General features: G+C 73.2%; 39 protein-coding genes and 1 pseudogene. 25 read left to right on the top strand and 15 right to left on the bottom strand.

Going from position 1 to position 42,894, the window contains the following annotated elements; translation table 11 throughout:
- Positions 1 to 223 precede the first annotated feature (223 nt).
- The 8 genes from ACWEVO_RS01050 to ACWEVO_RS01015 all read left to right on the top strand — a co-directional run bounded on the left by ACWEVO_RS01050 (position 224) and on the right by ACWEVO_RS01015 (position 10,179).
- Entirely contained in the window at positions 224 to 1,468 is a 1,245-nt protein-coding gene (locus tag ACWEVO_RS01050; RefSeq protein ID WP_452305515.1) for a sensor histidine kinase, read from the top strand.
- Complete coding sequence (locus ACWEVO_RS01045) at positions 1,465 to 2,115, top strand: response regulator (protein ID WP_452305514.1); 651 nt, start codon at positions 1,465 to 1,467, stop codon at positions 2,113 to 2,115. Before ACWEVO_RS01050 ends, ACWEVO_RS01045 begins: the two co-directional genes overlap by 4 nt.
- A 75-nt stretch (positions 2,116 to 2,190) precedes the next feature.
- The gene (locus ACWEVO_RS01040; protein ID WP_452305513.1) at positions 2,191 to 3,249 is read left to right on the top strand and encodes a hypothetical protein; all 1,059 of its coding nucleotides are present in this window, start codon (positions 2,191 to 2,193) and stop codon (positions 3,247 to 3,249) included.
- Between the two features lie 46 nt (positions 3,250 to 3,295).
- Complete coding sequence (locus ACWEVO_RS01035; RefSeq protein WP_452305512.1) at positions 3,296 to 4,732, top strand: magnesium chelatase; 1,437 nt, start codon at positions 3,296 to 3,298, stop codon at positions 4,730 to 4,732.
- 2 nt (positions 4,733 to 4,734) lie between these two features.
- On the top strand, positions 4,735 to 6,687 hold the full coding sequence (locus ACWEVO_RS01030; protein WP_452305511.1) for a VWA domain-containing protein: 1,953 nt from the start codon (positions 4,735 to 4,737) through the stop codon (positions 6,685 to 6,687).
- A 261-nt stretch (positions 6,688 to 6,948) separates the two neighbouring features.
- Positions 6,949 to 8,184 carry an MFS transporter gene (locus ACWEVO_RS01025; RefSeq protein WP_452305510.1) on the top strand — a complete coding sequence of 412 codons (1,236 nt, stop codon included), beginning with the start codon at positions 6,949 to 6,951 and terminating at the stop codon, positions 8,182 to 8,184.
- A gap of 741 nt (positions 8,185 to 8,925) precedes the next feature.
- The gene (locus ACWEVO_RS01020) at positions 8,926 to 9,516 is read left to right on the top strand and encodes a hypothetical protein (protein ID WP_452305509.1); all 591 of its coding nucleotides are present in this window, start codon (positions 8,926 to 8,928) and stop codon (positions 9,514 to 9,516) included.
- Positions 9,517 to 9,702: 186 nt separating this feature from the next.
- Positions 9,703 to 10,179, top strand: coding sequence for a hypothetical protein (locus tag ACWEVO_RS01015; RefSeq protein ID WP_452305516.1), 477 nt, complete (start codon positions 9,703 to 9,705; stop codon positions 10,177 to 10,179).
- 193 nt (positions 10,180 to 10,372) lie between these two features.
- Here the strand turns inward: ACWEVO_RS01015 and ACWEVO_RS01010 are convergent, their stop codons facing one another.
- Positions 10,373 to 11,380, bottom strand: a complete 1,008-nt coding sequence (locus ACWEVO_RS01010) for a GlxA family transcriptional regulator (protein ID WP_452305508.1) — start codon at positions 11,378 to 11,380, stop codon at positions 10,373 to 10,375.
- Between the two features lie 53 nt (positions 11,381 to 11,433).
- On the opposite strand from ACWEVO_RS01010, the gene ACWEVO_RS01005 reads away from it, so the two are divergent.
- Positions 11,434 to 12,726 (top strand): MFS transporter, encoded by a 1,293-nt coding sequence (locus tag ACWEVO_RS01005; protein WP_452305507.1) that lies wholly within the window; start codon positions 11,434 to 11,436, stop codon positions 12,724 to 12,726.
- Positions 12,727 to 12,735: 9 nt separating this feature from the next.
- Here ACWEVO_RS01005 and ACWEVO_RS01000 read toward each other — a convergent pair whose 3' ends face one another.
- From ACWEVO_RS01000 to ACWEVO_RS00990, 3 genes are read right to left on the bottom strand one after another with little or no spacing between them, the layout of a single operon-like run.
- Positions 12,736 to 13,455, bottom strand: coding sequence for an RICIN domain-containing protein (locus ACWEVO_RS01000; RefSeq protein WP_452305506.1), 720 nt, complete (start codon positions 13,453 to 13,455; stop codon positions 12,736 to 12,738).
- 57 nt (positions 13,456 to 13,512) lie between these two features.
- Positions 13,513 to 13,797 carry a DUF427 domain-containing protein gene (locus ACWEVO_RS00995; protein ID WP_452305505.1) on the bottom strand — a complete coding sequence of 95 codons (285 nt, stop codon included), beginning with the start codon at positions 13,795 to 13,797 and terminating at the stop codon, positions 13,513 to 13,515.
- 41 nt (positions 13,798 to 13,838) lie between these two features.
- Positions 13,839 to 14,309, bottom strand: a complete 471-nt coding sequence (locus ACWEVO_RS00990) for an aminoacyl-tRNA deacylase (RefSeq protein ID WP_452305504.1) — start codon at positions 14,307 to 14,309, stop codon at positions 13,839 to 13,841.
- A 93-nt stretch (positions 14,310 to 14,402) separates the two neighbouring features.
- On the opposite strand from ACWEVO_RS00990, the gene ACWEVO_RS00985 reads away from it, so the two are divergent.
- The 6 genes from ACWEVO_RS00985 (at position 14,403) to ACWEVO_RS00960 (ending at position 20,097) form a co-directional block, all read left to right on the top strand.
- The gene (locus ACWEVO_RS00985; protein WP_452305503.1) at positions 14,403 to 15,788 is read left to right on the top strand and encodes an FAD-binding oxidoreductase; all 1,386 of its coding nucleotides are present in this window, start codon (positions 14,403 to 14,405) and stop codon (positions 15,786 to 15,788) included.
- Entirely contained in the window at positions 15,785 to 17,128 is a 1,344-nt protein-coding gene (locus ACWEVO_RS00980; protein ID WP_452305502.1) for a class I SAM-dependent methyltransferase, read from the top strand. The genes ACWEVO_RS00985 and ACWEVO_RS00980 overlap by 4 nt, the downstream gene beginning before the upstream one ends.
- Before the next feature lie 94 nt (positions 17,129 to 17,222).
- Complete coding sequence (locus ACWEVO_RS00975) at positions 17,223 to 17,783, top strand: helix-turn-helix domain-containing protein (RefSeq protein ID WP_452305501.1); 561 nt, start codon at positions 17,223 to 17,225, stop codon at positions 17,781 to 17,783.
- Entirely contained in the window at positions 17,776 to 18,627 is an 852-nt protein-coding gene (locus ACWEVO_RS00970; protein ID WP_452305500.1) for an SRPBCC domain-containing protein, read from the top strand. Before ACWEVO_RS00975 ends, ACWEVO_RS00970 begins: the two co-directional genes overlap by 8 nt.
- Positions 18,628 to 18,772: 145 nt before the next feature.
- Positions 18,773 to 19,210, top strand: a complete 438-nt coding sequence (locus ACWEVO_RS00965) for a hypothetical protein (RefSeq protein ID WP_452305499.1) — start codon at positions 18,773 to 18,775, stop codon at positions 19,208 to 19,210.
- Entirely contained in the window at positions 19,207 to 20,097 is an 891-nt protein-coding gene (locus ACWEVO_RS00960; RefSeq protein ID WP_452305498.1) for a S1C family serine protease, read from the top strand. Before ACWEVO_RS00965 ends, ACWEVO_RS00960 begins: the two co-directional genes overlap by 4 nt.
- 61 nt (positions 20,098 to 20,158) lie before the next feature.
- Here the strand turns inward: ACWEVO_RS00960 and ACWEVO_RS00955 are convergent, their stop codons facing one another.
- The 3 genes from ACWEVO_RS00955 to ACWEVO_RS00945 all read right to left on the bottom strand — a co-directional run bounded on the left by ACWEVO_RS00955 (position 20,159) and on the right by ACWEVO_RS00945 (position 23,527).
- On the bottom strand, positions 20,159 to 21,553 hold the full coding sequence (locus ACWEVO_RS00955) for a hypothetical protein (protein ID WP_452305497.1): 1,395 nt from the start codon (positions 21,551 to 21,553) through the stop codon (positions 20,159 to 20,161).
- Positions 21,554 to 21,705: 152 nt separating this feature from the next.
- Positions 21,706 to 22,368, bottom strand: a complete 663-nt coding sequence (locus ACWEVO_RS00950; protein ID WP_452305496.1) for a response regulator — start codon at positions 22,366 to 22,368, stop codon at positions 21,706 to 21,708.
- 10 nt (positions 22,369 to 22,378) lie between these two features.
- Positions 22,379 to 23,527, bottom strand: a complete 1,149-nt coding sequence (locus tag ACWEVO_RS00945; protein WP_452305495.1) for a sensor histidine kinase — start codon at positions 23,525 to 23,527, stop codon at positions 22,379 to 22,381.
- A gap of 223 nt (positions 23,528 to 23,750) precedes the next feature.
- Between ACWEVO_RS00945 and ACWEVO_RS00940 the strand changes: the two genes are divergently transcribed.
- The gene (locus ACWEVO_RS00940; protein ID WP_452305494.1) at positions 23,751 to 24,455 is read left to right on the top strand and encodes a hypothetical protein; all 705 of its coding nucleotides are present in this window, start codon (positions 23,751 to 23,753) and stop codon (positions 24,453 to 24,455) included.
- Positions 24,456 to 24,465: 10 nt separating this feature from the next.
- Here ACWEVO_RS00940 and ACWEVO_RS00935 read toward each other — a convergent pair whose 3' ends face one another.
- A complete protein-coding gene (locus tag ACWEVO_RS00935) occupies positions 24,466 to 25,671 on the bottom strand; it encodes an RNA polymerase sigma factor (protein ID WP_452305493.1) in 1,206 nt (401 codons plus the stop codon).
- A gap of 4 nt (positions 25,672 to 25,675) precedes the next feature.
- Positions 25,676 to 26,002, bottom strand: coding sequence for a YciI family protein (locus ACWEVO_RS00930; protein ID WP_452305492.1), 327 nt, complete (start codon positions 26,000 to 26,002; stop codon positions 25,676 to 25,678).
- A gap of 81 nt (positions 26,003 to 26,083) precedes the next feature.
- Here ACWEVO_RS00930 and ACWEVO_RS00925 point away from each other — a divergent pair, with 81 nt between their 5' ends.
- The 6 genes from ACWEVO_RS00925 (at position 26,084) to ACWEVO_RS00900 (ending at position 33,027) form a co-directional block, all read left to right on the top strand.
- Complete coding sequence (locus ACWEVO_RS00925; RefSeq protein WP_452305491.1) at positions 26,084 to 26,356, top strand: zinc-ribbon domain-containing protein; 273 nt, start codon at positions 26,084 to 26,086, stop codon at positions 26,354 to 26,356.
- A gap of 264 nt (positions 26,357 to 26,620) precedes the next feature.
- Positions 26,621 to 28,015 (top strand): MFS transporter, encoded by a 1,395-nt coding sequence (locus ACWEVO_RS00920; protein ID WP_452305490.1) that lies wholly within the window; start codon positions 26,621 to 26,623, stop codon positions 28,013 to 28,015.
- Between the two features lie 47 nt (positions 28,016 to 28,062).
- Positions 28,063 to 29,142: a hypothetical protein gene (locus ACWEVO_RS00915; protein WP_452305489.1), complete on the top strand. Its 1,080-nt coding sequence runs from the start codon at positions 28,063 to 28,065 to the stop codon at positions 29,140 to 29,142.
- Positions 29,139 to 30,635, top strand: a complete 1,497-nt coding sequence (locus tag ACWEVO_RS00910; protein WP_452305488.1) for a hypothetical protein — start codon at positions 29,139 to 29,141, stop codon at positions 30,633 to 30,635. Before ACWEVO_RS00915 ends, ACWEVO_RS00910 begins: the two co-directional genes overlap by 4 nt.
- 25 nt (positions 30,636 to 30,660) lie before the next feature.
- Positions 30,661 to 31,257: a class I SAM-dependent methyltransferase gene (locus tag ACWEVO_RS00905; protein ID WP_452305487.1), complete on the top strand. Its 597-nt coding sequence runs from the start codon at positions 30,661 to 30,663 to the stop codon at positions 31,255 to 31,257.
- Between the two features lie 114 nt (positions 31,258 to 31,371).
- Entirely contained in the window at positions 31,372 to 33,027 is a 1,656-nt protein-coding gene (locus tag ACWEVO_RS00900; protein ID WP_452305486.1) for a glycosyl hydrolase, read from the top strand.
- Between the two features lie 16 nt (positions 33,028 to 33,043).
- Here the strand turns inward: ACWEVO_RS00900 and ACWEVO_RS00895 are convergent.
- The 4 genes and pseudogenes from ACWEVO_RS00895 to ACWEVO_RS00880 form a co-directional block, all read right to left on the bottom strand.
- Positions 33,044 to 33,442: pseudogene (locus ACWEVO_RS00895) on the bottom strand (undecaprenyl-diphosphate phosphatase); the annotation flags it as partial.
- Positions 33,439 to 34,380: a M56 family metallopeptidase gene (locus ACWEVO_RS00890; RefSeq protein WP_452305485.1), complete on the bottom strand. Its 942-nt coding sequence runs from the start codon at positions 34,378 to 34,380 to the stop codon at positions 33,439 to 33,441. The gene ACWEVO_RS00890 and the pseudogene ACWEVO_RS00895, both read right to left, overlap by 4 nt.
- Entirely contained in the window at positions 34,377 to 34,757 is a 381-nt protein-coding gene (locus ACWEVO_RS00885) for a BlaI/MecI/CopY family transcriptional regulator (RefSeq protein WP_452305484.1), read from the bottom strand. Before ACWEVO_RS00885 ends, ACWEVO_RS00890 begins: the two co-directional genes overlap by 4 nt.
- Before the next feature lie 88 nt (positions 34,758 to 34,845).
- Positions 34,846 to 35,403 carry a winged helix-turn-helix domain-containing protein gene (locus tag ACWEVO_RS00880; RefSeq protein WP_452305483.1) on the bottom strand — a complete coding sequence of 186 codons (558 nt, stop codon included), beginning with the start codon at positions 35,401 to 35,403 and terminating at the stop codon, positions 34,846 to 34,848.
- Positions 35,404 to 35,744: 341 nt separating this feature from the next.
- Here ACWEVO_RS00880 and ACWEVO_RS00875 point away from each other — a divergent pair, with 341 nt between their 5' ends.
- The gene (locus ACWEVO_RS00875; RefSeq protein ID WP_452305482.1) at positions 35,745 to 40,100 is read left to right on the top strand and encodes a S8 family serine peptidase; all 4,356 of its coding nucleotides are present in this window, start codon (positions 35,745 to 35,747) and stop codon (positions 40,098 to 40,100) included.
- A gap of 84 nt (positions 40,101 to 40,184) precedes the next feature.
- Here ACWEVO_RS00875 and ACWEVO_RS00870 read toward each other — a convergent pair whose 3' ends face one another.
- Together ACWEVO_RS00870 and ACWEVO_RS00865 are read right to left on the bottom strand one after the other, a co-directional pair.
- On the bottom strand, positions 40,185 to 40,679 hold the full coding sequence (locus ACWEVO_RS00870; RefSeq protein ID WP_452305481.1) for a winged helix-turn-helix domain-containing protein: 495 nt from the start codon (positions 40,677 to 40,679) through the stop codon (positions 40,185 to 40,187).
- A 314-nt stretch (positions 40,680 to 40,993) separates the two neighbouring features.
- A complete protein-coding gene (locus tag ACWEVO_RS00865; RefSeq protein ID WP_452305480.1) occupies positions 40,994 to 41,383 on the bottom strand; it encodes a DUF2267 domain-containing protein in 390 nt (129 codons plus the stop codon).
- 144 nt (positions 41,384 to 41,527) lie between these two features.
- On the opposite strand from ACWEVO_RS00865, the gene ACWEVO_RS00860 reads away from it, so the two are divergent.
- Positions 41,528 to 42,343, top strand: a complete 816-nt coding sequence (locus ACWEVO_RS00860; RefSeq protein ID WP_452305479.1) for a diacylglycerol/lipid kinase family protein — start codon at positions 41,528 to 41,530, stop codon at positions 42,341 to 42,343.
- 6 nt (positions 42,344 to 42,349) lie between these two features.
- Positions 42,350 to 42,894, top strand: a 545-nt coding sequence (locus ACWEVO_RS00855; protein WP_452305478.1) for a helix-turn-helix domain-containing protein, incomplete at its 3' end; no start/stop codon positions are given.

The following is a 42,894-nucleotide window of genomic DNA, read 5'->3' as shown; positions in this document are numbered from 1 at the left end:
GGCGGTCAGGCTTGATCCCTCCGCGAGCCGGGCTGCCCGGAAACCCTTCGGTGGGCGCTCTCCGTCGTTTCGCTTGGAGAGATCAAGGGGGTACCTGGGGCGGCTTGAGTGACCGCTTCGGGTGCGAATCCACAGGCGTGACTGCGTGGGCGTGGTGGCCGTGGCGGCGGATCTCCCCAGTGTGGGGGAGTCGGCGGGTGTGGCGGGGCGGGACAATGGGTGCGTGAAGGTGCCGGGGGTGGTGCGGCCGCTGGTGCGGGGGAGCACCTGGCGGCGCGGGGTGTTCCTGCTGCTCGGCGGGGTGCTCGCGCTGCCGTACGCGCTGCTCGCGGCGACCTTCGTCCAAATGCTCGGCAACGACGGGGTGCCCCGGCCGGTGGGGTTCGGGCTGCTGCTGGTGGGTGCCGCGATCGCGGCGGTGCCGGTGTTCCTCGCCGGCAGCCGGGCGCTGGAGATCGCCGCCGCCCGGGCGCTGCTCGCGGTCGACCTGCCGGAACCGGCGGTGGGCCACCGGGTCGACCGGGAGACCCGGCTGCGCGCCGCGCTCTGGATCGCCCTGCACCTGGTCAGCGGCGGGCTGGTGCTGTTCGCGGCGATCAGCGCGTTCCCGATGGCGCTGGTGTTCCTCGCCGGCCAGTTCGGGCTCGACACCGGCGCGACCGCCGACGACGCCATCGGCCCGCTGAGCCCGGACAACCCGGTCGCGGCGGCGCTGGCCGGGGTGGCCGTGCTCGTCGGCCTCGGGTACGCGGTGGCCGGGCTGGGTGCGCTCGCCGCGTCGATGGCCCCGGTGCTGCTCGGCCCCTCGCAGGGCGAGCGGATCGCCGCCCTGGAGGCGCGGACCGCCCGGCTGGCCGAACGTAACCGGCTGGCCCGGGAGCTGCACGACTCGGTCGGGCACGCGCTGACCGTGGCCACCCTGCAGGCCGGCGCCGCCCGGGAACTGCTCGACGCCGACCCCGAGTTCACCCGGCGGGCGCTGTGCGCCATCGAGGAGACCAGCCGGCACGCGATGGACGACCTGGACCACGTGCTCGGGCTGCTCCGGGAGAGCGACGCCGAGCGGGCTCCCGTCGCGCCGCAGCGGACGCTCGGCCAGCTCGACCGGCTGGTCGCCGACACCCGGGCCGCCGGCCTGGCGGTGGACGCGCAGGTCAGCGGGGCGGTCGGCGGGCTGCCCGCGGTGGTGTCCCGGGAGGGCTACCGGATCGTGCAGGAGGGGCTGACCAACGCGGCCCGGCACGGCCGCGGCGCGGTGACGCTGCGGGTCGACGTACCCCCGGACGGTCTGGAGATCGAGCTGGTCAACGGCCTGCGCGGCCGGACCGGGCCGGGTGGCGGGGGGCGCGGCCTGGACGGCATGCGGGAGCGGGTGCTGCTGCTCGGCGGGCGGCTCGACGCCGGCCCCGACGGTGACCGCTGGCGGGTACGGGCCTCGCTGCCGGTGCCCAGGGGGGAGGCTGTGTGAGCATCGACGTGCTGATCGTCGACGACGACGAGTTGATCCGGGTCGGGCTGCGGGCGATCATCGACGCCCAGCCCGACCTGCGGGTGGTCGGTGAGGCGGCGGACGGCGCGGAGGTGCCGCCGCTGGTGGCGAAGCTGCGCCCCCGGGTGGTGCTGATGGACGTGCGGATGCCGGCCATCGATGGCATCCAGGCCACCCGGCGGTTGCTCGCCACCTCCGCCGACCCGCCCCGGGTGCTGGTGGTCACCACGTTCGCCAACGACGAGTACGTCTACGAGGCGCTGCGCGCTGGGGCCAGCGGCTTCCTGCTCAAGCGGGCCCGCCCGGCTGAGGTGGTGGAGGCGATCCGGGTGGTGGCGGCGGGGGAGTCCCTGCTCTTCCCGGCGGCGATCCGCCAGCTCGTCGGGGCGTACGGGGGCCGGGGCGGGGACGGGCTGCGCGCGGCGCGGCTCACCGAGCGGGAGGCCGAGGTGCTGCGCCTGATGGCCACCGGCCTGTCCAACACCGAGATCGCCGAGCGGCTCGTGGTCGGGGTGGAGACGGTGAAGACGCACGTCGGCAACGTCCTGGCGAAGCTGGGCGTCCGGGACCGGACCCAGGCGGTGATCGCGGCGTACGAGTCGGGCTTCGTGGTGCCGACCGGTTGACCGTCCCCCCGCCGGGGGAGCGGGTCCCTCCCGGCGCGGGAGGATCGCCGCGGCGGGTCCGGCGAGGGTGGAACCATGACCACCACATCGATGAAAATCGCGCCCCTGGCCGCCGGCTGGCTCGGCCTGTGGGGCGTGGTCGCCCTGATCGGCACGCTCACCGGTCGCGGCTACCCGTTCGGCACCCACGATTCGTTCGGCGAGGCCAGCCTGCTGCGGCTGCTGCCGGACCGGTACGGCCCGCCGGTCTTCGCCGCGGTGCTGCTCGGCGCTGCGGTCACCGCCCTGGCCATGGTCAACACCGCCCGCCCGTCCCGGCCGCTGCGGGCCCTTCTGCTCGGGTACGGCTGGGCCGTGGCGGCCGTGCTGGCCGTGGTGGTGCCGGACGTCCGGGTGCTGGTCATGCTCGGCTATTTGCCGATGCTGATCATCGGGGCGCCTTTCGGCTGGCCGCCGGTCGACTACTCGCGGATCTTCGACTGGACCCTCGCGGCGAAGTTCTCCGCCCTGGCCGCCGGGGTGCTGCTCGCCGCCGCCGTGCTGGCCTGGCAGCGGCGTACCGCCGGGGCCTGCGCGGCGTGCGGCCGGGACGGCGACGAGGCCGGCTGGACGACCCCGGCGGCCGCCGCCCGGTGGGGCCGGTGGGCGGCGTGGGTCGCCGCCGCGATTCCCCTGGTGTACGCCGCCACCCGGTTCGCCTGGGTGGTCGGCGTCCCGCTCGGCATCTCCCGGGAACTCCTCACCGACCTGCACGAGACGGGAGCGGTCTGGGCCGGGGCCGGCCTCGGGGCGTTCGCCACGGTCGGCGCGGTGCTCACCTTCGGCCTCGTCCAGCGCTGGGGTGAGGTCTTCCCGCGCTGGCTGCCCGGGCTGGGTGGCCGGCGGGTGCCGCCGCTGCTCGCCGTCGTCCCGGCCACCCTGGTGGCGATCGCGGTGACCGCCGGCAGCCTCGGCGAACTGGCCGCCCCCGCCTTCTGGCACCTCGGCCGGTTGAGTTCGGCAACCGCGCCGATGCTGCTGTGGCCGCTCTGGGGACCGGCGCTGGGCGCGGCCACCCTGGCGTACCACCTGCGCCGGCGCCGGGCCTGCGTCCGCTGCCGCCGGCCGTGGCCGGGTCCGATCCCCACGGCGTGATCCGGAAGTGGGCACGCGGTCACCCGGGCGAGATAGCGTTGGCCGGGTGACCGCACCCAACCAGGTTTCCCCGGTCCCGCCCACCGACCTGCCGGGCACGCTCGGCGCGCTGCGGGCGTCCGGACATCACTACCGCACGGTCAAGCAGGAGATCCGCGACAACCTCCTCGCCCGGATGCGTTCCGGCGCGGAGCGCTTCCCGGGCATCGTCGGCTACGAGGACACGGTGCTGCCGGAGGTCGAGCGGGCCCTGCTCGCCGGCCACGACATGGTGCTGCTCGGCGAGCGCGGCCAGGGCAAGACCCGGCTGATCCGCTCGCTGGGCGCGCTGCTGGACGAGTGGACGCCGGTGATCCCCGGCTCGGTGCTCAACGAGCACCCGATGCACCCGCTCACCCCGGCCTCCCGCGCGCTGGTCGCCGAGCGCGGCGACGAGCTGCCGATCGGCTGGCTGCACCGGTCGATGCGGTACGGCGAGAAGCTGGCCACCCCGGACACCAGCGTCGGTGACCTGATCGGCGACGTCGACCCGATCCGGCTGGCCCAGGGGCGTACCCTCGGCGACCCGGAGACCATCCACTTCGGACTGGTGCCGCGCACCAACCGCGGCATCTTCGCCGTCAACGAGTTGCCCGACCTGGCCGAACGGATCCAGGTGGCGCTGCTCAACGTGCTGGAGGAGCGGGACATCCAGGTCCGCGGCTACCAGCTGCGGCTGCCGCTGGACCTGCTGCTGGTGGCCAGCGCCAACCCGGAGGACTACACCAACCGGGGCCGGATCATCACCCCGCTCAAGGACCGCTTCGGCGCGGAGGTCCGTACCCACTACCCGGTCGACCTCGACCTGGAGCTGGCGCTGATCCGGCAGGAGGCCGACCTGGTCGCCGCCGTGCCCGAACACGTGCTGGAGGTGCTCGCCCGCTTCGCCCGCGCCGTCCGGGAGTCGCCATCGGTGGACCCGCGTTCCGGGGTCTCCGCCCGGTTCGCCATCGCCGCCGCGGAGACCGTCGCCGCGGCCGCGCTGCGCCGCTCCGGCCTGCTCGCCGCCGCGTCCGCCGAGGCGCCGGTGGCCCGCGTCGGGGACGCCGTCTCGGTGACCTCCACCCTGCGCGGCAAGGTCGAGTTCGAGAGCGGCGAGGAGGGCCGGGAGATCGAGATCCTGGGTCACCTGCTGCGGACCGCCACCGCCGAGACGTTCCGGGCCCGGCTGGCCGGGCTGGACCTGTCCGGGTTCACCGCGCTGGTCGCCGAGGGCGGCGAGATCGAGACCGGCGAGCTGGTCTCCTCCGCCGAGCTGCTGCGCCAGGTCGGCACCGTGCCCGGGCTGGCCAAGGCGCTCGACCGGCTCGGGCTGGGCGACGCGCCCACCCCGGAGGAGGCCGCCGCTGGCATCGAGTTCGTCCTGGAAGGGCTGCACCTGACCCGGCGACTCGGCAAGGACGTCACTGAGTCCGGGCGCACCGTCTACGGCGGCCGGGGCTGACCGTGGCCGGCAACCGGTTCCGGTACGGGCAGTGGCGCGGCGGGCCCGACCCGCTCGCCCCGCCGTACGACGTGCGGGCCGCCGTGGACGCGGTCGGCTCGGAGGTGCTCGCCGGGGGCAGCCTGCGGGAGGCGCTGCGCGACCTGCTGCGCCGTGGCCCGCAGGGCCGGGGCGGTCTCGACGAGCTGGCCGCCCGGGCCCGCCGGCTGCGCCGGGAGGCGCTGCGCCGGGGCGACCTGGACGGGGCGGTGACCCGGGCCCGGGCCCTGCTCGACCAGGCCCTCGCCGCGGAGCGGGAGGAGCTGCGCGGGCGGGACGACGACAGCGCCCGGTTCGCCGAGGCGGTGCTGGACAACCTGCCCCGCTCGACCGCACGGGCGGTCGAGGAGCTGTCCGGGTACGACTGGGCCAGCGACGAGGCGCGGCAGACGTACCAGCGGATCCTCGACGGGCTGCGCGGCGAGGTGCTGGAGCAGCGTTTCGCCGGGCTGCGGGACGCGGCGCGGGCGGCCGCCGACCCGGCCGCCCAGCGGCAGCTCGCCGAGATGATGCGCGACCTCAACGACCTGCTCGCCCGGCACGCCCGGTCCGAGGACACCACCGACGCGTTCGCCGAGTTCATGCGCCGGCACGGCGGGTTCTTCCCGGAACAGCCGAAGGACGTCGACGAGCTGGTTGACGTGCTGGCCCGGCGGGCGGCGGCCGGGGAGCGGCTGATGCGGTCGCTGTCGGACCGGCAGCGCGAGGAGCTGGCCGGGCTGATGCGCCAGTCGCTCGGCGAGCAGCTGGCCGGGGAGCTGTCGCAGCTCGACGGCCACCTGCGGGCGCTGCGCCCCGACCTGAACTGGCAGCGCGGCGAGCGGGTGCGGGGCGACCAGCCGCTCGGCTACGGCGAGGCGACCGGCGCGCTCGGCGAGATCGCCGAGCTGGACGAGCTGCTCGACCAGCTCGACCAGGAGCACGCGGGCGCCACCCTGGACGACGTCGACGTCGAGGCGGTGGCCCGGACGCTGGGCCGGGACGCCGCCGACGACGTACGCCGGCTGCAGGAGCTGGAACGGGAGCTGCGCCGGCAGGGGTGGGTGACCCGGGACGCGGACGGGCTGACGCTCAGCCCGAAGGCGTTGCGCCGGCTCGCCGGTACCGCCCTGCGGCGGGTCTTCGCCGACCTCACCGCCGGCCCGCGCGGCCAGCACGACCTGCGTTCGGCCGGGGCGGCCGGCGAGGTGAGCGGCGCGTCCCGGCAGTGGGAGTACGGCGACGAGCAGCCCCTCGACGTGGTGCGCACCCTCACCCGCGCCGTACGCCGGGCCGGCCCGCAGGTGCCGGTGCAGCTCGCGGTCGAGGACTTCGAGGTGGTGGAGACCGAGCGACGGGCGTCGGCGGCGGTCGCGCTCTGCGTCGACCTGTCGTACTCGATGATCTCCCAGGGGCGCTGGGGGCCGATGAAGCAGACGGCGCTCGCCCTGTCGCACCTGATGGCGACCCGCTTCCCGCAGGACGCGCTGCAGATCATCGGCTTCGGTCTCGAGGCGACCACGCTGAGCCAGCAGGAGTTGGCCGCCGTCGAGCCGGACATGCGGCAGGGCACCAACCTCCAGCACGCGCTGCGGCTGGCCGGCCGGCACCTGCGCCGGCACCCGGGCGCCGAGCCGGTGGTGCTGGTAGTGACCGACGGCGAGCCCACCGCGCACCTGGATCCGGAGGACGGCGAGGCGTACTTCCACTGGCCGCCGCTGCCGGAGACCATCGAGGCGACCGTCCGGGAGGTCGACAAGCTCACCCGGTACGGCGCCACGCTGAACCTGTTCATGCTCGGCGACGACCCAGGCCTGCGCCGCTTCGTCGACGCGGTCGCCCGGCGTTCGAAGGGCCGGATGTTCACCCCCGATCTCGACGACCTCGGCGAGTACGTGGTCTCCGACTACCTGCGTGCCCGCCACGGTCGCCGCTGATCCGCCGCACTGTCGCCCCCGTCGCGGTCGCCGGAAATGGTGACGACCTCGGCGGGGGCGTGCAGTACGCTCGCGCCCATGTTCCACCCGCGTAAGTCCTAGCTGCCCGGCCCCGGCACGCGGGTGGAGTCTGCCCTTTTCCGGGTGGCTCCGCGGTGCACGAACCCCTCCCCCTGGCTCAGGTCCTCGGTGGGAGCCGCGTGTCTGTCGACCGTTCTGGCAGCGCGCCGCATGGCGCATCATCGTCGACAGGACTTCACCATGGACATCCTCAACCCGGCCCGGCCGCGGAGCCTCTGGCAGCACGGGGACTTCCTCCTGCTCCTCGGCGGCCGGCTCGTCTCCCAGCTGGGTGATCAACTGCAGTTTCTCGCGCTGCCGCTCCTGGTGGTGGCGTTGACCGGCTCGGCCACCCAGGCCGGCCTCGTCCTCGGCTTCCAGACCATCGTGTTCCTCGTGTGCGGCCCGGTCGCGGGCGCCCTGGTCGATCGTTGGGACCGCAAGGCAACCATGATCATCTGCGACCTCGGTCGCGGCCTGCTCACCGCCACCGTCCCGGTCGCGGCCGCGCTCGGCGTGCTGGAATTGCCCCAGCTCTACGTCGTCGCGGCCCTGACCGGGGTGTTGAGCACCCTGTTCACGGCGGCGAACAGTTCGGCGTTGCCGAACATCGTCGGCACGGCGGAGCTTCCCGCCGCGCTGGGTGCGGTCGGAGCCATGTCCAACGGGCTCCGGATCGCCGGCGCGTCCGTGGCGGGCGCCGCCTACGCCCTGGGCCGCGTCGTACCGTTCGCGTTCAACGCCGTCTCGTTCCTGATCTCCGCGGTCTCGCTGCGCGCCATCCGCGCCGAGTTCCAGGAGCAGCGGAACGAGGGGCCCGCCTCGCCGCGGCGACTGCTGACCGACACCCGGGAAGGCCTGGCGTGGCTGTGGCGCCGACCCGTCATCCGGGTGCTGGCGCTGCTGGATGCCGGGGACAGTCTGCGCTACGGTGCCGGCTACCTGCTGATCATCATGCTGGCCCGCGAACTGCACGCGACCCCGGCCCAGATCGGCATCGTGTTCAGCGGCGCCGGGGTCGGCGCGCTGCTGGGCAGCCTCGCCGCTGCGCCGCTGGCCCGACGCTTTCCGCTGGGCCGCCTGTCGATCGTGATGCTGTGGGCGGAAGGGCTGGCGTTCCCCCTGTACGCGGTGGCCCCGACCTGGTGGCTCCTGCTGGTCGTCGCGTTCGCCGAGTCGGTGGTCGCACCGATCTACAACGTCGCCCTCGACACCTACCGGCTCACCGTGACCCCGGACGCGCTCCGGGGCCGGGTGACCGGTGCGATCAGTACGCTGACCACCGGGGCCTCCGCCATCGGCGCCATGGCCAGCGGCGCCCTCATCGCCCTGCACGGCGCGCGGACGCTGACGTACGTCCTGGCCGGCTGGCTCGTGCTTCTCGCGCTCGTCGCCACGACGAGCCGTACGGTCCGCCACGCGCGGGCGACCGCCTGAGTACAACTCCCCGGGGCCGGTCGACCGCCGGCCCCGGGCGGCGGCATGATCCGTCCGCGTGCCCGGCCTGCCCCCGGTGATCGACTCGTACTGCGGCAATTCGCGGCGTCGGGGCTGCTGATCAGGGCGTTTTGCGGCAGGTGGAGTGAATCGTCGGCGGGTTGGCGCCGACAGGTCGCCGAACGTGCGGATGTCCGGGGCGGTCGCATACCGTCACATCGGCGATGTCGCGTTCCATCAGGCGAGCGCCGCCTTCGCCGGCCCGACCGGTGATGCATTATGAGGTGAATGTCCGGCCGTGGTCGGGACGTCTACCCGTGGGTGGAACGCTCTGACGGTCACCGGGGTCGGGAGACGTGCATAGCGTTCCACCGACCGGCCGACGGCGCGGGGTGGGCTGGGTGCTGATGGGGTGCGGTGTCCGGTTCGAGGGTGTGACCGGCGGCATCCGGTGGCCGGAATCGTGGGCGGGCGGGGGTCGTTGTATCCCCGTGAACGGCCGAGGAAGACCGGCCCGCGCCATCGGGACGACGAGCCGCCCAGCCGGGTGGCCGGCCCCCGGGAATGATGGTGGGTCGCCGGTAGTTACACATGGTCCCGGCGCCGCGAAGCGGCCGAGCCCCGCGTGCCGGATCCCCCTTAAGACTTTTCCCCCTTGTTCTTGTAGCGCCTGACGGTGCTTGCGCACCCGCCGACCCCCATCGGCGTGCGTGCGCCAACCCCCGAATGGAGCTTTCCCCCATGGACACGATCTTCCGTAAGAGCGTTCTTGGTGTTGCTGGTCTGGCTTTCACCGGTGGTGTGTTCGCCGGTCCGATCGCCGCTCACGCCGACGCCCGCCCCGTCGAGGGCAAGCCCGCCGCCGTCGCGGTGCAGGCCGACAAGCCTGACGCCGGGAAGCTGATCCCGCATGGTGTGCAGGGCGCGCAGTCGCACATCAATCTGAACGATGAGCAGGTCGCGAACGCGAAGGCGATCATCGCGGCGACGAAGAAGGCGGGTCTGCCGGAGCGGGCCGCGGTGATCTCGATCGCCACGAGTCTGCAGGAGTCGAAGCTGGAGAACCTGGGCCACCTCGGCGACGCCAACGATCATGACTCGCTGGGCCTGTTCCAGCAGCGCCCCTCCAGTGGTTGGGGTACGCCGGAGCAGATCACGAACCCCGAGTACTCGACCCTGGCGTTTGAGAAGGGTCTGAAGCAGGTCGACGGGTGGCAGGACATGCCGCTGACCCAGGCCGCGCAGACCGTGCAGGTCTCGGCCTACCCGGACGCGTACGCGCAGTGGGAGCAGCAGGCCGCCGACCTGGTCGCCCAGCACTGGAACAGCTGACACACACACCTGAGCAACACGCTGGCCGGCACCCCGAACACGGGGTGCCGGCCAGTGGCATTTCCACTCCTGCGAATCGCAACTTGCCGAGATCGCCGCAGGTGCTCGGACCCCGTCCGGGTGAACCGGCCCGGGTAGTCCCGGTGCGGTCGTCGGGCGCGGGAGTTGGATTCGGGCATGGACGAGGTGGACGCCGCGGAGCTGCGGCGGGCGTACGAGGCCGTGCTGGCGGAAGTGGACGCGGGCGGGTTCGGCCCGCCCGAGGACGGTGAGCTGAGCGCCGAGCAGATCGTCGCGCACCTGGCCGCCAACGACGAGCTGATGAGCGAGGCGACCGAGGCGGTGCTGGCCGGGTCGCCGTTCGCGTACTACGACCTGGAGACGATCCACCGGCCGCAGCTCGACGCGCTGGTCTCCGAGTGCGGTGGGCTGGACGGGCTAGCCGCCCTGCTCCGGGCCACCAGCCAGAAGCTCTGCACCCTGGCCGAGCGGCTCGGCCCCGCCGCGGAGACCCCGGTCGACACCGTCCTGCGGGAGGGCTTCGACCTGGACGTGGACGAGTCGTTGCCCTGGGGTCGGGCCCTGGACCTGCACGCTCGGGTCCACCTGCCCATGCACCTGGCTCAGCTGCGCGCCCTGCGCCGGCAGCCGCACCTCGCCTGACCCCACCGGACTTCCGGGCGGATCTCGGCGGAGTGTGGCCGGCCGTCCGCGGACCGGCAGCGGACGCAGGGAACCGGTCGGCACCCCGCCCTCGCCAAGGCAGCCACCCGAACGCCCGACCGAAGGAACCGGCAGCACCAGGAAGCGGCCGCCCTCGCCGCACCGGCACCGGCAGTCGCCGGTGGGGCGCCCGTCAGCGGGACGCCGCCTCGGGGGCCCGCCGGAAGGTCCGCCGGTAGGCGCTGGGTGCCACCCCGACCCGCTGGTGGAAGTGCTGCCGGAAGGCGGTCGTGGTGCCGAAGCCGGCCCGCCGGGCGATCTGGTCGACGGTCAGGTCGGTGGTCTCCAGTAGCAGCCGGGCGTGCTCGGTGCGCTGCTGGATCAGCCACTGCGCCGGGCTGAGCCCGGTCTCTGAGCGGAAGTGCCGGGTGAAGGTGCGTACGCTCATCCGGGCGTGCGTGGCCAGGTCGCGCAGGGCGACCGGCTCGTGCAGCCGCTGCCGGGCCCATTCCCGGGTGGCGGCGGTGCCGGTCTCCGCGGCCCGGGGCACCGGGCGCTCGATGTACTGGGCCTGGCCGCCGTCCCGCCACGGCGGCACCACGCAGCGGCGGGCGGCCCGGTTGGCCACCTCGCTGCCGTGGTCCTTGCGGATGACGTGCAGGCACAGGTCGATGCCGGCGGCCACCCCGGCCGAGGTGAGAACCTCCCCGGTGTCCAGGAAGAGCACCTCCGGGTCGAGGTCGACGTCGGGGTGCAGCCGGCGGAACCGGTCCGCGTACGCCCAGTGGGTGGTGGCCGGGCGGCCGTCGAGCAGGCCGGCGGCGGCCAGCACGAACGCGCCGGTGCAGATGGACATGATCCGTACGCCCCGGGCGTGGGCGGCCCGCAGCGCCGCCCCCACCTCGGGGTCCAGGGTCCCGTCGGTCATCGCCGAGCCCCCGTGCACCCCGGGGACGACCACCGTGTCCGCCCACTCCAGCAGCTCCAGCCCGTGCTCGGGGAGCACCTGGAAGCCGGCGGTGCTGCGCACCGGACGGCCGCCGGGGGTGCAGGTCTCGACGGTGTAGAGGGGTGTGAGGTCCTCGGTGCGGGCGCAGCCGAACACCTGGGCCGAGGTGCCCAGGTCGAGGCCGACCACGTGGTCGAGAGCGAGCACCGCGATCCGGTGCGGGACGAACGTCATGGCCCGATTATTGCGCATGCTGGCTTTCCGGCCACTCGTCGCGCGGCCGGTCGGGCCCGAGACTCGGGAGCGTGATCCGACACCGTCTGCATCCGGCCTGGCTCGTGGCCGGCGTCTCCTTCGTCGCGCTGGTCGGCGCGGCCGGCTTCCGCGCCACCCCGGGGGTGCTGCTGCACCCGCTGCACGCGGAGTTCGGCTGGCCGCTCGCCACCATCTCGGCCGCCGTCTCGGTCAACCTCATGCTCTACGGGCTCACCGCCCCCTTCGCCGCCGCGCTGATGGACCGCTTCGGCATCCGCCGGGTGGTCGCCGTCGCGCTGGTGCTGGTGGCCCTCGGCAGCGGACTGACCGTGGCGATGACCGCGAGCTGGCAGCTGATCCTCTGCTGGGGCGTCCTGGTCGGTCTCGGCACCGGCTCGATGGCGCTGGCCTTCGTGGCGACCGTCACCGGGCGCTGGTTCGTCCGCCGCCGCGGCCTGGTCACCGGCGTGCTCACCGCCGGCGGGGCCGCCGGGCAACTGGTCTTCCTCCCGCTGATCGCCGTGCTGGTCCGCGACCACGGCTGGCGGGTGGCGGCGCTCGTCGTCGCCGGAGCCGCGCTGGCCGTCGTACCCCTGGTGGTGTGGCTGCTGCGGGAGCACCCGGCGGATCTCGGTCTGCCCGCCTACGGCGCCGACGAGGTGGCGCCGCCGACCCCGCCGGCCGGCGGAGCGGCGGCCCGGGCGGTCGGCGCGCTCACCGCCGCCGCGCGGACCCGGCCGTTCTGGTTGCTCGCCGGCGGGTTCGCGATCTGCGGCGCGACCACCAACGGCCTGGTCGGCACCCACTTCGTGCCGGCCGCGCACGACCACGGCATGCCGGAGACCACCGCCGCCGGCCTGCTCGCCCTGGTCGGCCTCTTCGACATCGTCGGTACGGTCGCCTCCGGCTGGCTCACCGACCGGGTGGACAGCCGGCTGCTGCTGGGCGCCTACTACGCGCTGCGCGGCGCCTCCCTGCTGGTGCTGCCGAGCCTCTTCGCCGGCTCCGCGCAGCCCAGCATGCTGGTCTTCATCATCTTCTACGGCCTGGACTGGGTGGCGACCGTGCCGCCGACCGTGGCGCTGTGCCGGGAGTGGTTCGGCGCGTCCGGTGCGGTGGTCTTCGGCTGGGTCTTCGCCGCACACCAGGTCGGCGCGGCCCTCGCCGCGACCGGTGCCGGCCTGGTCCGCGACCGGCTCGGCGACTACGCGATGGCCTGGTACGCGGCCGGCGCGCTGTCGATCGGGGCGGCCGGGCTCTCGCTGCTGCTGCGCCGCCGGGCCGACGAACCGTCGTTCGTGGTGCCCGTCGCCGCCGGCCGGGCCTGGAGCTACCGGGGCTGACGTCAGCCGTCAGCCGACCGCCCACTGCTGCTCGGGGCCGCCCGTGCAGGGTGCCTGGACGAGCTTGGTGCCGGGTTGGGTGCCGGCCCCCTCCGCCTGTGCGCACTTGCCGCTGTGCACCGCAACCAGCAGCACCACGCCCGGGCCGACGGGCTGCAACCGCCACTGCTGGTTGCCCTGCCCCTGGCAGGCGAACTGCTGAAGCTTGGCGCCGTCGTCGGTGCTGCCGGCCTCGACGTCCAGGCACTGGCCGTAGGCGGCCACGGTGAGCGCGAACGCGTCCGGGGCGAGCTGGCTGGCCGTCCACTGCTGCTCCGGCCCGCCGGTGCAGGGGGCGAGTTGCGCCTTGGCCTGCTGCTGGTCGCTCTCCAGCCCGAGGCAGAGCCCCGACGGCACCGAACGGAACACCTTCGGCCCGGCGGGCGGGGCGGGCGGGGTGGTCGCCGCAGGCGTCGGCGACGGGGCGGCCGGTGTGGTCGGTGCCGCCGCCGTCGTGGGCGCGGCCGCGCTCGAACCGCTCGCCGCGGGAGTCGGCACGGCCGCCGCCGGCACCACCGGCCGCTCGCCGCCGCCACCGAGCACGCCGGTGGCGAAGAAGAGCCCCAGGAGTACGCCGACCGCCGCCACGCCCAGCGCGATCCGCATCAGCGGGTCCTGCGGCAGGCCGGGACGGCCCGGGCGGCGGGCGCCGTAGACGGTGCCGGGTGGGTCGGTGTGCGGCTCGGCCATGGGGGCATCCTGAACCACCGGGTCCGTCGAGGGCCAGCCGCCTCGACGGAGCGTGACTCAGTCGACGACCTTCACGTCCTTCCAGAACGCCACCCGGTCGCGCACCATCTCGGCGTCCGGCTTCGGCTCCGGGTAGTACCAGACGGCGTCCTCGCTGGTCCGGCCCGCGTGTTCGAGGGTGTAGTAGGAGGCGGTGCCCTTCCACGGGCAGACCGTGTGGGTGGCGGAGTCGCGGATCAGGTCATCCCGCAGCGCCGTACGGGGGAAGTAGTGGTTGCCCTCGACCACCACGGTGTCGTCACTCTCCGCGATGACCAGGTCGTTCCAGACGGCTTTCGGCATGCCCCTCACGCTATGCCGGTCCGGCCCCGTACGGCCACTGGTCAGCGGGCGGGCTCCGGGTCGGTGACGTCGGCCACGGTGGCGTCCAGAGTGGCGATGGCGCGGTCCGCGTCGACCGCCACCGCCACCCCGTGCTCGCCCGCGCCCAGGGTGATCTCCCGGCCGCGCAGCCGCTCGTCGGCGACGACCGGCCAGGCGGTGGTCGAGCCGAACGGGGTGATGGTGCCCCGCTCGTAGCCGGTGGCCGCCTTCGCCGCCGCCGCGTCCGGCATGGACATCCGGCTCACCCCGAGCAGCGCGCGCAGCTTGGGCCAGGAGATCACCCGGTCGCCGGGGGTGAGCACGAACAGATGGTCGTCCTCGCCGCGCCGGACCACGATGGTCTTGACCACGTCGGGCACCTCGACGCCGCGGGCCCGCGCCGCCTCGGCGAGGCTGCGGACCGGGCCGTGCCGGATCACCCGGTACGGCAGTCCGGCGGCGTCGAGGGCGGTGAGGGCGGGGGAGGACATGCCCGCCACGGTAACGCGGCCGTCGCACGCCGGACGCGAAACCGCCACTGTGGTCGTCCCACGAATTGTCGTACCCGGGCGTAAGGTCATCTCATGCACGCTGTCCGTGATCATGAACGGGCGGTGGACACGCTGCGGCGCTCGTACGCCGCGGTGCCCGCCGGGGAACCCGTACGGCTGGCCAAGCAAACCTCCAACCTGTTCCGTCCCCGATCCGCGCCCCGTGCGCCGGGGCTGGACGTAAGCGGTCTCACCGGGGTGCTCGCCGTCGACCCGGCGGCCCGCACCGCCGACGTGCAGGGCATGTGCACCTACGAGGACCTGGTCGACGCGACCCTGCCGCACGGGCTGATGCCGCTGGTGGTGCCGCAACTGCGCACCATCACGCTAGGCGGCGCGGTGACCGGGCTGGGCATCGAGTCCACCTCGTTCCGCAACGGCCTGCCACACGAGTCGGTGCTGGAGATGGACGTGCTCACCGGCTCCGGCGAGATCGTCACCGCCCGGCCCGAGGGGGAGCACGCGGACCTGTTCCGGGCGTTCCCCAATTCGCTCGGCAGCCTCGGCTACGCCACCCGGCTGCGCATCGAGCTGCAACCGATCGGCCGGTACGTGGCGCTGCGCAACATCCGGTTCACCCGCCTGGAAGAGCTGACCGACGCGATCGGTGAGGTGATCGCCAAGGGCTCCTGGGAGGGCGACCCGGTCGACGCGATGGACGGGGTGATGTTCAGCCCGGGTGAGGCGTACCTGGTGCTGGGCACGTTCACCGACGACGGCGTCGGCGGCCCCAGCGACTACACCGGCCAGGACATCTACTACCGGTCGCTGCGCCGGCGCACCCGGGACGTGCTCACCGGGTATGACTACCTCTGGCGCTGGGACACCGACTGGTTCTGGTGCTCGGCGGCCTTCGGCGTGCAGCACCCGGTGGTCCGCCGGCTGTGGCCCCAGCGCTACCGGCGCAGCGACTTCTACCACCGCCTGGTCCGGCTGGAGCACCGGCACCAGGTGGCCGCGCGGATCGACCGCTGGCGGGGCCGCCCGGCCCGGGAGCGGGTGGTCCAGGACGTGGAGATCCCACTCGACGGCACGGCGGACTTCCTGCGCTGGTTCGCGCGGAACGTCGGTATGAATCCGGTCTGGCTGTGCCCGCTGCGGCTGCGGGAACCGGCCGGCCCGGGATCGGCCCGGGCCTGGCCGCTGTATCCCCTCCAGCCCGGCGAAACCTATGTGAACATCGGATTCTGGGGGAGCGTGCCGATCGCCGAGGGCGCCGCGGACGGCGACGTCAACCGGGCGGTGGAGCGCGCGGTGTCGGAGGCGGGCGGACACAAGTCGCTCTACTCCGACGCGTACTACGAACGGGACGAGTTCGACCGGCTCTACGGCGGCGACGTCTGGAGCGCCGTGCGGGACCGGTACGACCCGGACCACCGGCTCACGGGACTCTATGAAAAGGCGGTGGCACGACAGTGAGCTTGATCGACCGTGAGAAGGGGGCCGCCGGCGCCCCGTCCGGCCCGCCGGCGGGGGGCCGGCGTACCGGCCCGACCGTCGCCGACGTGGTGCGCGCCGTCACCACCGGTGACCTGCCCATCCGCATCACCGGCTACGACGGCAGCGCGGTCGGTCCGGCCGACGCCGGGATCACCCTGGACATCCGCACCGAGCGGGGGCTGTCCTACCTGCTCACCGCCCCGGGCGACCTGGGCATGGCGCGGGCGTACGTGAGCGGCGACCTGGGGCTGGAGGGCGTGCACCCGGGCGACCCGTACGAGGCGTTCAAGGTGCTCAAGGACGAGTTGCACCTGCGCCTGCCGTCGGTGAGTGAGGCGCTGGCCCTGGTGAAGGGGCTGGGCCGGGAGCGGCTCATGCCGCCGCCGCCCCCGCCGCAGGAGGCGGCGCCGCGCTGGAGGCGGGTGATGAACGGGCTGCGCCACTCGCGGACCCGGGACAGCAGCGCCATCTCCCACCACTACGACGTCTCGAACGCCTTCTACGAGAAGGTGCTCGGCCCGTCCATGACGTACACCTGCGCGGTCTTCCACAGCCCCGACGACACGCTCGAGGAGGCGCAGCGGGCCAAGTACGACCTGGTCGCCGGCAAGCTGGCGCTCAAGCCGGGGATGCGGCTGCTCGACGTCGGCTGCGGCTGGGGTGGCATGGTCCGGCACGCCGCCCGCGAGTACGGCGTCAAGGCGCTCGGGGTGACGCTGTCCAAGGCGCAGGCCGAGTGGGCGCAGGCGGCCATCGAGCGGGAAGGGCTCGGGGACCTGGCCGAGGTGCGGCACCTGGACTACCGGGACGCCCCGCGCGAGCAGTTCGACGCCATCTCCTCGATCGGCCTGACCGAGCACATCGGGGTGCGCAACTACCCGGCGTACTTCGGCGCGTTGCGCAGCCGGCTCAAGCCGGGCGGCCGACTGATGAACCACTGCATCACCCGGGCCGACAACCGCGCCCCGCACCGCTCCGGCGCGTTCATCGACCGGTACGTCTTCCCCGACGGCGAGCTGGCCGGGCCGGGCCGGCTGATCAGTGAGATCCACGACGCCGGGCTGGAGGTGCACCACGAGGAGAACCTGCGCCAGCACTACGCGCTGACCCTCGCGGGCTGGTGCCGCAACCTGGTCGAGCACTGGGACTTCTGCGTGAACGAGGTCGGGCCGGGCACCGCCCGGGTCTGGGGCCTCTACATGGCCGGCTCGCGGATGGCCTTCGAGCGCAACGAAATCCAGCTGCACCAGGTGGTCGCCACGCACAACGGGCCGCAGGGGGTCAACGGCTACCCGCTGCGTCCCGACTGGACGCCCTGACCGGCTGACCGGCGACGAAAGGCCGCGCGGATCGCGCGGCCTTTCGTCGAACCCATTGACAAAGAAGTTTTGTACGTACAAACTGATTTTTGCCATGAGAGACGTCCTGTACCTGGAAGAACGCGAGCAGGCCGAGACCCTGCTCAAGCCGCAGCGCATCGAAGTGCTGCGGCAGCTCGCCGAGCCCCGCACCTGCACCGAGGTCGCCGCCCGGCTGGACCAGACGCCGCAGCGCGTCTACTACCACGTCAAGCAGCTGGTCGCGGCCGGCCTGGTCGAGCAGGTCTCGGCCCGCAAGGTGCGCGGCATCAGCGAGGGCATCTACCAGGCCGCCGCCCGGTCGTACTGGCTCTCCCCACGACTGGTGGGGCGCATCGGAGGTGTCCGCCGGGCCCGCGACGAGCTGAGCCTGGGCTACCTGCTCGACCTCATGGAGGAGGTCCAGGCCGACATCGCGGCGCTGGACCGCACCGCGCCGGAGCTGCCCTCGATCGGGGTGTCCGGCGAGATCAGAGTGCCGGCCGAGCGCCGGCAGGAGTTCCTGCACGACCTGCAGACGACGCTGCAGGACCTGTTCACGCGCTACGGGGGCGCGGAGGGGGATGCCTTCAAACTCGCCGTGGCGTGCTACCCGAAAGGTGACGACCGTGAGTGAACCGCTGACCGTCCGCGTCCGCCTCGCCGCCCCCGTGGACGCCGTGCGCCACGCCCTGACCGACCCCGCCGAGCTGCGCATCTGGCTCGCCGAGCACGCCGAGGTCGAGCTGCCGCACCGGTACGAGTTCTGGGGCCGCTACACCCCGGAGGGTGACGCCCCGCACCAGCGGCTGCTGCACGCCGACGAGCGCACCCTGCGCTTCGCCTGGACGCTCGACGGCGTGGAGACCACCACCGAGTTCGAACTGGCGCCGGACGGGGACGACACCCTGCTCACCCTCCGGCAGAGCCACTTCGACTTCGCCGAGGCGATGAGCGGCAGCACCATCCGCGGCGTGCTGCAGACCTTCTGGGCCCTGTCGATCGCCAACCTCGCCAACCGCCTGGAGGGCCGGCCGCTGCTGCCCCGTACCGACTTCACCTCGGCCGACCTGCGCGCCGAGCTGACCATCGACGCCCCGGCGGACCGGGTCTGGACCTCGCTGACCGACTCCGAGCAGGCCAGCGCCTGGTTCGGCTACCCGATCGGGATCGAGCCCTGGGTCGGCGGCCGGTACGCCATGGGCGGCTTCGAGACCGGGTACGCGGCCAAGGTGGTCGACCTGGACCCCGGCCGGAAGATCTCCGTCGACTGGGGACCCGTCGGGGTCAGCACCTGGGAGCTCGCCGAGTCCGACGGCCGGACGAAGCTGACCATGGTGCAGAGCGGATTCGACGAGGGCAACCCCCCGTACGCGGCGTGGTGCGGCAACGTCGCCGGGCTGTTCGAGCTGCGCCGCTTCCACGAGATGGCCGACTGGCAGCCGATCTGGCTCTCCGAGGAGCTGCCGACCAGCGCCTGAGCCCGACCGATCCCGTCCCTGCCGCCGGCACCGATTCCGACGGCAGGGACGGCGTTCGTGGCACACCGGGTTTCCACAGGTAGGGCACAAGGCGGCCGCAGGTCCCCGCGCGACGGTGGAGGCATCACCGAACCGAGGAGGACCCATGACCGCCGTCGTCGACCTGACCACCCCCACCGTCGCCGTGCTCGGCGACGCCACCCGGGTCACCGGGCTCGCCCGCCAGCTGCCCGCCTCGTGGCGCGTGCTGCGCACCCCCGACGTCGAGTACGTGCAGCCCGGCGAGCTGGTGCTGCTGGTCTGCCCGGACCCGGCGGCCGTCGGACGGGTGCATCGCCGGCTGCCGGCCGGGTGCCCGCTGGCGGTCCTGGTCGAGCAGGACGCCCCCGCCGCGACCATCGCCGACGTGCTTCAGGCCGGCGCCGAGGTCTGCGTCCGGGCCGGCTCCACCACCATCCTGGCCGGCCATCTCATCGCCTGTCAGCGGAGGCGCGCCCGACCGCCGTCTCCGCTCGTCCCGGCAGAGCGGCACGCCGTCCTGGCCGCACCCCGGCCCGAAGCCGGCCCGGCGGTGACCCGATGACCGACATGATGAGCCGCCCCACCGCCCACCCCGACGACCAGCTCGTTCCCGGCCCCGACGAGTGGCCGGGCTGGCCGTCCGCGGCGGACGGACCCCTGATTCCTCCGCCGGACGGCCCGGCCACCGCGGCCCGCACCGAGTCGTACCGGTGGCGGCGCCGGCTGGGCGCGGGCGGCATCGCGCTCGCCCTCATGCTGGGCGGCGGCGCGTCCGGCGCCCTCGCGGTGGACCGGCTGGCCGGCGGCGGCAGCACCACGACGGCGGTGCGGGTGACGCCGGCCGGCGCGATCGACACCCTCTCCGGGGTCGTCGGCGCCGTGTCACCGAGCATCGTCACCGTCACCGCGGCCGGCACCTCGGGCACCAGCCTCGGCTCGGGCATCGTCCTGGACAAGGACGGGCTGATCCTGACCAACGCGCACGTGATCGAGTCGGGTGGCCGGTTGAGCGTGCAGCTCGCCGACGGGCGTACCGCCGCGGCCACCCTCGTCGGCCGGGACACCAGCGCGGACATCGCGGTGCTGCGGGCCGACGGCCTCTCCGGCCTGACGCCGGCCACCCTCGGCAGCGACGCCACCGTGCGGGTGGGCGACACGGTGCTGGCCTTCGGCAGCCCGCTCGGTCTGGCGGGAACGGTCACCTCGGGCATCGTCTCCGCGCTCGACCGCTCGGTCGACAACATGAGCGGCCTGATCCAGACCGACGCGGCGATCAACCACGGCAACTCCGGCGGCGCGCTGGTCGACACCGCCGGGCGGGTGGTCGGCATCAACGTAGCCATCGCCACCACCGGACAGGACGAGGGCAGCATCGGACTCGGCTTCGCCATCCCGATCGACACCGTCCGCACCGTGGTCGACCGGCTCACCAACGGATCGACCGGCTGATGGAAGGACCCGGGCGGGTGGCGTCGTGCCACCCGCCCGGGTTCCCGCGGCGGTGCTCCGCCTACTTCACCGGCTGGCCCGGCGGCACGGTCAGGATGAGGAGCTGGCCCTTCTCGACCAGCTCCGGGTCCGTGGACCGGGTGTGGTTCTGCACGTCCAGCAGGTACTTGCCGGCACCGAGGAACGGCGCCGGGATGATGCCCGAGGACTCCTCGTCGTTGGTCTCGAAGTACGCGCCGTCGGCGAGGAAGCGCTGCGGGTCGTGGTCGGCGATCCGCCGCACCGCGCCCGAGGCGATGTCGAACTGGTAGACGCCGGCCAGGTAGACCTGGTTGCCCGGGTCCTCCTGGATGAGCACCTGGCCGCGGTCGTTGACGGTGATGTTGTCCATCATCTTGGGTCCGCCGGACTGGTCGGCCGGGCCCTCGAGCACCATCGTGACGGTGCCGCCCTTGGTCGGGTCGGTCACGTCGTTGAACCGCAGCCGCCACAGCCGGCTGTGCTTGGTCATGCTGGCGGTGGTGGCGAAGTAGAAGTCCCCGGGGTTGTTCGGGTCCCAGGCGCCGTCCTCGGGCCGGTCGAACCCGGTGCCGCCGGTGGAGGCCAGCGTGAAGGGCAGCGGCCCGTTGGTCCACGAGGTGGTGCTGTCCTCCGCCGCCATGCCCGGCACGGCGATGGTGTAGCTCTGGCCGCCGGTGAGGCCGGCCTTCTCCACCGGGTTCCCGGTGGTCTTCTTGTCACCGACGTAGACCGTGACCGTGCCGGCGCCGCCGTCGCTGGTGCCGATCACGACGGTCTTGTCGCCGGTGGCCGGGTTGGCGACGACGTTCTCCCAGCTGGCGGTGCCCATGCCGGCCAGCTGGTAGGTCTCGCCGGTGTCGACGACGTGACCGAAGGCCCGGCCGCCGGTCGTCTCCTCACCGTTGGTGAAGATGCGACCGTCGTAGCCCTTGCCGGTGGCCGGGTTGAAGTACGCGGTCCGGGCGGCGAGGTCGGCCGAGCAGAGCCGGTTCAGCGCCGCGCCGGGGGTGTCGACGTACTGGCCGTTGTTGGACAGGAAGACCTTGCGGATCAGGTCGCTGCCCGACAGGACCCGCAGGGTGTCCTTGTCGACCACCCACTTGGAGACGAAGGCGCCCTTGCCGCCGTGCGCCCGGGCGATGCCCGCGTTGTTGGCGAACTCGTGATTCATCAGGACGGTGAAGGTGCCGTCGCCGTTGTCGTACGCGCCGAGACCGTCGGGGGTGCCGGCCATCCGGTAGCCGCCGACCGAGTCGCCGGTGGTGAGCACCGAGGTCAGCGTGACGCCCGGCGTGTGGCGGACGAGGTAGGGCGCGTCGCTGCTGCTCGGGCCGGTGGCACCGCCCGGCGCCGCCGACGCGGGGCTCCCGGCCGCCACGGCAGCCGCTGCGGCGATGGCGGCGGCGGACAGCCGGCGCTTGGACAGGATGTGCATCGTTGCTCCTCCTAGCGGAGTGTCCGCGACCGCGGACCCGCCGCGACGCTACGAGGGCGAGGTGAAGCAGCCGGCGGTCAGTGTTGACCGTCGGGTGAACAACGCGCCCGTCCCGCCCCAACAGCGGGCTGCCGGCTGCCTGTTCGTCCAGGTCAGCGCTCACCCGGCCGGACCAGGCCGCTCTCGTACGCGTACACGACGGCCTGCACCCGGGTGCGCAGGTCCAGCTTCATGAGCACCCGGGAGAGGTGGGTCTTGACCGTCGCCTCCCCGAGGAAGAGCCGACCGCCGATCTCGGCGTTGGTGAGCCCTTCCGCGACCAGGCGCAGCACGTCGAGTTCGCGGGCGGTCAGCTCAGCCAACCGGTGGGGACGGGGGCGGGCCGGTTCCGGTAGCGCGGCGAAGCCGCGGATCACCCGGAGGGTGACCGCCGGATCGAGCAGTCCACGCCCCGCCGCCACCGAACGGACTCCCTCGACGAGCTGCTCCGGCGGGGAGATCTTGAGCAGGAAGCCGCTCACGCCGGCTCGGAGCGCCGCCGCCACGTGCTCGTCCTCGTCGAACGTCGTCAGGATGATGATCTTCGTGTCGGGTGCCGCCGCGAGCAGCCGCCGGGATGCCTCCAGACCGTCCACGCGCTGCATGCGGATGTCCATCAGCACCACGTCCGGCCGGGTACGGGTGACCAGGTCGACCGCCTGGTCGCCGTCGGACGCCTCGCCCACCACGGTGATGCCGGGTTCGCCGCTGAGCACCATCCGCAGGCCGACCCGGACCATCGCCTCGTCGTCGACCAGCACCACCGAGATTTCCATCCTCGACCCCCTACCGGCCGGGCGCCGCGAAGCGCGCCCGCACCACGTATCCGCCGTCGGGCAGTGGCCCGGCGTCGAACGATCCGCCGAAGAGCGCCACCCGCTCGCGCATCCCCACCAGGCCGTGCCCGCCCCGGCCCGGGCGTGCCCGACCCGGTGGGGGATGGCCGGGCTCGTTCACCACCGACACGGCGACCCCGTCCCGGAGGTAGGAGATGGCCACCGCCGTGGGCGCGGGACCGGCGTGACGCAGCACGTTGGTGATCGCCTCCTGAAGCACCCGGTACGCGGAGGTGTCCAAGCTGCGCGGCAGCGGCACCGGCTCGCCCTCCACCGTCAGCCGTACCGGCAGGCCCGCCCGCCGCACCTCGGCCAGCAGGGCCTCGGCGCGGGCCAGCGTGGGTTGCGGGGCCTCACTCCCGGCCGTACCGCTCTCGCGCAGGATGCCCACCAGCCCGCGCATCTCCTCCACCGACTGCCGGCCGAGGCGTTCCAGGCCCAGCACGATCTCCTGCTGCTCCGGACGGTCGGCCAGCTGTCGGCGTAGCCCACCCAGCTGCAACGTCATCACGCTGACCGAGTGCGCGACGGCGTCGTGCACCTCACGGGCGATGCGCGCCCGTTCCTGGACCACCGCCGCCTGGGCGTTGGCCTCGCGTTCGGCCTCCAGCGCGGCGGCCAGGTCCGCGAGCTGGGCGGCACGAGCGGCGTTGTTGCGGGCGAGCAGCCCCAGGAACCAGCCCGGCAGCAGGATGGCGGGGACGAACAGCAGTTCCCAGGAGGGTTTTCCGGTGACCACCGAGGTGAGGGCGAGGGCGACGGCACCGGCACCGAGCGCGGCCGACGAGCGCCGCGGTGGCTCCCGCCAGCCGACCCAGCCCACCACCCCGATCAGTCCGATCATGGATGCTCCGCCCGGCCCGTCGGCACCGAGCAGCGCCCCGACGGGGTAGCAGCCGGCGGCGAACGCCGTGCCGGTGAGCGGGAACCACCGCGCGAGGACGATCCCGCCGCCGAGGAGCACGCCCGAGACCCAGGTGGCGACCGCGGCGTCCCCGAAGAACGGGTCCAGGGCGGTCTCCACGACCGCGAGCAGGCCGATCAGCGGCCCGAGAACGAGCGGGATGAGGCCGGGATCGCGCAGCCGGACGAGGGTCATGGTGGGCACTGTAGGTGGCGGATCCGCCGCTGCCGTCCGCCGTGCGGTGGACACCGGCCGGCCCCGGGTCCACCGTTCGGTGCGCCCGAGTCGGCCGCGGATCCCCTGGTCGGGCGGCCTCGATCGGTACGCCGCGACGGACGCGCCCGACCCCCGGCGCCCGGCATCGTCAGCACCGACATGACGACGGCCGCCCCGGTGCGGCCCGTGACAGGGAGCGACGATGACAAGCAACATCGACACCGCAGGTCCGACCCTCGACCAGACGGTCACCGGCGGCGAGGGCCACGGCCGCAACGTGCTGCGCCGGCTCGGCGCGGGCGCGCTGGTCGGCGGCCCGGCCCTCTTCCTCGCCGGAATGCTGACCTGCCCGCCGCAGGCCAGCGAATCGACCGCCGACTACGTCACCTCGCTCGCCCGCGACAGCGGGCAGACCCAGCTGTCCGCGATCCTGCTGCACTACGGCACGCTGGTCAGCGCGCTGGGCCTGCTCGCGGTGCCCGCGCTGGTCCGCGGCGCGCGGGGTCGGGTGCTCACCCTGGTCGGCGCGCTGCTCGCCGCGATCAGCCTCCTGAACATCTCCGGCGCGGTGAAGGACGACTGGTGGCGGATGGAGATCGGCCAGCGGTTGCCGCTGGAGGCGGCCGTGCGCATCTCCGACGCGGTCGACGGTGCCAGCCTGCTGCCGCTGTGGCGTGGGACGAGCATGTTCGCCCAGGTCGGCCTGCTGCTGATCTGCGTCGGCCTGGCGCGTGCCGGAGTTGTCGGCTGGTGGATGACGTTCGCGTTCGTGGGCACGTTCGCGGCCGTCATGTTCATCCCGGTGCACCTGACCCTGGTCATGGGCGCGGTGTTCTCCCTGCTGCTGCTGCCGCTGGTCGTCGCCGGCGTCCGGATCGCCGCACGGGAGCGGGAGCAGGTCAGCTGAGGCCGGGGCGTCAGCGGTCCACCTCGGCGGCCCGGCGCAGCAGGACACGGCGTTCCGGCTCGGAGCGGACCGCGTCCGCGGCCGCCCGGAACAGCGCCGCGCCGCGTACCCGGTCACCGAGGCGGGTGGTCAGCTCGGCCTCGGCGGCCAGCGCGGGCGGGTAGTCGTCCAGGGCGCCGCCGGCGCGGGCCTCGGCGAGCAGGTCCAGCCCGACCCCGGGGCCGTACGCGTAGCCGTGCGCCACCGCCCGGTTGAGCCGGATCACCGGGGTGAGGCGACGCCGGGCCAGTTCGTCGTAGCAGCCGGCGATGGTCGGCCAGTCGGTCTGCGCGGCGGTCGGCGCGGTGGCGTGACAGGCGGCGATGCGGGCCTGCAGCGCGTACGGGCCGTCACCGGCGCGGTCGAGCAGGGCGACGCCCTCGGCGATGGCCTGCCGGTCCCAGCGGGTGCGGTCCTGCTCGTCGAGGGTGAGCGGGTTGCCGTCGGCGTCGCGGCGGGCGGCCCGGCGGGAGTGGTGCAGCAGGAACAGGGCGAGCAGCCCCGTGACCTCCGGCTGCTGCGGCATGAGCGTGTGCAGCAGCCGGGCCAGCCGGACCGCCTCGGTGGCGAAGGCGGGTTCGCCGTCGGCGTCGTACCCCCGGGTGAAGAGCAGGTAGAGCACGGCCAGGACGCCCGGCAGCCGCTCGACCAGCGCGGGCCCGGTCGGCACCCGGTACGGCACGCCGGCGGCGGCGATCCTCGTCTTGGCGCGGGTGAGCCGGCGGGTCATCGTCGACTCGGTGACCAGGAAGGCGCGGGCGATGTCGGCGGTGGGCACCCCGGCCACGGTGCGCAGGGTCAACGCGACCCGGGCCTCCAGGGCCAGTGCCGGGTGGCAGCAGGTGAAGATGAGCCGGAGCCGGTCGTCCACCACGTCCCCTCCCGTCGGCGGCGGCTGCTGCGGGTCGGTCAGCAGGGCCAGCTCGCTCAGCTTGCGGCGTTCCACGGCGGCCCGGCGCAGCACGTCCACGGCCCGGTTCCGGGCGACGGTCATCAGCCAGCCGCCCGGATTGTCCGGCACGCCGTCCCGGGGCCAGCGTTCCAGCGCCGCCGCGAGGGCTTCCTGCGCGCAGTCCTCGGCAAGGGTCCAGTCGCCGGTGACGCGGATCAGGGCGGCCACGATCCGCGGGTACGCCTCGGTACCCGCTGCGGCGACCGCCCCGGCCGCGTCCGTCACCGGGTCAGTCCACCAGGGGACGCAGCTCGATCCGGCCCCCGTACGCCATCGGGTGGGCGCGGGCCACCTCGATCGCCTCGTCGAGGTCGGCGCACTCGAGCAGGTCGAAGCCCACGATCACCTCCTTGGTCTCGGCGAACGGGCCGTCGCTGAGCAGCAGCTCCCCGTCGCGGACCCGGACCGTGGTGGCCGCCGACGGCGGCGCGAAGACGCTGCCCGTGACCCGCTGGCCGTTGGCGTCCCGCTCGGCCACCCACTTCTCGATGTCGGGCGCGGCATCCGGGTCGCGGTCCGGCTCGGTGTCGGTGCAGACGAACATCATGTACTTCATCGGTTCTCTCCCTCGGTCGTGTCTTCATCCAGCCTGACGAACGGGGCTCGCACAACCGGACAGCCGCCGGCGGAAAAATTCGTGGGTGTGCGCCGAGCCCGGCCGGGGTACTGCCGGGCGATGTTCTTCATCTTCGGGCTCCGGACCAAGGTAGTCCGGTCCGGCGTCGTCACCGAGGTCTGCCGCCACTGCGGCAACCAGGCGGCCCAGGTCATCACCCGGCGGGCCACGAAGTTCTCGCTTTTCTTCATCCCGCTGATCCCGGTGCGCACCCGCTGGACGAAGCAGTGCACCGTCTGCGGCGCCCAGTACGACGTCTCGCGGGCCGAGGCCGAGCGCCTCCCGGTCGGCTGAGCATGGCCCGATTCCTGTGCTGGCTGATCGGCCGCCAGCCGGTCACCCCGCCGCCCGCCCCGGTGCACACCGTCTCCCGCCCGCCCTGCACGCCCGGCCGCCGGCACCGCCGCCGGGCCCGGCCGTCGGCGGGCGCCGGATCGCCGCGCTCACCCTGGAACCGCTCCGCCGGCCGGTGACCGGCATGTGATCTTCGACCCGCCACCGGATCTGTCCCGACCTGCGCCAACTACGCTCGAGACGCCGTCCGAACGGGGAGAATCGTTGCGCAATCACCCGGCCGTCGTGCTGGCGGCTGTCCTGCTGTCCACCATCGCGTTACCGGTCTCGCTGACCGGCGCGTCCGTCGCGCTGCCGGACATCGGCCGGGATCTGCACGCCGACCTGGCCGGCGTGCAGTGGGTGGTGAACGCCTACAACGCCACTTTCGCCAGCTTCATGCTCGCCACCGGCGCCCTCGCTGACCTGCTCGGCAGGCGTCGGGTGTACGCCGTCGGCGTCGCCGTCTTCGCCGCGGGTGGCCTGCTCGCCGCGGTCGCCGGGGACGTGCTGCTGCTCGACCTGGCCCGGGCGCTCGCCGGGATCGGTGCGGCGGCCGCGGCGACCAGCGCCTCTGCCCTGCTCGCCGGGGCCTTCCAGGGCCGCGCCCGGGCCCGCGCCTTCAGTCTCTTCGGTACGGCGATCGGCGTCGGGCTGGCCTTCGGCCCGTCGATCGCGGGGCTGCTCATCGAGGGCTTCGGCTGGCGGGCGGTCTTCGCCGCCCCGGCGCTGGCCACCTGTGCGGTGCTCGCTCTCGTCCCGCTGCTGCCGGAGTCCCGCCAGCCGCATCCCGGGCGCGTCGACTGGCCCGGCACCCTCTCCTTCACCGCCGCGCTGCTGCTGCTCATCTTCGGTTTCGTGCAGGGCCCCGCGTACGGGTGGAGCGCCCCGGTCATCCTCGCCGCGTTCGTCGTCGCCGCCGCGCTGCTGGCCACGTTCGTCCGGGTGGAGCGTCGCCGCGCCGACCCGATGTTCGACCTGGCGCTGTTGGCGAGCCCCCGGTTCCTCGGCATCTGCCTGGCGGCGGCCACCATCGTCGCGGTGCTCGTGCCGCTGCTTGTCTACCTGCCGTCGTACCTGACCACGGTGGTCGGGCTCAGCCCCGGCGCGGCCGGTGCCACGCTGATCCTGCTCACCGCCCCGACCCTGGTGCTGCCCCTGCTCAGCGGCGCGCTGACCCGGCTGGTCCCGGCCACCGCGGTCACCGTCGTCTCGGTGCTGCTGGTCGCGGCCGGCGCGGCCTGGGCGACCGTCCTCGGGCCGCAGGTGAACACCGCCACCCTGGCCGGTCCGCTGCTCACCATCGGGTGCGGGGTGGGACTGTCCATCGGGCTGCTGGACGCGATCGCGATCGGCAGCGTCGCGCCGGCCCGCGCGGCCACCGGCGCCGGCATGATCAACACGGCGCGGTTGACTAGCGAGACGGTCGCCATCGCGGTGGTCGGCGCGGTGCTGGCCAGCACCACCGCCGGCCGGCTCGCCGATCCCGGGTTCACCGGCGGCCTGCGTACGGTGCTGTGGTCGATGGCCGGGCTCGCGCTGGTAGCCGCGGTGGCCGTCGCCGTGCTGGTCCGTCGTGCCGCGGTCCGCACCAAACCCGAATCGGTTGCCGTCGGCTGACCGCCGATACGGGCTTGATCGGCGGGCACCGCCTATCCTGGCGGATCATGACGGACACCGCGCAGCGCCTGGCCGAGATCCGGGGTGGCGTGCCGCCCCGCCGGCACAACGCCCGGACCATCGCCGCGTTGACCGGCAACCCGGGCTGCACCCGCCGGGCGGTGCTGGACAGCGCCGGGGTGGACAAGCCGAAGCTGGCCGAGCGGATCGGCTTCCCGGCCCGGTTCGGCCAGTCCCGCTTCGCCATCACCCGGGGCAACGCGTTCGAGGCGCAGGTCAAGGCCGACGGCGGGGTGGAGTTGCTGCGGCTGGTCGCGGAGCGGCTGGGCGTACCGGTGCCGGCTGAGGCGAGCTGGACGGACCTGGGTGGCGACGAGGACCGGCCGGAGCGGTCCCGGGCGGCGCTCACCGCGCCCGGGGACGGGGCGGCGCTGTTCGACCATCCGCTGCTCGGGCTGGACGTGGCGGGCCGGCGGGTGCACCTGGAACCTGACCTGGTGGCCGCCCGGCTCGGCGGCCGGTTCCACGTTGTGGAGATCAAGTCCTTCCCGGTGATCGACGGGCAGGCCGACCCGGCGAAGGTCTCCGCCGCCGCGATCCAGTCCGCCGTCTACGTCCTGGCCCTGCGGGAGCTGCTGGCCGCCACCGGGGGTGACCCGGAGCTGGTCTCGCACGAGGTGGTGCTGGTCTGCCCGCGCGACTTCACCAACCAGCCGGTGGCCAGCCTGCTCGACGTGCGCCGGCAGTTGCTGGTGCTGCGCCGCCAGCTGGACCGGATGGATCGCATCGACGACCTGCTGGCCGCCGTGCCGGGCGGCTTCATCGCCGATCCGGCCGCCGACCCGACAGCGCTGCGCGCCGCGCTGTCCACGGTGCCGGCCCGCTACGCGCCGGACTGCCTGGCCGCCTGCGAGCTGGCGTACTTCTGCCGGCACGAGGCCCGGGGCCACACCACCGCGCTGGGCCGGCCGGTGCGGGAGGCGCTCGGCGGCATCGACGGCATCGACGAGGTGCTCGCCCTCGCCGCGGGGGAGCGCGCCCCGGACCCGGAGCAGGCGGAGGCCGCGGCGCTGCTGCGCGCCGCCGCCCGCCTGCGCGCCGACGCCCTCGCCGGAGACCCGTCGTGAGTACGCTGCGCGCCCTGGCCAAGGCGCAGGCGGTCGCCGCCGGGGTGGCCCAGCCGGTGGCCACCGTCCGGCACCTGCACATGTCCGACCGGCCGCTGGTGCTGGTGCCGCTGGCCATGGCCGGTGAGGCGAACGCCCCCCTCGCGGCCCTGGTCGGGGCGGCGCCCGACGAGGCGCGGCTGCTGGTCGTGCCGCAGCCGCGCAACCGGGAGCAGCGGCTCGGGTTCGCCGCCGAGCTGGCCGAGGTGGTGCTGCCCCACCTGGAGTCGTTCCGGGGGGTGAGCGAGGCGGTGCCGGTCGACCGGGGTAAGGACGTGCGCTACCGGTACGTGGACGCGCCGCAGCTGATCGTGCCCAACCCGGCCGGGATCACCTTCTTGCGGCTGCTCGGCCGATCCACCCGGTTCCGCCGGCCCGACGGCGAGTATCCGGTGCACCCGTCGGTGCCGCTGCTCGGCCGCTGGCTGACCTTCTTCGCCGAGCGCGCCGAGCACCCCGGCTCGGCGGCCCTGGTGGCGCTGGCCGAGGCGCTGACGCTGCACTGGGCGACCGGGCAGAGCGCGGTGGAGGACCTGCACCTGCCGGCCCTGCTCGGCTGGCTGGACCCGCCGCCCGGGATGACCGGCGCGGCGGCGGCCGCCCGCGCCGAGGACCCGCAGACCTGCCCGCCCGCCGGCCCGGCCACCGACCCGGACTTCGACAACCACCGCCTCGCCCCCGCGATGGCCGCGTACGCCGACGCCGAGGACGACCCGGTGGCCCGCGCCGAGGCGTACGCGGAGCTGGAGCGCCTGCTGCGCGGCCAGATGGAGCCCACCTGGGAGCTGATGTGGCGCGGCCTGGGGTTGCTGCGCGCGCTGCCGCCCGGGGCGCGGGTGGCCGGTCGCTGGGCCGGCGACCGGGACGCCTTCACCGGGTACGCCGAGCACGTGGACGCCGGTGGCGGGCCGCAGCCGCGCCGGGACGGGGCGGTGGCCGCGGCTGTGCGCCTGCACCGGCTGGAACGGGCCCTCGCCTCGTACGCGGTGCAGCGCGCCTACGACGACCCGCTCGTCATGGCCGAGCACCGGCTGACCGGGGAAGCGTTCGTCGGGGACGTGACCCTGGCCGATCCGAAGCGGGTGGATGACAGCGGCAAGCGGCCGGTGCTGCGGCCGCGCATCCAGGTGGTGACCACCGAGCCGGTGCTGGTGCCGGTCGGGGCCACGCTTTATTCGCCCGCCCGGCCGGCGCAGAAGGCGAAGGTGGTCTTCGTGACCCCGGCGGCGGACGGCAAGACCGAGGTGGTGCTGGAGCTCTCCGGCGGGATGGGCCGCGGGCTGGCCGCGGCGCCGGGCAGTGTGCCGGAGGTGGGGGAGCGGCTCTGCCTGACCACCCTGTCGGACGCGTACCTGCCGGCCGGGAACTTCCCCGCGCCGGAGGAGACCCCGTGGACGCACGGCGGCCCGCCGGCGGAGCCGGTGGTGGAGGAGGCCGGGGATAAACGGGCGTGAGCGGACGCGCCGCAGCTACGACACGGTGGCGCGGGAGTACCGGGGCCGGCTCTGCGACGAGCTGACCGGCAAGCCGCTGGACCGGGCGTTGCTGGCCGCGCTGGTCGAGCAGGCGGTGCCGGGGGCGCCGGTGGCCGACCTGGGCTGCGGCCCGGGGCACGTGGCCGCCTGGCTGGCCGGGCGCGGGGTGTCCGCGGTGGGAATCGATCTGTCGCCGGGGATGGTGGCGGTGGCCCGGGAGGCGTACCCGCAGGTGGAGTTCCGCGAGGGTGACCTGGTGCGGCTGCCGGCCGCGGACGGCGAGTTCGGGGCGGCGGTGGCGCTCTACTCGCTGATCCACCTCGCGCCGCAGGAGCTGAGTCCGGCCCTGGTCGAGGCGCGGCGGGTGCTGCGGCCCGGCGCGCCGCTGCTGCTCGCGGTCCACCTCGGCGACGAGGTGCGGCACCTGGCCGAGTGGTGGGGGCACGCGGTGGACGTGGACTTCCGGTTCGTCGAGGCCGACGTGCTGCTGGCGGCGGTGACCGCGGCGGGGCTGGTGGTGCAGGCACGGCTGGAGCGGACCAGTTATCCGCACGAGGTGGAGACCCGCCGGCTGTACGTGCTGGCCCGTAACCCCGGCTAATCGCAGCAATGTATTCACATACTTGAAACTTAACCGGTTCAGTAGTTCAGTGGGGACAGTGAACCGCGGCTCCCGGGAAGCCGTACCCCCGATCCCCGACCCGAAAGAGTGACCATGCGAAGCAGCAGACTCCGCCTGGCACTGACCGCAGCCGCCACCACCCTGGCCGCGGCCTCCGTGCTGACCGCCATCGGCCCCGCCGACGCGCACACCGTCCCCACCGCCAACCCGAACGCCTCCGCGTCCACCAGGAGCGTGCTCAACTGGCTGGCGCACCTGCCCAACCGCAGCAGCAACCGGAACGCCTCCGGCTTCTTCGGCGGCTACAGCAACAGTGGCTTCTCGCTCAGCCAGACCGAGGAGCTCAAGTCCGCCACCGGCCAGTACCCGGCGATCCTCAGCTGCGACTACGGCTCCGGCTGGGCGACCAACAGCGACATCACCGCGCTGGTCGACTACTCCTGCAACTCGACGCTGAAGTCCTGGTGGAGCAGCGGTGGCCTGGTCACCGTGAGCGTCCACTCGCCCAGCCCGGCCAACGTCAACGGCGGCGGCCTGAACACCGCCATGACCAACTTCGCCGACCTGCTCAACCCGTCCACCGCCGCCGGGGCCCGCTGGCGGCAGCTCGAGGACAAGATGGCCGCCGGCCTGCAGGACCTCGAGAACGGCGGGGTGCCGGTGCTGTTCCGGCCCTTCCACGAGATGAACGGCGACTGGTTCTGGTGGGGCAACCGCGACCAGAACACCTTCAAGCAGGTCTGGCAGCAGATGTACAGCTACCTCACCAGCACCAAGGGCCTGGACAACCTGATCTGGGTCTACTCCGCGGACTTCAGCCGGGGCAACCGCACCGCCTACTACCCGGGCGGATCCTACGTGGACATCGTTGGGATGGACGCCTACGACGACAACCCGCAGGTCTCCGGCATCCAGTCCGCGTACGGCGAACTGGTCGGGCTGGGCAAGCCGTTCGCCTTCGCCGAGATCGGCCCGGACACCACCGGATCGTTCGACTACGGGAAATGGGTCACCGCCTTCCAGCAGAGCTACCCGCAGACCACCTACTTCCTCGCGTGGAACGACAGCTGGAGCCCGGCGCGCAACCAGGGCGCCGGCACGCTGTTCAACAACTCCTGGATCGCCAACCGGGGCGAGGTCGACCTGGGCAACGTCACCGAGCCCGGTGGCGGCACCACCACCCCGCCGTCCGGCGGCACCCTGCTCAACGGGTTCGAGTCGGGCACCGAGGGCTGGACCGGCGCCAACGTCACCGGCGGGCCGTGGCAGGTCAACGAGTGGGCGGCGCAGGGCACCTACTCCCTGAAGTCCGACGTCAACCTCGGTGCCGGCGCGGCGTACCTGAAGAAGACTGCGACCACCAGCCTGAGCGGGCGGAGCACCCTGCGGGCCACCGCGCGGGTCGCCCCGTGGGGCAGCTTCGGCACCGGCAGCCAGGTCAAGCTCTACGTCAAGACCGGCTCGGCCTGGCAGTGGTACGACGGCGGCACCATCGCGGTCACCTCCGCCGGGGTGAACCTCTCGCTCAACCTGAACGGGGTGGCCAACCTCGGGGACGTGCGGGAGATCGGGGTGCAGTTCGTCCCCGGCAGCGGCGCGAGCGGCACCTCCGCCGTCTACGTCGACAACGTGACCATCCAGGCGCGCCGGCGACCCCGTCCCGGTACGGATCGGCGCGCGCGCCGACCGGCTCGGCCCCGGCGGCCCGCCGGCGCAGCCGTTCGGCGGCGAACAGCAGCAGGCCGTTGAGCATCAGGAACACCGCGGCCGGCGCCGGCCGGCCGAGCACGGTGCGGAAGGTGTGCTCCAGCAGCAGCCCGGCCAGGCCGACCGGGATCGTGGCCAGGATGATCATCCAGGCCAGCCGCTCGTCCGGGCCGGAGACGCGGCGGTGCCGGACCGACGAGATGAAACCGCGGACGACGCGGACCCAGTCGCGCCAGAAGAAGGCCAGCAGCGCCAGGGCGGTGGCCACGTGCAGCCCGACCACGAAGGCCAGGTACGGCGAGTCCGGCGCGGAGACGTCCAGGTCGCGGGCCCAGCGGCCGCCGATCAGCGCTGGCAGGATCACGCTGTGCCCGAGGCTGGACACCGGGAACAGTTCGGTCACCCCCTGCAGGGCGCCGATGACCAGCGCCTCCGGGTAGGTCAGGCCGTGGCTCATCTGCTCCCCTTCGACAGTTGCGGGGTGGTGGCGACCGGCCGGTGGGCGTGGTCGAGGACGTCGTCGGTCCGCTGTTCGGCCAGTCCGGCGGCCGCCGCGCCGGTCAGCAGCAGCGCGGTGAGGACGAGCGCGGGCAGCAGGCGCCGCCGGGGCGCCGCGCCCAGCAGCGCGGCCACCCGCTTCGGTACGCCCCGGTTCGCCCCGGCGAGGGTGGCGGCGGGGGTCGCCGCCGTGGCGGTGAGCAGGGCGGTACGGGCCAGGGTGCGGGCGACCAGCCGGCGGTCGGCGACCACTGTGGCGGCGTCCTCGTCGGCCCACCGCTCCACCGTGTGCCGCACGGATCGGGCGATCGGGCGCAGCAGTGGATTCGCGGCGGCGGCGAGGTCGGCGGTGAACACGTACCAGGCGTGGCCGTGTCGCAGGTGGGACCCCTCGTGCGCGAGGACGACGCCCAGTTCGGCCGGGGCGAGCCGGTCCACGAGCCCGCTGCTGAGGATGATCCGCCCCGCTGGCGGCGGGGTGCTGAACGCCTCCGGCCGGTCGGAATCCAGCACGCTGAGCCGGTCGGCGTGGGGCAGGTCGGCGCAGGCGCGGCGTACCGCGATCATGGCCAGGGTCCGGCGGACGGCGCGGGTGGTGGCGTGCGCGGCGGCGGCGAGGGCGGCGACGGCCAGGGTGACCGCCACCGGGCCGGGCGCCGGCAGTGCGGCGCGCAGGGCGCTGCCGGACCAGGGGCCGAGGGTGACCAGCGCCGGGAGTTGGGCGAACCAGGGGAGGGCGACCAGCATGGCGAGGGCGGTGCCGCCCCCGGCCACGGCGGTGGCGGTGGCGGTGAGCAGGCGGGTCGCGGTGGCCGGCGGCAGCCGGCGGGCCAGGGCGGGCGCGCAGCCGGCGCTGAGCACCCAGGCGACGGCGGCGACCAGGACGGCGCGGATCATCTCGCTGGGCCGTCCTCGGTGTCGGCGGCGGTCAGCAGGGCGACGAGCAGTTGCTCGTCGTCGGGGGAGAGGGTGTCGACGAACCGGGTCAGCACGGCGGTGCGGTCGCCGCCGGCGTCCAGCAGCCGGCGCATCCGCCGGGCGGTGAGTTCGGCCTCGTCGCCGACCAGCCGGTACGCGTAGGCGCGGCCGGCGCGGATCCGGGTGAGTACGCCCTTGGCGGTGAGCCGGGCCAGTACGGTCATCACGGTGGTGTAGGCCAGGTCGCCGTCGAGGCGGTCGCGCACCTCGGCGGGGGTCAGCGGGCCGGGCGCCGCGGCGAGGGTGGCCAGCACCTGCTGTTCCAGGCCGCCGCGTGGCCGCCGTGCGTCGTCCATCCGTCTCCCCTCGCCGTTGCCGCCAGGCTACTACGAAACTTGTAGTAGCCCGGTCGAGGGGGCGAGGCGGCCACCTGCCCCGGGATGCTCAGCCGGGCCGGCCGGGCCGCGAGTTCGGCGAAGGGGCCAGCCGGTGGCCGGTCAGCCGGAATCCGACGCCGCGTACCGCGACGATGGTCACCCCGGCGTCGAGCTGGTCGAGCTTGCGCCGTAGCCGTTTCACCAGGGACTGCACACCGGACTTCGGCTGGGACCCGTCGTCGTGCCAGACGGACCGCTGCAGTTCGGCGTAGCTCCAGGCGCGTACCGGCTCGGCGGTCAGGCAGGTCAGCAGGTCGCGTTCGAGTCGGGTGAGGTCCACCTCGCGGTCCCCGTACCGTGCTGCGGACCGGGCCGCGTCGATCAGCAGGGTGTGGTCGGGCGTACCGGCTGCCCGCGTCGGCGGGTCGGGCGGCTGCCGCGGGGATGCGATCAGTCTGCGCAACTCGTCGAGATCGGCGACCAGGAGCAGCGGCGCCACGCCGTCGAGGAGTTCGGCGAGCCGGATTCGGTCGGCGGGTGCCGGCGTCACCCCGATCACCAGTGGAAACGGGGGTTCGTCGAGTTCGGAGCCGTCCGGCGTCCGGCTCGTCTCGTCCTCGGTCACCGCGCCTCACCCCCGCACGGACCGTTGGCGAAAATCGCCCGCATTGAAGATCGCCGTGACAGTAATCGTCAAGCGGGCCGCCCGGTCGCTAACTGTTGGCGACATGTTGCTCACGTAAAGTTCTTGATCGTCCTTTCGTCGCGATCATAGTGTCCCCCCAGGTAGCCGGCGTGACCCGCACGGCCGCCTCGGGGGCTTGGGGGGTTCGTTCATTCCGCTGTGGATCCAACGGGGACGGGTCTCCTGCACCCTTCGCCATGCTCGATCACTCGCGGGTCGTTCTGGAGGAGGCAGCACCGATGCTGAGACGTCCACACCGGAGGCGCCTGGTCGATCGGCTGGTGAGCGCGAGCGCCGCGATGGTCCTCGTCGCGACAGCCCTGGCCGCCACCGGCACAGGAGCGCAGGCCGAAGCGGGAACAGGTACCTCGACCGGCGACAAGATCCGAACCGAACTCACCCGGCAGCTCGACGCCAAGGGCGAGGCCGACTTCTGGATCCACTTCACGGACCGGGCCGACCTGAGCCAGGCCGCCGGGATCAAGGACTGGGCCAAGCGGGGCACCGCGGTCGCCGACGCGTTGCGGAAGACCGCCACCGAGAGCCAGGCCAAGATCCGGGCGGAGCTCGACAGCTCCGGCACGAAGTACCAGACCTTCTGGGCGACCAACGCCATCAAGGTCAGTGGCGGGTCTTCGACCATGGTTCAGAACCTCGCCGCCCACGCCGAGGTCGACGGCCTGTACGCCCCGATGGAGTACAAGGTCCCCGAGGTCACCCAGGGCGACAACGAGAAGACCGTGAACGCCCTGGAGTGGGGCATCGCGAACATCAACGCCGACGACGTGTGGTCCCAGTACGGCGTCAAGGGCGCCGGCATCACGGTGGCCAACATCGACACCGGGGTCCAGTTCGACCACCCGGCGCTCGTCCGCTCCTACCGCGGCAACAACGGCGACGGCACCTTCGACCACAACTACAACTGGTACAACGCCGCCGGGACCTGCGCCGCTGCGCCCTGCGACAACAACGGCCACGGTACGCACACGATGGGCACCATGGCCGGCTCCGACGGCGCGAACCAGATCGGCGTCGCCCCCGACGTCAAATGGATCGCGGCGAACGGCTGCTGCCCCAGCGACGCCGCCCTGATCTCCTCGGGGCAGTGGATGCTGGAGCCCAGGGACCTCAACGGTCAGAACCCGGACGCCAGCAAGCGGCCGAACATCATCAACAACTCGTGGGGAACCACGGCGCCCTCCAACGACCCGTTCATGGAGGACGTGACCAACGCCTGGACCGCCTCGGGCATCTTCGGCTCCTGGTCCAACGGCAACAACGGTCCGGGCTGCCAGACCAGCGGCTCTCCGGGCAGCCGGACCAGCAACTACTCGGTCGGCGCGTACGACGTCAACAACAACATCGCCAGCTTCTCCTCCCGCGGTTCCGGGCAGGACGGGCAGATCAAGCCCAACGTCTCCGCACCCGGCGTGAACGTCCGGTCCAGTGTCCCGGGCAACAGCTACGCCAGCTACAACGGCACCTCCATGGCCTCCCCGCACCTCGCGGGCACGGTCGCGCTGCTCTGGTCGGCCGCGCCGGCGCTGGTCGGTGACGTCGCCGCGACCCGGGCGCTGCTGGACAACACCGCCGTCGACAAGGAGGACCTCCAGTGCGGCGGCACCGCGGACGACAACAACGTCTACGGTGAGGGCCGCCTCGACGCGCTCGCGCTGCTCAACGCCGCCCCGATCGGCGACACCGGAACCCTGACCGGCACGATCACCGACGCCGCCAGCGGCAGCCCGATCGGCGGGGCCACGGTGGCCCTGACCGGCGGGGCCACCCGCCAGCTGACCACCGGCAGCGACGGCAAGTACTCCTCGCTGCTGCCGGCCGGGGACTACCAGGTCGCCGTGTCGGCGTTCGGCTACCAGAGCAGGACGGTGCCGGCGACGATCACCAAGGACACCACCACGACGGCCAACATCGCGCTCACGGCCATGCCGAGCGTCACCGTCAGCGGAACGGTCACCGACGGTTCCGGCCATGGCTGGCCGCTCTACGCGAAGGTGAGCGTCGAGGGTCCCTCGGGCGTGTCCGACTACACCACTCCGACCAATGGCGAGTACAGCTTCAAGCTCCCGGCCGGGGCGACGTACAGCGTGAAGGTGGAGCCGCAGTACCCGGGGTACCGGACGGTGACCAAGGAGGTCGCGGTCGGCTCGAGCAACGTCACCTACGACGTGGCCGTGCCGGTGGCCGACAACGGCTGCACGACCGCGCCCGGATACCGCTACGGCTCCGACGGCGTGTACGAGACCTTCGACGGCACGACCGTGCCGGCCGGCTGGTCGGTGGTGGACGGTCTCGGTAACGGCCAGGTCTGGCAGTTCAACGACCCGGGCAACCGTGGCAACCTGACCGGCGGGACCGGCAGGTTCGCGGTGCTCGACAGCGACAAGTACGGCAGCGGCAACCGGCAGGACAGCTCCCTGGTCAGCCCGGTCGTCGACCTGACCGACGTCGCGGCGCCGGTGATCCGGTTCAACCAGGACTTCCGGCAGCTGAGCTCCAACAAGGCGGATGTCGACCTCAGCCTCGACGGCGGCACCACCTGGACCAACGTGCTCCGGCAGTCGGCCAGCGCCCGGGGACCGCTGGTCACCGAGGTCAAGATCCCGCAGGCGGCCGGCAACGCGCAGACCCGGGTCCGGTTCCGCTACTACGACGCCGCGTGGGCCTGGTGGTGGCAGGTCGACAACGTGCTGATCGGCAGCCAGGTCAGCTGCCAGCCGATCGACGGTGGCCTCGTGCTCGGCCACGTCCGGGACGCCAACGACGACAGCTACGTCAACGGCGCCACCGTCACCAGCGACGACCGCCCGGCGGAGAAGGCCACGACCGCCGCCACACCGGATGACACCACGTTGCCCGACGGCTTCTTCTGGATGTTCTCGTCGCTGACCGGATCGCACCCGTTCACCGCGAAGGCCGGCAGCTACGTCACCCAGAGCAAGGACGTCGACGTCCAGAAGAACAAGGCGACGGCCGCGACCTTCCGACTCGCCGCCGGCCGGCTGTCGATCCAGCCGACCGAGGTGAGCGGCACCGTGCAGATGCCCACCGGCACGGTGAACAAGACGTTCACCGTGACCAACACCGGCGGCGCGCCGGTCGACGTCCAGTTCGGCGAGCGGGACGGCGGCTTCGTGCTCCTCGGGGCCGACGGATCCCGGACGAGCAGGCAGGAGATGCTCGGCTCCACCGGGGCGCCGCGGCAGCGGCTCGACGCGCCGACATCGTTCGCCGCCCAGGCGACCGGCAAGTCGGACACCGTGACCAGCGCGCCCGGCCCGCAGGCCGCGCCGTGGACCGACATCGCGGACTACCCGGCGAACGTCATGGACAACCGGGTGGTGAACCTCGACGGCAAGGTGTACTCCATCGCCGGCGGCAACGGCACGGCGTCCTCGGCGAAGAACTACGTCTACGACCCGATCGCGCAGAACTGGGCGCCGATCGCCGACCTTCCCGGCGCGCGTAACGCCATGACCGTGGGCGTCGCCGACGGAAAGATCATCGCGACCGGCGGCTGGGGCGCCTCCGGTCCGGACGCCACCACCTGGTCGTACGACCCGGCGGCCAACACCTGGACGAAGAAGGCCAACAACCCGGCGCCGCGCGCCGCCGCCGGGCAGGCGGTCGTCGACGGCAAGCTCTACGCCGTCGGCGGTTGCACCACCTCGTCCTGCACGCCGATGTCCAACTCCGTCCTGCGGTACGACCCGGGCAGCGACACCTGGGAGACCCTGCCCAACTACCCGAAGTCGGTGGCCTTCGCCTCCTGCGGCGGCATCGACGGGGTCGTCTACTGCACCGGCGGCAACGACGGCGCCGCCGCGCAGAAGGCCGGCTACGCGTTCGACCCGGCGGCCAACGCGTGGACCGCCATCGCCGACGCCCCGGCCGACAGCTGGGCCAGCTCGTTCGCCGTCGCGAACGGCAAGCTCCTCGTCGTCGGTGGGGTGCAGGGTGGGGCCATCACCAACGCCGGCTTCGCCTACGACCCGGCCACCAACGCCTGGTCCAACCTGCCGAACGCCAACACCCCGCGCTACCGCGGCGGCGCGGCGTGCGGCTTCTACAAGATCGGTGGCTCGTCCGGCAGCTTCACCGCCACGCCGGACAGCGAGGCGCTGCCCGGGCTCGAGGAGTGTGCCGAGGGCCCGGCCGACGTCAGCTGGATGACGATCGACAGGACCGCCGCCACGCTGGCGCCCGGACAGCAGGTCACGGTCACCGTCGGCATGACGGCGAACGTCGACCAGCCGGGCACCTACTCCGGTTCGATAACGATCAAGGAGAACACGCCGTACACCGCGGCGCCGGTGCCGGTGACGATGAACGCGCAGCCGCCGACCACCTGGGGCAAGTTGATGGGCTCGGTCACCGGCAAGAGTTGCGAGGGTGCCAGCTCGCCGCTCCCCGGTGCGATCGTCCAGGTCAACGCGAAGTCGATGTCCTGGACCTTCACCACCGACGCCCAGGGCAGGTACGCCTACTGGCTCGACCGCAAGCACAACCCGTTGAAGTTGATCGTCGCCAAGGACGGCTGGCAGCCCCAGACCCGCCAGACGATGATCAAGACCACTCCGACCGCCGAGAACTTCGAACTCCTGCCGACCCGCTGCTGACCACCGAGCGGTGACGCAGTCCGGCCCGCCTGGTTCCCACCAGGCGGGCCGGACCGTTCACCGGCAACGGCCGCGCACCGCGGGTCAGGGTGATCCGAGACGGAAGCCCACCCCGCGCACCGCGTGGATCGTCAGCGCGGCCCCGACCCGGGTGAGCTTGCGCCGGATCCGCCGCACCACCGAGTGCATGTCCGAGCCGCGGCCCAGATGGTCGTTGCCCCACACCGCACGGTGCAGCCGCGCATAGGTCCAGACCTGGCCGGGGGTGTCGACCAGGCAGCGCAGGAGGTCGTGTTCCAGCGGGGTCAGGCCGACCTCACGGCCCCGCCAGCGCAGGACCCGTCGGTCGGAGTCGACGCTCAACTCGGACGGTGGCGTGCCGGCGTCCGGCACGATGCGACCATCGGGGTCACCGGCGGGCGCCGGGTCGGGCTTCCGCACCAGTTCAAGGAATCTGCGCGCCTGATGGGCGCTCGAGACGAGCAGGAACGTCTCCGTCCCGCCGAGCACCTGCGCGAGCTGTCGACGTTCGGCCGCCGAGGCCGCCACGCCGATGACCAAGGACGGGATGCCAGTCATCCTCCGCCCCTTCCGGTTCTGCAATTGTGTGAGGCATTTCCTTGTCGCCGATCAACCACGCCGGAAACGGCGCGAAAATCGCCGCCGCACGACGGTTGCGGCGGTCAGGATGGGCCACGACGGACACCCGGCGAATCGGCCGGCGCGGACGCCCTGTGCGGTAGCTGCGGCTATGTGAGGCGGTGATCTACTTCTCAGGGATCATATAGCCGATGACCGATGATTGGTATAGCAGTTAACGTCAATGTAACGACCGTTGTCCGAATTACCCGAACAATTTCGGTGAGCGGCCTACGAGCAGAATCACACACCGCTCAGCCGGCCACGTTGGGCCGCCCGAACAAACTGGCGTAGCCGGACGGAAGCTGGGTCAGCACGTCGTTCAGCTCCCCGCCGGAGACCGCGTCCGCGATCGTCGACAGGACCGCACCGGCGTCCCACTCGGCGGTACGTTCCGTCGCGCCCGTCCCGTCACCGACCTTCCGCAGGAACTCCGTGACCCCTTCCCGCAGGCCCCCGCCGACCGCCGACGTCAGGGCCTCGCCCAGCTCCGCCGGCAGCTGCGCGCCGAGCTGCCGCGCCTCGTCCGGCTGCAGCCGCTCCGCCAGACAGGTCACCACCACGCTGATGACCTGCTGCGCCTCGGCGGCGCTGTCGTACTCGCCGCGTTCCCGGACCCGCGCCACGAACTCCTGGTACTTCAAAGCTGCCTCCCGAATCGGTCCATGCCGGATCCTGACACGTCCCCCGCCGGGACGTGCCGGCTTCGGCGGTTCCACCGGCCAGGGGCACCCGACGCCGCCGCGCCGGACGGCTGGGCGAGGTGGGGGCGGATAGGGTCGGACATCGTGCGGAGCAAACAGGAGTTGAGCGACACCATCCGCCGCGACCGGCGGGCCGCGCTGGTCGTCAACGCCCACTCCCGCCGGGGGCGCCGGCTCTACCAGACCGTGCACGACCGGCTGCGCGCCGCCGGGGTCACCCTGCTCGGCGCGTACCCGGTCGAGCGGGCCGGAGACCTCGACCGCGTCCTGGCCGAGGCCGCCGACCTGGGGCCGGACCTGCTGGTCGCGGGCGGAGGCGACGGCACGATCGGTGCCGCCGCCCGGCTGCTCGCCCACCGCGACGTCGCGCTCGGCCTGCTGCCGCTGGGCACCACCAACAACTTCGCCCGTACCGTCGGAGTACCGCTCGACCTCGACGCGGCCGTCGGCGTGCTCACCGCCGGCAAGGTGATCGACGTGGACCTCGGCCTGATCGGCGACACCCGGTTCACCAACCATGTGGGCATCGGGCTCTCCGCCGACATCATGCTCAGCGCGCCGCCTCGGCTGAAGCGGATCGCGGGCCGGCTCGCCTATCCGGTCACCGCCTGGGCCTGCTCGCCCGGCACCGGCCGCTGCGGGTCACCGTCCGCGCCGAGGGGCGGGAGCACGCCTTCCCCACCCACCAGGTGTACGTCGCCAACGGCGGATTCCACGCCGGTCGGCCGATCACCGCCGACGCCAACGCCGACGACCGGCTGCTGGTCGCGTACCCGGTGGGGGCGTCAACTGCTGTTAAGGGGGTGTTCTTTAGGCGGCAGAGACGTGTTCTGGTGCGGTGTTTGGGTGAGGGGCTGCGGGAGTGTCGTACCCATCGCCAACACTGACCCCGAGGGGTGAGTGGGGGTGGGTGTGCGCGGTATGCAGGCGTATCGTTTTGCGCTCGATCTGACGCCGGCTCAGGAGCGGGTGGTGCTGGCGCATGCTGGTGCGGCGAGGGTGGCGTACAACTGGGCGTTGGCTCGGGTGAAGGCCGTCATGGGCCAGCGCGCCGCCGAGCGTTCCTACGGCACGCCTGAGGAGCTGCTGACGCCGGCCCTCGGGTGGAATCTCGCCGCGTTGCGCAAGGCGTGGAATCAGGCGAAGTCGGATGTGGCGCCGTGGTGGCCGGAGTGCTCGAAGGAGGCGTTCAACACCGGCCTGGACAACCTGGCGCGCGGGTTGAAGAACTGGTCGGACTCCCGGGCAGGCAAGCGGGCCGGTCGGCGGGTGGGTTTTCCGCGGTTCAAGTCCCGCCGACGTACCACGCCGAGTGTCCGGTTCACCACCGGGGCGATCCGGGTGGAGCCCGACCGTAAGCATGTGGTGCTGCCCCGGCTGGGCCGGCTCAAGCTGCACGAGTCGACCCGTAAGCTCGCCCGCCGCTTGGAGGCGGGCACGGCCCGGATCCT

The sequence above is a fragment of the Micromonospora sp. NPDC003776 genome (assembly GCF_053605645.1).
Note: the sequence above shows the minus strand (reverse complement) of the source record. Positions and strands in the feature narration are given on the sequence as shown.

Coding starts and splice junctions, on each gene's coding strand:
- ACWEVO_RS01040 (WP_452305513.1), top strand. CDS start 2,191: ATGACCACCACATCGATGAAAATCGCGCCCCTGGCCGCCGGCTGGCTC.
- ACWEVO_RS01025 (WP_452305510.1), top strand. CDS start 6,949: ATGGACATCCTCAACCCGGCCCGGCCGCGGAGCCTCTGGCAGCACGGG.
- ACWEVO_RS01020 (WP_452305509.1), top strand. CDS start 8,926: ATGGACACGATCTTCCGTAAGAGCGTTCTTGGTGTTGCTGGTCTGGCT.
- ACWEVO_RS01010 (WP_452305508.1), bottom strand. CDS start 11,380: ATGCGCAATAATCGGGCCATGACGTTCGTCCCGCACCGGATCGCGGTG.
- ACWEVO_RS01000 (WP_452305506.1), bottom strand. CDS start 13,455: ATGGCCGAGCCGCACACCGACCCACCCGGCACCGTCTACGGCGCCCGC.
- ACWEVO_RS00995 (WP_452305505.1), bottom strand. CDS start 13,797: ATGCCGAAAGCCGTCTGGAACGACCTGGTCATCGCGGAGAGTGACGAC.
- ACWEVO_RS00990 (WP_452305504.1), bottom strand. CDS start 14,309: ATGTCCTCCCCCGCCCTCACCGCCCTCGACGCCGCCGGACTGCCGTAC.
- ACWEVO_RS00985 (WP_452305503.1), top strand. CDS start 14,403: ATGCACGCTGTCCGTGATCATGAACGGGCGGTGGACACGCTGCGGCGC.
- ACWEVO_RS00975 (WP_452305501.1), top strand. CDS start 17,223: ATGAGAGACGTCCTGTACCTGGAAGAACGCGAGCAGGCCGAGACCCTG.
- ACWEVO_RS00965 (WP_452305499.1), top strand. CDS start 18,773: ATGACCGCCGTCGTCGACCTGACCACCCCCACCGTCGCCGTGCTCGGC.
- ACWEVO_RS00960 (WP_452305498.1), top strand. CDS start 19,207: ATGACCGACATGATGAGCCGCCCCACCGCCCACCCCGACGACCAGCTC.
- ACWEVO_RS00955 (WP_452305497.1), bottom strand. CDS start 21,553: ATGCACATCCTGTCCAAGCGCCGGCTGTCCGCCGCCGCCATCGCCGCA.
- ACWEVO_RS00950 (WP_452305496.1), bottom strand. CDS start 22,368: ATGGAAATCTCGGTGGTGCTGGTCGACGACGAGGCGATGGTCCGGGTC.
- ACWEVO_RS00945 (WP_452305495.1), bottom strand. CDS start 23,527: ATGACCCTCGTCCGGCTGCGCGATCCCGGCCTCATCCCGCTCGTTCTC.
- ACWEVO_RS00940 (WP_452305494.1), top strand. CDS start 23,751: ATGACAAGCAACATCGACACCGCAGGTCCGACCCTCGACCAGACGGTC.
- ACWEVO_RS00930 (WP_452305492.1), bottom strand. CDS start 26,002: ATGAAGTACATGATGTTCGTCTGCACCGACACCGAGCCGGACCGCGAC.
- ACWEVO_RS00915 (WP_452305489.1), top strand. CDS start 28,063: ATGACGGACACCGCGCAGCGCCTGGCCGAGATCCGGGGTGGCGTGCCG.
- ACWEVO_RS00900 (WP_452305486.1), top strand. CDS start 31,372: ATGCGAAGCAGCAGACTCCGCCTGGCACTGACCGCAGCCGCCACCACC.
- ACWEVO_RS00890 (WP_452305485.1), bottom strand. CDS start 34,380: ATGATCCGCGCCGTCCTGGTCGCCGCCGTCGCCTGGGTGCTCAGCGCC.
- ACWEVO_RS00885 (WP_452305484.1), bottom strand. CDS start 34,757: ATGGACGACGCACGGCGGCCACGCGGCGGCCTGGAACAGCAGGTGCTG.
- ACWEVO_RS00870 (WP_452305481.1), bottom strand. CDS start 40,679: ATGACTGGCATCCCGTCCTTGGTCATCGGCGTGGCGGCCTCGGCGGCC.